Below are 56,281 nucleotides of genomic sequence, written 5' to 3'. Positions count from 1 at the left end.
CTACTCCGTGCCGCCGCCGGCCCCGCGGTCGTCCTCGCCGGACGCGGCGCCGCGGCGGCGGAGGAACCGGGCGGGCGGCACCGTCGACCAGGCCATCAGCAGCACGCCGACCAGGGCCAGGCCCTGCGGCCAGGGGCCGTGGCCTACGTAGCCGGCCTCGGCGTGCCACGGGCCGGTCGCCAGCAGCAGCATCCCCGCCAGCACGAAACCGGAGGCGCCGAACACCCGGATCGCCGCCCGACGGTCCGCCGACACGTGCAGCCCGGAGACCACCCACGTGGCGAGACCGGCGGCCGCCCAGAGCGCGAGGCCCGGCCAACCACTGAGCACGAAGGCGACCGCGCCGATCCCCAGCCCCGCCGCGACGCCCGGCTGCCAGGCGCGCACCGGCCCGCCGTCGACACGCGGCCGCGAGCCCGGGACCAGGGCCAGCGCCGCGAGGATCACCAGCAGGACGAGCCCGCCGAAGAGCCCGATCCGGTACGGCGCGTTGAGCGCGAACCGCAGGGTCACGGCACCGTCGGTGCCCTTCGGGACGACCCAGCCCTGCTGCCACCCGTTGACGGTCACCGCCTTCAGTGGCGCGCCGTCCGGCCCCGTCGCGGCCCAGCCGGAGTTCCGGCTCTCGGGGACGACGAGCACCTGGTCGGCGTCGGCACGGCTGACCGTCACCACGCGGCGGTCCGGGGTCCAGCTCTGCACCTTCACGCTCTCGTCCCGGCGCGATGCCTCGGCGGCCGCCGGCGTGTCCAACGACAGCGAGTCCACGCTGAAGGCGAGCCCCGGCGACGCCACGACCTGCGCCTTCCCGGCCGGCAGCGGCACCGGCGCGGGATCGCAGGCCACCGCGCGGACGGGCGCACCGTCGCGCAGCTCCCGCGCTCCGGCCTCGATCCGGAAGCGGAGCAGCCGGTCGCCGATCCGCACCGTCGGGCCGGTCTCGCACGGCACCACGACCGGACGGTCCGCCGGCGCGGGATCGGATCCGGGGACGGGCGCCCCGTCGGGGCCGACGGCCCGCACCTCGGCGAGCCCGGGCGCCATCTTCTCCGGGAAGCCGAAGTCGTTGATGTTGATCCGCTCGTCCCAGTCGAGCAGCGAGATCGAGATCGAATCCGTCACGGTCGGTTCGACCTTCACCGTCACCTCGTCGCCGGAGCCGGAGCCGTCCGGGAGTTCCCGCACCTGCCGGCCCGTGCCCAGGTCGACGCCGATCCGCGTGGGCCGCGCGGGTGCCTCGCCGCCGGGCAGCCGCAGCGTCAGGCCGCCGACGACCTGCGGTGACGGCAGCCGCAACCGCAGCACCGGCTTCGGCGACGTCGGTTCGGTCACCGACTGCGGCGCCGACCAGACCGTGTTCGGGTCCCCGTCGACGGCAGCCGCGGAGCTCGCACGACCATCGGTCACCGCCGATTCCGCGAACGCCGACGGTGCGCCCGGCGCTCCGAGCAGCGCCGACAGTGCCTGGCCCGGGCGCGCGCGGACCGTCAGCGACGGCGTCACCGCGGCCGCCCCGGGCCCGTCGACGGTGCGCCGCAGCGGCCCCGGCTCCTCCGGCCCGATGGCGATGTCGGCGCACTGGACCGGTCCCGGCGCGCCGTTCTCGCCGGGCGTCACGACGCAGCCGGAGCGGCCCATCGTGTCCTGACCGAAGACCCAGCGCTGCGCCGGCCCGGACGCGGGCAGCGCGACGTCGTGCCGCGCCGGGATCGCCTGCTTCGACCGGGTGTCCGTGAGCTCGGCCTCGGTGATCGCGAACTGGTTGCCCCAGGTGCGATCCGCGGTCTCGGCGGCGGTGATCCGCACCCAGCGCGTGGCCTCGGACGGAGCGACCAGCGTGATCGGGGTGCCCGCCGTGACGGGATCGGAGTAGACGGTCCCGGCCTCGGTGGTGATGAGCAGGCGCGTGACCGCGGGGCCCAGCGCGCGCCCGACGGTCACCGTCACCGACAGGTCCGCCCGCGGCTCGGGCAGCGTGAACTGCAGCCACTGGTTGATCGCGTGGTCCAGCCCGGAGGAGACCCACGCGGTGTTCTTGTCGCCGTCCACCGCGGCGGCGGTCCCCGCGCCGGGGAGCACGGTGCCGAGCTGCGTGGCGTCTGCGGCCGAGCTGGACGCGGAGACCGTCGCGCCCGGCCACGTCCCGTCGACCAGTCCCGCCGCCGGGTAGTCGGGCAGCCGGTTCAGCGTTCGACGGGGATCGGAGGCGGTGCGGATCGCGGAGCTGTGGTCGTCGACGCGGCCGTAGTCGGTCTCGCGGCGTTTGGGGGTGTCGGTGACGGTCAGCGGACCGTCGGGCAGGCCCGCGTCCTTCGCGTCCGAGGCGAGCAGCGCCGCGCCCAGCTCGCGCCTGCCGGACGCGGCGGCGTCGGCCTGCAGCCCCAGCAGCGCCTCCGGCCCGCCCGCGACGCGCGGCATCGTCGCCAGGTCGGCCACGTACGGGCCGGTGGGGGCGCCGCCGTCGACCCGGTAAATCGTGATGGCCGGCAGCGGCGGACGCAGCCCCGAATCGACGACCACCTTCTCGACGGTCGGCGGCGCGATGTCCGCGCCGAACCGTGCGACCTCGCTGATCCCGGGCGAGCCCTCGATCGCGGCGCGGGCCAGCGCGGGCCGGGCGGAGCGCGACGTGCCGGGGTCGAGGTCGGCCCGCAGCACGAGGTAGGAGATGCCCTGGCGGCGCAGCGTCGCGGCCAGGCCGGCCGACGGGGTGCCCGCGCTGAACAGGCGCTGCACGGAGTCGAGGGCGCGGATCGCGCCGGGCGGGTTGAGCGGGATCGCGTCGCGCACGGCCCACGGTGTCTCGGCCAGGGGCTGGATCGGCTCGTCGCGGGTGAGGCCCCACAGCTGCGCGCCGAAGGGCGCGCCCGGGACGACGAGGGCGCGCTCGGCGCGGGCCTGTCCGGGCGCGGTCCCGGCGGCGTGCGCGGACAGCCAGTCGGCGGCCTGCGACCAGTAGTCGGGGATCTTCTCGTACGGCCCGCGGGGCGCGAGCTTGCCCGTCCACGCCATGCCGCCCGCGAGCGCGAGCACCACGACCACGGCCAGGGCACCCGCCGCGAGCCGATCCTGCTCGGGGTGCGCCAGGGCCCGCCGGACCTTCGCGAGGCCGACGGTGCCGGGCAGCGGCGCCCGGGCCAGCAGGTGCGCCATGCCCAGGACCAGCGGCAACCGCAGGAAGGGCTCGAGCTTGTAGACGTTGCGCAGGGGCGCGCCGACGCTGTCGAGGAAGACCCGCACAGGCTCGGCGAACGGGGAGCCGAGGCCGCTGGCGTAGCCCGCGCCGATCCCCGCCAGCCCGACCAGCAGCACCGTCGCCCAGACCCCGCGCTTGGGCATGCGGCGCATGGTGAGCCCGGCGATGCCGGCGCACGCGACCAGGCCGGTGACGACGACGGCGGCGGGGGAGGTGGTGAGCATCGCGCCGGCGCCGCGTTCGTCCGAGATGAACGGGCTCCACGACGTGGTGCCGCGCAGCACCTCCGGCACCGACGCCCACTGCGTGGTCGCGCGGGAGGACTCGATGAACTCGAGGAACGGCGGGCTGACGCGGCCCATGATGAGCAGCGGCACGATCCACCACGTGGTCGCCAGCGCCACACACACCGCCCACCAGGCGCTGAACCGCCAGAAGCGGCCGGTCCCGGCGCCGAAGCGCACGTGCAGCAGCCACCACAGCGCGGCGACTGCGCACGCGAAACCCGTGGCCACGGCGTTCACCGCGCCCATCAGCGCGACCGCGACCGCCGAGCGGGCGGCCAGGTTCCGCAGCGGCACGTCCGCGCCCTGCAACAGCAGGACCAGGGGGAGCAGCACCCACGGCGCGAGCATCACCGGCGCGGTCTCGGAGCTGATCGCGCCCAGCGTCGTGAGCACCTGCGGGGCCAGCACGAACGCGGCCGCGGCCACGGCGCGGCTGCCGCGCGAGCCGGTGCTCAGCGCCTCGGCGAGCCGGACGATGCCCCAGAAGCCCGCGAACAGCAGCAGCGCCCACCACAGGCGCTGCGTGATCCACGGCGGGACGTGGAGGAACTGGCCCAGCGCGAAGAACGCGCCGTGCGGGAAGAAGTAGCCGTAGGCCTGGTTCTGCACCTGGCCGAGCGGGGACTGGCTGGACCAGACGTTGGCCGCGCGCGCGAGGAAGCCGATGGGGTTGGCCGTGAGGTCGAGCTTGGTGTCGGCGACGACCTTTCCGGGCGCGCTGAGGAAGCTCAGCGCGAGCAGGGCGACGAACGCCCACGCGCCTGCGCGGCGGGTCAGGGGTTCGTCGGAGAAGTGGGGGCTATTTGTTGGCACCCGAGTCGTCGCGCTCGCCGTAGTTCGACGAGCCCTGCAGGAAGCCCTTGTCCTTCGACACGGTGTTGACATCCGTGGTCGGCGACGTCTGCGCGACGGCCGCGCCGCTCACCAGTGCGAGGGCCACGGCGACGACGATGCCGGCGAGCGCGGCGGTGGCGCTGGCGATGATCGAGGTGCGGTCCATGCGGGAAAGTCTACAGGTCCAGCTCCGCGCAGCCCGACGGCACGATCATGACCGGCCGCTTGCATCCGCGCAGCACGTGCTCGGAAACGGACGAATGCCACAGCGACCGGATGCCCGAGACGCCGCGGCTGCCGGACACGATGACGTCGACGTCGAAGGTGTCCGACGCGGCGATGAGCGCCGTCCACACGGTGGTGGAGACCTCGATGAGCTCGCCGTGCGCCGTGAAGCCCGCGGCGGCCGCCAGGTCGACGCCCTGCTGGTTGGTCTTCTTGGCCTCGGCGTGCACCACGTCGCTCTCACGGGTGAGCGCGGTCTCGGCGGCGCCGGCCCCCGCGACGCCCGACATGGCGGACAACCGGGCGGCCTGATGGATCGTGGACTCCCACGCGGTGACGACGATCGCCTCGGCGTCGCGGCCCTGCGCGAGCACCTTGCTGGCGTACTTGACGGCGCGCTGGGAGGACTCGGAGCCGTCGTACGCGATCAGAACCTTGACGGGGACACTCATGCGGATCACCTCGATCTTCACGGTTACCTGATGCCTCCAGGCTACGCCGAAACGCCTCAGTTGCAAGATGCAAGTCCGGGCGAGTCCGGCGCGCCGCGGACGCACCCCCGGGCTGGTTTTCCCCCGCCTGCCAGACTGCGCGCATGCGAAGAAGCCGCACCCCGCTCCGTCCCGCCGCCCTCGCCGCGGCCGTGCTCGCCGCGGCCGTTACTCCCGCGACGGCGGGAGCGGCACCGTCGAACCAGGCCTGCGGAGGCTGGCGCACGACGGTCCTGCGGTCCGGGATGGGCACGCTCGAGAACCTCGCCTTCGACGGTGCCGGCACCCTCTACCTGGCCCGGCAGAACGTGGTCACCGGGAAGGGGAGCCTGCTCGCGGGCACCGCGCCCGGCGCGCTGCGCACCGTCGTCGACCTGCCGAACCCCGGCGGGATCGTGGCGCGCGACGGCGCGGTGCACGTCGCGACGGCGAACAGCGCACCGTCGGGGCTGCTCGGGAAGACGGACGGCACGGTGACCGTCGTGGACCCGGCCACCGGCGCGGCGCGCGTCGTAGCGTCCGGGCTGACCATGCCCAACGGCCTCGCGCTCCTGCCCGACGGCCGCGCCGTGACCAGCACCGTCCTCGGCCCGCGGCAGGGCATCGTCGTGACCGCGCCCGGCGGCGCGCCCGTGCCCTTCGCGCTGCGCGGCGAGCCCGTCAACGGCCTCTGGTTCGACGGTGCCTCCGGCCGCCTGTGGGCCTCGACGGCCACCACCGCGACCACGCGGCTCTACGCCATCGATCCCGCGCGGCCCGACCGGCCGCGCCGCTACGAGGTGCCCGGGTTCGGGCCGGGGCACTTCGCCGACGACCTCACCGTGGGGCCCGACGGTGCCGTCTACGCCGCGCTGGACCTGCCGGGTACCGTCGTGCGGCTCGATCCGGCGACCGGCGCGCAGTGCACGATCGCGACCGGACACCGCGGCGTGACGTCGGTGCGGTTCGGCCGCGGTCCGGGCTGGGACGGCGCCGCGCTGTACGCGACGACCCTCACCGGCAAGCTGCTTCGACTGTCCCGATAGCCGACCCGATCTGACAGACTGGCCCCGATGCAGAAGTTTCGGAACCTCACGATCCTGGTGATCGCCGCGGCCGCCGTCGCGGCGTGCGGCCCGTCCACCCCCGATGCCCCGCCGTCCACGACGACCGCGGCGCAGGCCCCGTCGGCGACCATGTCGGCGGCGCCGTCGTCGGGCGCGGGACGCTCGGCGACGTGCGGTACGGACTTCCTCGCGAAGCTCTCGGTGCGCGAGAAGGTCGGGCAGCTGCTCATGGTCGGCGTGCGCGACGCCGCCGACGCCCGGCGCGCCGTGCAGCAGGGCGTGGGTGGCGTGTTCATCGGCAGCTGGACCGATCGCGCGGTGTTCTCGGGCGGGACGCTGCAGGCGGTCGCGAAGGCCGGGAAGGTGCCGGCCATGGTCTCCGTCGACGAGGAGGGCGGCCGCGTCTCCCGCGTACCCGGTGCGAACCTCGTCTCGGCGCGCGAGCTGGCGAAGACGATGACGGTGCCGCAGGCGCGCGCCGAGGGCGCGCGGATCGGGAAGCTGCTCAAGTCCAAGGGGATCACCGTGGACTTCGCGCCCGACGCCGACGTCTCCGCCCAGCCCGACGACTCCGTGATCGGCGACCGCTCCTACTCGGCGGATCCCGCTGTGGTGGTGCAGTACTCGCAGGCCTTCGCCGCGGGCCTGCGCGACGGCGGCGTGTACCCGGTGTTCAAGCACTTCCCGGGGCACGGCAGCTCGTCGGGCGACTCGCATCAGGGCGGCGTGAGCGTGCCGCCGCTGAGCCGGCTCAAGCAGAAGGACCTCATCCCGTTCCGCGCCGCCGTCGACACCGGTGACGCTGGCGTCATGGTCGGCCACCTGACGGTGCCGGGGCTCACCGAGCCGGGCCTGCCGACCAGCCTCAGCCCCGCGACGATGCGGCTCCTGCGCGACGGTGTCGGGTACGGGGCGAAGCGCTTCGACGGCCCGATCTTCACGGACGACCTGTCGGGCATGAAGGCGATCACCGACCGGTTCAGCGTGCCGCAGGCCGTCGCGAAGTCGCTCGAGGCCGGCGCCGACGTGGCGCTGTGGATCTCGACCGATCAGCTGAGCGCGGCCATCGACGCCGTGGAGGCGTCGGTGAAGGCGAAGCGGATCACGGCGAAGCAGCTCGACGATTCGGTGCTGCGGGTGGCGCGCGCGAAGCACGCCGTACGCTGCTGATTCCGAACGGATTTCACCGGAACTTACTTGCGAGTAACCTCGTGGGCTAGGATCTGACTCGAGAGTAAGGAGGACGCCGATGGCCGGTGGGACGAAGCGTTTGCCGCGCGCGGTGCGCGAGCAGCAGATGCTGGACGCCGCCATCAAGGTGTTCTCGCGCAACGGCTTCTACGAGACGTCGATGGACGCGGTGGCCCGCGAGGCGCAGATCAGCAAGCCGATGCTGTACCTGTACTACGGGTCGAAGGACGAGCTCTTCGCCGCGTGCGTCACGCGTGAGGCCGGCCGGTTCATGCGCAGCATCGAGTTCGACGCCAGCCCCACGCTGCCGCCCCTGCAGCGCCTGCGCTCGGTGATCGCCGGCTTCCTGAAGTACGTCGACGAGAACCGTGACGCCTGGCGGGTCATCTACCGCGAGGCCACCGGTCAGGCGGCGTTCGCCGCGCTCACCGAGGTGAACCGCGAGCGCGTGGTCGAGATGACCGCGGTGCTGCTCCGCGAGGCCGCCAAGTACGCGCCGGAGGACACCGATTTCGAGCTCTACGCCGTCGCCCTCGTCGGGTCCGGTGAGGCGATCGCGGACCGTCTGGCCACCGGCAAGGTCGAGCTCGACCGCGCCGTCGAGATCATGACCTCGTTCCTCTGGGGCGGCATCCGCGGCGAACGCCCGGAGTAGTCGCCCGACGGTGCCCGGCCCGGCCCGGTGGGCGGGTGCCCGGGTACGGCGGGTGTGTAGTCGCTCCGCGAAGCGATGCGTCCGACGCATACCCCGGTAGTGCCAGGTCAGAAGCTGTTTCTGGGCGCTGGTAATGCGCCCGGCGCATCGCCTCGGGGTGCTGAAAGTGGCACTGACCTGGTGCGATGAGGGGTATGCGTGGCACGCATCGCTCTTCTGAACGACTACCGCCCCCGCCCCCGGCGCGCACGACCGCACCCGGAGACGACGATGCCCGCCGCGGCCGAAGCCGGGCGGGCACCGTCGGAGAACAGGACTACAGCGGGGTGACGGTGGCCGTCACGTGCGGGAACCCCTTCTTCAGGTCCTTCGCGACGATCTCGGTGCCGCCGGTCGCCTCGTCGCGCGAGACGTAGAGGCCGATCTTCGCGGGCAGGATGACCGGCTTGCCGAAGCGCACGTGGTGCACGACCGCGTCGGGGATGTGGCCCTCGACGACGCGCAGCATCGCCGCGGCCGTCCATGCGCCGTGCGCGATCGACGACGGGAAACCGAACGCCTTGCCGCCGATGGGCGACATGTGGATGGGGTTCCGGTCGCCGCTCACGCCGGCGTAGCGGCGGATCAGTCCGCCGTCGGCCGAGAGCAGTGCGTCGGGGGCGCCGGGCCGGCCCTCCTTCGGCGCAGGACCGGACGGCTCACCGGACAGCGAGGTCCGCTGCTGGATCAGCATCGTCGACACCTCGGATGCCACGGACGCGCCGGCCGCGTCCGTGAACTCGGTGGTGAAGTCGATGAGCATGCCCTTGCGGTGCTCGCGCAGGTTGCCGACGGACGTGCGCAGCGTCAGCTTCTCGCCCGGCTCCACCCGGCGGCGGCGCGTGATCGTGTTCTCCACGTGCACCGACCCCACCGCCGCGGCGGGGAAGTCGTCGGCGAGGAACAGGTCCATGATCAGCGGGAAGGAGAGCACGTAGAGGTACATCACGGGCACCTCGCCGGTGTTCTTCAGCCCGACGACCTCGCAGTACTCGCCGACTCGCGCGGGATCCACGTCGACGGTGAGCTCGACGGTCCGGTCCGGCAGAGCCGTCTCCGGCTTGAGCGGTCCCTGCTTCCCGATCACGGGCAGGATGCCGCGCAGCCCGCGCGTGAGCACGGAAAGGCTCGACGGCGGCGCCTGCAGCACGGTGGTCTTGGTCGCCATGATCAGGCCCCCAGCAGGCTCTGACCGCACACGCGCACGACATTGCCGGTCACGGCGGCCGAGGCGGGCGCGGCGAAGTAGGCGATGGTCTCCGCGACGTCGACGGTCTGGCCGCCCTGCTGCAGCGAGTTCATGAGGCGGCCGGCCTGGCGGGTGGCCAGGGGGATCGCGGCGGTCATGGCGGTCTCGATGAAGCCGGGCGCCACGGCGTTGATGGTGATGTTCTTCTTCGCCAGGACCGGGGTGTAGGCGTCGACGATGCCGATGACGCCGGCCTTGGTCGCGCCGTAGTTGGTCTGGCCGCGGTTGCCCGCGATGCCGGCGATCGACGAGACGTCGACGACGGAGCCGCCCTCGTTCAGCGCGCCGGCGGCGAGCAGGTCGTCGACCAGCTGCTTCGGGGCCTTGAGGTTGACCGCCATGACCGAGTTCCACTTGCCCTCGTCCATGTTGGCGAGCAGCTTGTCGCGGGTGATGCCGGCGTTGTTGACGACGATGTCGAGGCCGCTGTGGCGCGACTTCACCAGCTCGGCGATCTTCGCGCCGGCGTCGGGCGCGGTCACGTCGAGCGGCAGAGCCGTGCCGCCGACCTTGTTCGCGACCTCGGACAGGGCCTCGCCGGCGGCGGGGATGTCGGCGGCGATGACGTGGGCACCGTCGCGCGAGAGGACCTCGGCGATGGTGGCGCCGATGCCGCGGGCGGCGCCGGTCACGAGCGCGACCTTGCCGGCGAGCGGCTTGTCCCAGTCGGCCGGGGCGGCGGCGTCCTTGTCGGTGATGCGGATGACCTGCGCGTCGACGTACGCCGACTTGCCCGACAGGAGGAAGCGCAGCGTCGAGGCGAGGCCCGAGGCGCCGGTGGCGGCGTCCGGGTGCACGTACACGAGCTGGGCCGTGGCGCCGTCGCGCAGCTCCTTGGCCACCGAGCGGGTGAAGCCCTCGAGGGCGCGCTGGACGATGTGCTCGTCGAGGTCCTCGATCAGCTCCGGGGTGGTGCCGAGCACCACGAGGCGGGCGCTGTTGCCCAGGGAGCGGATCTGCGGGCCGAAGAACTCGTACAGGCTCTTGAGATCGTCGATGTTCGTGATGCCGGTGGCGTCGAAGACCGCGCCGCCCAGCTTCTCGGCGCCGCGGGCGCCGCCGTTGTTGACGACGAGGTCGTAGTCGGCGAGCAACTCGCGGACGGGCTCGACGAGGCGGCCCTTGCCGCCGAGGAGGACGGGGCCGGCGAGCGCGGGCTTGCCGGCCTGGTAGCGGCGCAGGACCGGCGGCTGGGGCAGGCCGAGGCGGCTGGCCAGGAAGGAGCCGGGGCCCGACTTCACGAAGGCCGCGTAGAAGTCCGTGCTGGGTGCATCAGGCATGTGGGGTACCTCATCCGTGTGGGGTTCCGATAGGCTATCGACAAGCAACTTACTCCAGAGTAAGAATACTCGGTAGTAGCAACCCTCGATCACTGGGAGAAACCCGTGGCAAACATCGAAACCCGTCCGGTCGCCATCCTCGGTGGAAACCGGATCCCCTTCGCGCGTTCGGACCGTGCGTACGCGAAGGCCAGCAACCAGGACATGTTCACCGCCGCCCTCAATGGTCTCGTGAGCCGCTTCAACCTGCAGGGCGAGCAGCTGGGCGCCGTGGTCGGCGGCGCCGTGCTCAAGCACAGCCGTGACTTCAACTTGATCCGCGAGTCGGTGCTCGGCAGCCCCCTGAGCCCGTACACCCCCGCCTTCGACGTGCAGCAGGCCTGCGCCACCGGCCTGCAGGCGATCAACGCCGCGGCCCAGGGCATCCAGCTCGGCCGCTACGAGGCGGCCGTCGGCGGCGGCGTCGACACCACCTCCGATGCCCCGATCGGCGTCTCCGAGGGCATGCGCAAGGTGATGCTCGAGCTCAACCGCACGGGCAGCACCGTCGACCGCCTCAAGCTGCTCGGCAAGCTCCCCGCCAACCTCGGCATCGACATCCCCCGCAACGGCGAGCCCCGCACCGGCATGTCGATGGGCGAGCACGCCGCCATCACCGCCAAGGAGATGGGCGTCTCCCGCGCCGAGCAGGACGAGCTGGCCTACCTCAGCCACACCAACATGGCGGCCGCCTACGACCGCGGCTTCTTCGAGGACCTGGTCACCCCGTACCTCGGCCTCACCCGCGACGACAACCTGCGCCCGGGCAGCACCGTCGAGAAGCTCTCGACCCTCAAGCCCGTCTTCGGCGTCTCGCTGGGCGACGCGACCATGACGGCCGGCAACTCCACGCCGCTCACCGACGGCGCGTCGACGGTGCTGCTGTCCTCCGACGAGTGGGCGGCCGAGCGCGGCCTGCCCGTGCTCGCGTACCTCAAGGACGTCGAGTACTCGGCCGTGGACTACGTCGGCGGCAAGGACGGCCTGCTCATGGCGCCGACCTACGCGGTGCCGAAGCTGCTGGCCCGCAACGGCCTCACGCTGCAGGACTTCGATTTCTACGAGATCCACGAGGCCTTCGCCTCCGTGGTGCTGGCGACGCTGCAGGCCTGGGAGTCGCCCGAGTACTGCAAGGACCGCCTCGGCCTCGACAAGCCGCTCGGCTCCATCGACCGCAGCAAGCTCAACGTCAACGGCTCGTCGCTGGCGGCGGGCCACCCGTTCGCCGCGACCGGCGGCCGCATCGTGGCGTCGGCCGCGAAGCAGATCAAGGAGAACGGCGGCGGTCGCGCGCTGATCTCGATCTGCGCCGCCGGCGGCCAGGGCATCACCGCCATCATCGAGGGCTGACGCCCCGGGCCCGAGGCCCGGAGGACTGATGCAGCCGGCCCCGGCCGCCTAAGCTGGTGTCATGACCGCGACGGACGATCTGATCGAGAGGATCCTGCGCGACTACGACACCATCACGGTGGTCGGGGCCAGCGTCGATCCGGCGAAGGCGGCGCACGACGTGCCCGCGTACATGCAGCACCGGGGCTGGCGCATCATCCCGGTCAACCCGCACGCCGACGAGATCCTCGGCGAGCCGGTCTATCGCACGCTCGCCGACGTTCCCGAGCAGGTCGGTCTGGTCGACGTCTTCCGGCCCGCGGAGTTCACGCCCGACATCGCGAGGCAGGCCGTCGCCGCCGGGGCGACGGCGCTCTGGCTGCAGCTGGGTATCCGCTCCGCGGAGGCGCGCGAGATCGCCGAGGCCGCGGGGCTGCTGTACGTCGAGGACCGCTGCCTCATCATCGAGCAGCGCCGCACCCGCATCTCGAGGAGGAGCGCATGACCTTCGGCATCGCGGTCGTCGCCGTAGTCGCGGTGGTGGCCGTGCTCATGCTCATCGGCGTGATCTGGTTCCTCCGCGACTCCAACAAGCGGATCAAGGATTTCGCCAACTCCGGCGATCTCATCCCCGGCCGCCCCGGCCGCGCGCCCGCGGAGTGGGCGAACGCCACCTCCACCGAGGCGCTCCTGCATCAGCGCACCCGCTACGCCATCGCCGACGTGCACCGCGGCGCCTTCGCGCCCGCCGTCCCGCCGCCCGCCGACTCCGCGATCGACGGCCCCGAGTCCGACCTCGCCGCTCTCGACGACGCCGTCTTCGCCCTCGACGACCGCATCATCGCCGCGGCGCAGCTCTCGGGTGAGGAGCGCACCAAGGCCCTGGGCGAGCTGGAGCCCAAGGTCGCGGCCCTGGAGGGCCTGACCGGCAAACTCTGGGACGCCCCGTCCGCCCAGCGCCGCACCCTCATCGACGGGGTGACCGCGACCCTTCTCCGCTGAGCCCGTCGCTCGCGCGGGGCGGGGTGTTGTTCGGAGCAGCTATGCGTCCCACGCATACCCCCCGTCCTCCAGGGAATCAGCGCCCGCCCGCGACCGCCGCCGCCCGCGGGCGACTCACCGCCGCGCGGAACCGCTCCACCCCGACGTGCAGCCCCCACGACAGCACGATCGTGATCGCGGTCGTCACGACGACGATCGGCCACGTGGAGCCGGTGAACAGCGACCAGCCGAAGAGGTCGAGCACCACGAATTCCATGACGATCACGTGGATGAGGAAGAACTCGTAGCTGATGGAGCCGAGCCACACCATCGGGCGCGAGCCCAGCACGCGCGCCGGTCCGGTCGCGAACGCGGCCACCAGCAACCCGCCGATCAGTGCCTCGAGCAGGAACTTCGTCACGCCCTGCGCCGGCGTGGGAAGCCGCAGGTCGATCGGCCCGGCGAGCGGGGTCAGCAGCACGCCGTAGGCGACCGCCGCGGCGAGCAGCAGCGGCCCCCGCGGCAGCCGCACCCGATCGACCAGCAGCGCCACCACGATCCCCGCGGCGAACGCGGCCGCGAACGCGGGCGGCCACGACCGCGCCGTCTTCCCGAAGATCTCCGTCGCGGTCACCAGCACCAGCCAGCCCACCGAGACCGCGACCATCGCCGCCGGAACCGTCCACGCCCGACGGGCGCGCACCAGCCACAGCCCCAGCAGCGGAAGCGCCAGGTAGAAGGCGACTTCCACGCACATGCTCCACATCTGCGTCAGGCCCGTGTGCACGTGGCCGACGCCGTAGATCTGCGTGAAGGTCAGGTGCCGCAGGTAGTCGCCCCACCCGTGCCCGTGCGGCGAACCGTCGGGCCGCCACAGGTAGATCGCGTAGACGACGGTGACCACCACCCAGTACGCCGGCAGGATCCGCCAGGCCCGCGCGACGGCGTACCGCCGCACGTCCGGCGACGCGCCTTCGGCCCGCGCGCGGATCCACGGCCGCACCAACAGGAATCCCGACAGTGCGAAGAACACGGGCACCGCGGTCTCGAGCCGCGCGTAGGCGGCGCCGAGTGCGTCCGGGGTGAAGTCACCGCCCCAGAACGCGGCGTGGGTGACGCACACCCCGAACGCCGCCAGCGCCCGCAGCCCGGTGAGGGCGGGGACGTGGCCGGAGCGCGGGGCGGTGTCGATGGCGGCTCAGATCTTGATGGCGGGGATGAGCCGGTCGAGGTTCCACAGCCGGTTCCGCCGGGCGGACAGGCACGACACCGTCACGGACGCGACCCACAGGAACACCAGCACCGCGATCGCCTGCCACAGGCGGTTGTCGATGCCGCCCAGGATCAGCTGCCGCAACCCGTTGACGCCGTAGGTCATCGGGTCGTACTTGTGCAGGATTTGGAAGGGTCTGGCGGTGGTCTCGACGGGATACATGCCGCCGGAGCTCACCAACTGCAGCATCAGCAGCGCCATGATGAGCACGCGGCCGACGGCGGGCCCGACGAAGGCGTTCACCGCCTGAGTGAACGCGATGAAGGACAGCGACACCCCCATCATGAAGAAGACCATCGCGATGGGATGGGCCACCTCGAGGCCCAATCCGAAGCGCACCACGCAGTACAGGATCGCGGCCTGGAACAGGCCGATCGCGGCCGCGGGCAGGTAGCTCGCCATCACCACGCGGATCGCCAGCACCTCGGCGGCGATGGCGCGGTTCTGCAACGGCCGGAACACCATCCACAGCACCAGCGCGCCGAAGAACAGGGCCAGCGTGAGGAAGAACGGCGCCATGCCGGTGCCGAAGTTCGGGGCGCGGTTCTCGTGCTGCGCGTCCAACTGGACGGGCCCGCCGATGGTCTGCGCGACCTGCGAGGTCTGCTCCTGCGACCACTTGGGCACGGCGCCCGCGCCCTCGCGCAGCTTGGTGGACAGCTCCTGGCTGCCGTCGCGCAGCTGCACCGTGCCGGCCGAGAGGCGGGTGGCACCGTCGGACAACTGCGTGATGCCGTCGTCGAGCGTGGCGTTCCCCGCGGCGAGCTGCTGCGCGCCCGACCGCAGTTCGGTGAGCTTGGCGGTGAGGTCGCCGCCGGTGGCGCCGACCTGGGCGAGCACGGTCTGCAGCGGGCTGCCCGGCGTGCGGAGCTGCTCGGTCAGGGTGGCCGCGGCGTCGGTCGCGGCGATGATCTGCTGCTTCGCCGCGGGCGTCACGGACGCCTGGGCGAGCTGTGCCCGCACCGCCCGCAGGCCCTCGGCGGACTGTCGCGCCGCGGGATCGGGGCTGACGGCGAGCTGCCTGATCGCGGCGTCGATCCCGGCCAGCGCGGTGTCCTGCGTCTTGACGAAGACGCCGGCCTTGTCGGCGGCCTCGACCAGCGCGGCCGCGCTCTGCTGCAGCTGCGCGGTGTTCCCGCCCAGCCCGGACAGCGCCTTCGTCACGGCGAGAAGCGGATCGGTGGCCTGGGTGATGCCGTCGGAGAGCTGCTGCGAGCCCGCGCGCAGCTGCGCCGAGCCGGTCTTCGCGGTCCCGAGGCCGGTGGCGAGCTGGGCGGCACCGTCGTTCGCGGTGACCAGGCCGTCGTGGAGCTTCCCGGCCCCGTCGGCGGCCTGTTCGATCCCGGAGCCGGCGGTGATCATCATCGACAGCACCTGGTTCACGGCCTGCCCCGAGATGCGGGTGGAGACGGCGTTGAGCACCTGCGACATCGCGGTCTGGCCGATGGTGGAGCTGATGTAGTTGTTGGCGTCGTTGTAGACGGCGCGCAACTGCGCCTTCTCGGGCTTGCCGGTCATGGGGGAGGCGATGGCGGAGGAGAAGTTCTCCGGCAGCTCCAGCATGAAGTAGTAGGTGCCGTCCTTGACGCCCTGTTGCGCCTCGGCGGGGGAGACGATGTTCCAGTCGAGGCTCTTGTCGTCGGCGAGGGACTTCTCCACCTCGGCGCCGGCGTTGATCTTCTGGCCCTTGACCTCGGTTCCCTTGTCGGCGTTGACCAGCGCGACGGGCATCTTGTTGACGTGGCCGAACGGATCCCAGAAGGCCCACAGGTAGAGGGCGCCGTAGACCAGCGGCAGCAGCATCATCACGACGATCGCGGCGCGCGTGAGCCGACTGCGGCCGAAGCGCTTGATCTCGGATCCGAAGGCGAGGCCGGCGGCGATGGGGACCAGGCTGCCCTTCGAGGAGGCCTTCTTCGCGGGCGTCTTCGCGGGTGTGTCGTCGGAGTTCTTGTCGGACATCGGGATCAGTCCTTCCGGGTCAGGGCGCGGCGGTCGTGCAGGGTGTGCTGCGGGGCGGTGCCGCCGAGGGGGTTGGTGACCCCGACGATCACGGTGTAGCGGGTGGAGACCGCGCCGAGCCGCTGGACGGCCTCGGCGCGTCCGGGGTTGTCGCGGACCTGCTCCAGGTCGCCGACGATGAGGATCGGCCGGTTCCCCAACAGCGCCAGCGTGATCCGCAGCAGGAACAGCTGCAGGTCGCTGAGCTCGACGATGCGGGTCTTCGGCCCGGGGCGGTCGACGTCACCGAAGACCTGGTCCATCTCGAGGCTGCCGGCGCTGAGCGGCACCATGGAGTACCAGGGCGCGAGCCAGCGCCGCTGCTCGGCGAGCACGGTCTCGACGGTGACCGAGTCGTCCAGGTCGTCGATGTCCTCGAAGGCCGCGATGGCGCACTTCTTCCGGATCGCGCCCGGGGTGGTCGCCCCGAGGGCGTTCACGGTGCCGTGGTTCGGCTTGAGCCGCCCGGCGAGGGTGAGGAGCAGCGCGTCCTGGTCGCGGCCCGCGGGCATCTGCACGGCGTGCAGGCCGGGGCCGAACTCCAGGTCGATGCCCTGGAACAGAGGGCCGTGCTCCCCGTCGACGCCGATGTTCACCGCCGTGAGCTGTACGTCGTTCGGCTGGTCGTCATCCATGCGGGGCTCTCCGGAGGTCGTCGGCGCAGGTCGGTAGCAATCCTACGGTGGCTGCCCGACGGTGCCGCGCCCACGTCGGGCGCACCGTCGGCGTACGTCGGCGGCACCGTCGGGCCCGGGAACGGGCGAGGGCGCCCCGACCGGTGGTCGGAGCGCCCTCGGGGTGCTCGTGGTTACGAGGCGACGATCAGAACGCGGCCTCGTCGAGGTCCATCGCCTGGTTGTCGATCGCGGCGATGATGTCCTTGGTGCCGGTGAGCTGCGGCAGCATGTTGGCGGCGAAGAACTTCGCGACGCCGACCTTGCCCTCGTAGAAGGACTTGTCGGCACCGGTGGCACCGCCGTCGATCTTGGCCTGCGCGATGACGGCCTGGTGCAGGAGGCGCCAGCCGACCATCAGGTCGCCGAAGGCCATGAGGAAGCGCACCGAGCCGAGGCCCACCTTGTACAGCTCCGACGGCTCCTGCTGCGAGGCGAGCGCGAAACCGGTGAGCGTGGCGGCCATGGCCTGCACGTCCTCGGCGGCGGTCTTCAGCAGCGCCACGTCGGCGGCGAAGGCGCCACCGGCGTTGGCCTCGATGAACGCGGTGATCTGGCCGGCCACGTGGCCGAGCGCGGCGCCACGGTCGCGGAGGATCTTGCGGAAGAAGAAGTCCTGCGCCTGGATGGCGGTGGTGCCCTCGTACAGCGAGTCGATCTTCGAGTCGCGGACGTACTGCTCGATCGGGTAGTCCTGCAGGAAGCCAGAGCCGCCGAAGGTCTGCAGCGACTCGGTGCCGAGCAGCGTGAACGCGCGCTCGGAGCCGACGCCCTTGACGATCGGGAGCAGCAGGTCGTTGACCTTGTAGGCCATCTCGGCGTCGGCGCCCGAGACGGGGGTCGCGGTGCGGACGTCCTGGTGCGCGGCGGTGTACAGGTACACGGCGCGCAGGCCCTCGGCGTACGCCTTCTGCGTGAGCAGCGAGCGGCGCACGTCCGGGTGGTGCGTGATGGTCACGCGCGGCGCGGTCTTGTCGGCCATCTGGGTCAGGTCGGCGCCCTGGACGCGCTGCTTGGCGTAGTCGAGCGCGTTGAGGTAGCCGGTCGAGAGGGTGCCGATGGCCTTGGTGCCGACCATCATGCGGGCGTGCTCGATGACCTTGAACATCTGCGCGATGCCCTTGATCTCCTCGCCCACGAGCCAGCCCTTGGCGGGCTTGCCGTGGCCGCCGAAGGTGACCTCACAGGTGGTGGAGGTCTTGATGCCCATCTTGTGCTCGACGCCGGTGACGTAGACGCCGTTCTCCTCGCCGAGGTTGCCCTGCTCGTCGAAGTGGTGCTTCGGCACGAAGTACAGGCCCAGGCCCTTGGTGCCCGGGGCGCCGCCCTCGGGGCGGGCGAGCACGAGGTGGAAGGTCGACTCGAACATGCCGTCCATCACCGCGGAGGTGATGAAGCGCTTCACGCCCTCGATGTGCCAGGAGCCGTCCTCCTGCTTGATGGCCTTGGTGCGGCCCGCGCCCACGTCCGAGCCGGCATCCGGCTCGGTGAGCACCATGGTGGCGTTCCAGTTGCGCTCGGCGGCGATCTTCGCCCACTTCTTCTGCTCGTCGGTGCCCTCGTCGAAGAGGATCTGCGCGAAGCCGGGGCCCGCGGCGAACATGAAGACGGGCGGGTTGGCGCCCAGGAAGAGCTCGCCGATGCCCCAGTACAGCGAGCGGGGCACGTCGGTGCCGCCCAGCTCGTCGTTCAGGCCCAGGTAGGCCCAGCCGCCGTCGGCGAAGATCGCCTGCGACTTCTTGAATGCCTCGTTGATCGTGACCTCGTGGGTCTCCGGGTTGAAGACCGGCGGGTTGCGGTCGGCCTCGGCGAAGGACTCGGCGATGGGGCCCTCGGCCTGACGGGCCGCCTCGCGCAGCATCTCCTTGGCGGTGTCCTCGTCGAGGTCGCCGTACGCACCGGAAGCCAGCACCTCGCCGACGCCGAGATCCTCGAAGAGGTTGAACTCGATGTCGCGGACGTTGCTCTTGTAATGGCCCATGGGGCTGTTCCACCTTCTCAGATCAGGCTGTCGGACTGTTACCTGCCGGTAAGTTACCGCTCGGTAATATGCATAGGATAACGCGCCCGCGGCGTGCGAACAAGTGCAAGCACCCCTAGGGCGTGATCGCCTCCTCGCGGCGACGACGTGCACGAACCGCCAGGTCAGTACCCGTGCCGTGGTACGGATCACTCTCGCGCCATTCCACGTGCTCCACCACCATGTCGTCGGGGAGCGCCTCCGACAGCTCGGCGGCCCCGAACGTCGGCAGGCCGGGGTGCGCGTCCGCCTTCTCGTGGGCCAGCAGAAGCAGTAGCCCGCCCGGTGCCAGCGACTGCGCGACCTTCGCGATCGCCGCCGCCCGGTCCTCCGGATCGGGATGCACGTACGCCCACACGGCCAGGTCGTAGGGCTGGTCGGGGATCGCGTCGGTGGTGATGTCGAGCGGGGTCCAGTGCAGCCGGGCGCGGACGGTGCGCGGCGACCGCGCGGCCACCGTCGCCGCCTTGTCGAGGCCGACGCGCGAGTAGTCGACCGCGGTCACGTCCCACGCGCGGGTCGCGAGCCACAGCGCGTGCCGGCCCTCGCCGGCGCCCACGTCGAGGGCGCGGCCGGGCGGCAGCACGGTCACCTGCTCGACGATCCACGGGTCGGGTGGCGTTCCCCACACCAGCTCGGTGGCGCGGTAGCGGTCGTCCCACTCCCGCGCTCCGCGCAGCTGCTTCTCCTCGTGCGCGAGCGCCGCGGGGGAGAGGGGGCCGACGGTGCTCTCCTCGCGCTCCTGATCGGTCCGGTCGATGCCGTCCGGGGTGGCGTCGGGCGTGCTCACAGCAGGGCCTCCTTGAGGTAGGCCACGTCGTCGGCGAGGCCGTCCGACGGGGTCTCGAGGATGATCGGCGCCCCGGCGGCGCGGGCCACGTCGGCCAGCAGGTCGGGGTCGATGGTGCCGTCCTGCAGGTTCGCGTGCCGGTCGCGCGCGGAGTCGAACTCGTCGCGGGAGTTGTTCAGGTGCACCAGGTCGATGCGGCCCGTGATCGCCTTGACCCGCTCGACGATGCCCATCAGTTCCTCGCCGCCCGCCCAGGCGTGGCACGTGTCCAGGCAGAAGCCCGCGCCCTGGTCGCCGACCGCGTCCCACAGCCGATCGATGGTCTCGAGCTGCCGCGCGATCGCCCCATCGCCGCCCGCGGTGTTCTCGATGAGGATCGGCACGCCGAAGCCGCCCTTCTCCTCCTGGCGCGTGAAGAGCTTGCGCCAGTTGTCGATTCCGGCCTGCAGGTCCTCGCCGTCGCGCAGGTGCCCGCCGTGCACCACGAGCCCGAAGGCGCCGAGGTCGGCGGCCGCCGCGGCCTGCTGCTCGACGGCCTTGCGGCTCGGCATCCGGAGCCGGTTGTTCAGGCTCGCGACGTTGATGACGTAGGCCGAGTGCACCACGATCTCCAGCGGCGAATCCTTGAGCGCCTGTGTCTGCGGGTGCGGCTCCGGCTTCTTCCAGCTCTGGGGGTCGGAGACGAACATCTGGATCACGTCCACCCCCAGCTGTTCGGCCGTTTCGACGGGGTGGGTGTCACTGCGGACATGGGCTCCGATGCGCATGCGTCCAGCGTAGTGGCTCGCCCGCCCGCGGGTCGGCGGGTCGGTGTCTCTCCTGCGGAAGCCATGCGTGCGACGCATGGCCCGGTCTTCGCAGGTAGAAGGCGAATCCGTGAGGCAGGCCACGCGTCGCACGCATGCCCCGGTCTCGGTGGTCCGCCGTCGTGCCCGGGAGGAGCGGCGTCCGGTGGGGGAGGAACCGTCCCCCACGCCCCGTCGACGCGGCGCGGGGGATGATCGCTGTGGCCGCGCTGTCTCGGCGTGCCTGTGGAGGACCGCGGTCCTGTGGATGACGGCGCCCGCGCACCCGGTTCGCGGCCCGATCGTGGGGGCGCGGCGGCCTAGCGTGACGCCATGATGGTCGTGCGGACGACGGCGTGGCGGGGCGGACCCGCGGACGCGTACGAGCGCTGGGCGGGGCTCGAGGCACGCGCCGCGGAGGAACTCGACGCGGCGCTCGACCGCGCGGCGGCGGAGATCCGCAGTGGAGGTGGCGAACTCGCGGCCCGCCTCGCCGCGATCGAGCTCCCCGCCGCCGTGCCACTCGCCGGCGCGCGGGCGCCGTCGACCCCGGTGCGGGCGCCGGGCCGCCCGGCGTCCGCCGCGCAGCGGGACCGGGAGAATCGCGCCCGCCTCGCCGCGGATCTCGCAGCCGCACCGCCCGGGCCGCGGCGCCGGATGCTCGAGACGATCGACGCGCGGCTGCGCGAGCTGGGCCGCGGCGGCGAGACGGTGCAGCTGTTCGAGTACGACCCGGACGCCTTCGACGGCGACGGCGCGGTGGCGGTCGCGATCGGCGACCTCGACAGCGCCCGCGCCATCGGCGTCGTGGTCCCGGGCATGGGCACGACGGCGGCGTCGATCGGGGCGGTCACCCGCAACGCCGAGAACCTGCAGGCCGCCGCCCGGCGCGCGGACCCGGCGACGTCGACCGCGACCCTGGCGTGGATCGGGTACGACGCCCCGTCGGGCCGGGCGGCCGTCGCGCAGGTCCTCACCGGCGCCCATGCCCGACGGGGCGCCGCCGAGCTGCGGGCCGACCTCGACGACCTCGCGCGGATGCGGCCCGACGATCCGCGGGTCGTGGTCTTCGGCCACAGCTACGGCGCGACGACGGCGACCACGGCGGGCGCGGGAGGGGCGCTGGCGGGCACCGTCGACGCGATGGTGTTGCTCGGTTCGCCGGGCGCCGGACCGGTGCGCTCCGCGTCAGAGCTGGGGATGCCGGTGTACGTGGCGCGCGATTCCGACGATCCGATCCCTCGGGTCGGCGCCACCGACGGCGCCGCGCAGGGGCTTCGCCGGTGGTTCGGCGTGGAGCTGGGGCTCGGGATGGACCCGGCGGCACCGTCGTTCGGGGCGACGGCGGTGGACGCCGAGGGGCCCACCGGCTTCGGCATGGGTGCGCACTCGGGGTACTTCGACGAGGGCTCGCGGGCGCTGGACGCGTTCGCGACGATCCTGGCGGGAGGGGGAGCGGATGTCCGGTGACGAGGTGGACATCGGGGAGCTGGAACGCGTCGCCGCGGGGTGGGAGGACGCGGCCGAGGGGTTCGCCGAGCAGGCCGCGCGGTGGCGGGCGGCGACGGGACCGCCCGAGGTGCTGGCCTTCGCGGCCCGCGCGGCCGCGACGCTCACCGCCCATGAGGAGGCGGCGAGCGCCGCGGCGCGGCGGCTGCGGGACTACTGCGCGACGGTCGTTGCGACCGACGAGGACGGCGCCCGCAGCGTGCGGTGCGCGATCCAGGCCGCGGCCAGCATGAGCACCACGCCGATCGCGGAGGTCACCGAGACGCCCGCGTCGAAGGCCTGACCGGCGGCCCGGACCAGGCCGTCGGCGGCCTCGGCCGGCAGCTGTGTGGCGACGTGGTGGGCCCCGGCGAGGGTCTCGCCGGCGTCGGCCGCTTGCTCGGCGGTGAGGCCCGCGGGCAGCGCGAGCTTCGCGGCGTAGGCCCCGGCGAGGATCGAGCCGAGGACGGCGGTGCCGAGCACGGAGCCGAGCTCGTACGCGGTCTCCGAGACGGCCGAGGCCGCGCCCGCCTTCTCGGCGGGCACCGACGAGACGATGAGGTCGTTCGACAGCGTCTCGGCGGCGCCGATGCCCACGCCGAGCATCGCGAAGGCGATGAGCACGGCGAGCGTGGACTCCGGCGAGGCGAAGGCCATCACCACGGCGTACGCGGCGGCGGAGACGAGCATGCCGCCCACTACCACGGTCGACGGGGCGATCCACCGCACGACCCGCACCACGTACAGGCCTGCGACCATCATCATGATCAGACCGGGGACCAGCGCCCAGCCGGCGTCCATCGGGCTCATCCCCACCACCAGCTGGAGGTGCTGCGAGACGAAGAACATGAAGCCGACCAGCGAGAAGACGCTGAGCAGGTTCACCGCGACGGCGCCCGAGAAGCGACGGTCCGCGAACAGCCGCACGTCCAGCATCGGGTCCGGGCGGCGCAGTTGCCGGCGCAGGAACAGGCCGGTGGAAACCACGCCGACGACCAGCGCCACCGCGACGACCGCGAGGTCGCCGCCCTTGGCGAGGGTCTTCACCGCGTAGACGATCGGGGTCAGTGCGAGCAGCGAGAGCACGATCGACACCGGGTCGATGCGGCCCGGGTTCGGGTCGCGCGACTCGGGGACGAAGATCGGCGCCAGCACCAGGAGCGGGATCAGCACGGGCACGGCCATGAGGAAGACCGAGCCCCACCAGTAGTGCTCCAGCAGGAAGCCGCCCACGATGGGGCCGAGCGCGGCGCCGCCGGCGAAGCACGACGCCCACACCGCGATCGCGAGCCGGCGCTGCTGCGGATCGGTGAAGATGTTGCGCAGCAAGGAGAGCGTCGACGGCATCAGCATCGCGCCGAAGAAGCCGAGGCCCGCGCGGGCGGCGATGAGCGCGCCCGCGGTGGGGGCGTAGGCCGCGACGACCGACATGGCGGCGAAGCCCGTCGCGCCCAGCAGGAGGAGGCGGCGACGGCCCAGCCGGTCGCCCAGGCTGCCCATGGAGACGAGCAGGCCCGCGAGCACCAGCGGGTAGACATCGATGATCCACAGCTGCTGCGCCGCGGTCGGGCCGAGCGTGGCGGCGATCGAGGGCAGCGCGAAGCCCAGCACGGTCCCGTCGATGGACACGAGCAGCACCGGGAGCATCAGGACCGCGAGCGCACCCCAGTCGCGCACCGTGGCGCGCGGGGACGCGGTCGTGGTGGGGAGCGTGGTGGTCATGGCGGCACTTCCTGGGGTGTCGTGGGTTCGAGGACATCGTTACTGTACCAGCTGGACGGTATAGAAACGAGAGACCGCGATCACCCCTACGATGCGAGATGTGCCACCCCCTCCCGCTGCCCGCGCCAAACTGCTCGACGCCTTCGTGAAGATCCTCATCGAGCACGGCGAACGCGCCGCGACGCTCGAGGCCGTCGCCGCGGAGGCCGGCGTCAGCAAGGGCGGGCTGCTCTACCACTTCGGGTCGAAGAAGGCCCTGGTCGACGGGCTGTGCGACTGGCTGGACGAGCTCGTCGCCGCCGACGTCGAGCTGATGGCCGCCGCGCCCGAGGGGGCGGTGGAGTACTACGTGCGCACGTCGAACTACGACGACTCGCAGCTCGACCGCGCGATCGTCGCGGTGCTGCGGCTGAGCCAGGCCGCCAACGACCGCGCCGAGCGCGCGATCCGGTCGATGCAGGACCGCTTCCTGGCGACGGTGCAGGAGCAGGTGCCCGACGAGGCCACCGCCCGCGCGGTCCTGCTCCTCGGTGACGGCCTCTACTACGACGCCGCCCTCAGCGGCGGCCGCCGCCGCGCCACGGACGAGCAGATGGCCGGCCTCCTCGCCGTCGTCGCCCGCATGGTCGACGGGGCGCCCTGACAGCGGACGCGGATCAGCGCGCTGTGGCGGTCGCGTCCTCGACGGGATCCCACACGTCGCCGGGCAGGTCGCCGGGGAGGTTCGGATTGCCGCGCCCGACGAACCTGTCGTCGACGCCGCGCTTGGTCATCGCGTCGTAGTCGCGCAGCGCACCGAAGGCCCACTTGCCGAGCAAGGCGATCGCGATCAGGTTCACCGTGGCCATGAACGCCATCGCGACGTCGGCGAGCATCCAGACGGTGTCGAGCTCGGCGAGGGTGCCGACGCCGACGGCGGCGAGCACGAGGGTCTGCAGGACGCGCAGGCGCTGCCCCTCCAGGCCGAGGAAGTTGAGGTTGATCTCGGCGTACGAGTAATTGCCGATGATCGACGAGAACGCGAAGACGAAGACCAACAGGGCCATCGGCACCGTCGTCCAGGTGCCGAGGACGGCCGAGATCGAGTCCTGCGTGAGCACGGCGCCACCGGATTCGGGCTCGCTGCCCGGCGTGTAGACGCCGGAGACCAGCACGATGAACGCGGTCGCGGTGCACACGACGATGGTGTCGACGAAGACGCCGAACGACTGGATCAGCCCCTGCTTCACCGGATGCGAGACGGTCGCGGTCGCCGCGGTGTTGGGCGCGCTGCCCATGCCGGCCTCGTTCGAGAACAGGCCGCGCTTCACGCCGTTGAGCAGGGCGGCCAGGATGCCGCCGGCGGTGCCGGCGAGGGCCTCGTCGAGCCCGAACGCCCCGGCCACGATCTGCCGGATCACCTCGGGGAAGGCCGTGATGTTGAGGGCCACGATCACGAGCGCGATGCCGACGTAGGTGAGCGCCATGACGGGCAGGATCACCTCGGCGACCCGCGCGATGCGGCGCACCCCGCCGTAGAGGATCGGCGCCGTGATCACCATGAGGCCGACGGCGATCCACGCGGTGTCGACGTGGAAGGTGGCCGCGAGGGAGCCGCCGATCGTGTTGGCCTGCACCATGTTGAAGGCGAAACCGAAGGCGAAGATCAGCAGCACGGCGAAGACCATGCCCCACCGGCGCGAGCCGAGTCCGCGCTGGATGTAGTACGCGGGCCCGCCGCGGAAGCTGCCGTCGGCGTTGCGCACCTTGAACATCTGCGCCAGCGTCGCCTCCACGAAGGCCGTGGCCATGCCGACGAGCGCCACCACCCACATCCAGAACACCGCGCCGGGCCCGCCGAGCACCAGTGCCACGCTCACGCCGGCGATGTTGCCCGTGCCCACCCGCGACGCAAGGCCCACGCAGAAGGCCTGGAACGACGAGATGCCGCCGTCGGCGTCCGAGCGGGACGAGCCGATCGCGCGGATCATCTTGGGCAGCAGTCGGACCTGGACGAACCGGGTGCGGATCGTCATGTAGGCGCCGACGCCCAGCAGCAGGTAGATCAGCACGTAGTTGTACAGGTTCGTGCTGAGCCAGTCGATGCCGGTGTTGACGTGGTCGAAGAGCGAGGTCATCCGTTCCTCTCGTGAAGCGTGCGGTGGAACGATGGTTTCACGCGCGCGCCGACGGCCCCGTCGGGCCTCCCGTGCGCGGGCCGACAGCCGGTACGCACGGCTAATTGAGTGACCCTCAGTAGGGTCTTTACCCCGGCCTGACCAGCGGGTAGGTTGGACGCCATGCCATCGATCTTCATCTCCGGCGGTGCCCAGGGCATCGGCCGGGCCACTGCCCTGCGCTTCCTGTCCGAGGGGTGGACGGTGGGCGTCTACGACGTCAACGCCGCCGCGCTGGAGGAGCTGAAGGCCGAGCATCCGGCGATCGTCACGGGCACGCTCGACGTGACCGACTACGACCAGTGGGAGGCGGCGCTCGCCGACTTCACGCAGCACACCGGCGGCAGCCTGACGGTGCTCGACAACAACGCCGGCGTGCTCTTCAGCGGCGACCTCGACGAGATCACGCCGCAGCAGATCAAGCTGCAGATCGACATCGACGCCCTCGGCGTGACCTACGGCGCGAAGGCGGCGCTGCCCTATCTCAAGGGGCAGCCGGACGCGCACCTGGTGAACATCAGCTCGGCCTCGGCGATCTACGGCCAGCCCGGCATCGCGACGTACAGCGCCGCCAAGTTCTACGTCTCCGGCTTCACCGAGGCGCTGGAGTTGGAGTGGGAGAAGCACGGCGTCCGCGTCGTCGCCATCTGGCCGCTGTGGGCGAAGACGGCCCTCGCCGAGACCGACGCCAAGAGCACGCGGACCCTCGGCGTGAACATCACGCCCGAGGAGGTCGCCGAGCAGGTGTGGAACTCCGTGCACCCGGGGATCCAGGTGCCCTTCCTGCCCCGGATCCACTATTCCGTCGGAACCCTGACCACGCTGCTGTCCAATTCGAGTAAATTCGCCCCGAGGTCGGTCGTGCGGCTGATCAACCAGATCACCAGCCAGTAGTCCCCGCCGGCTGCATTTCCCATCCGAGAAGGAGTCTCCACCACCGTGATTCAGACCACGATGCAGGACGGCGAGCTGACTATCGCCCGTCTCGTCGAGTACAGCCGCCGTGTCTTCCCCGAGGCCAAGATCACCACGTGGACCGGCGAGGGCCTGCGCGATCTCTCCTTCGCTGAGGTCGGCGACAAGGCGTCCCAGCTGGCCCACGCCCTGACCAAGCTGGGCGTGCAGCGGGGCGACCGCGTGGCGACGTTCATGTGGAACAACAACGAGCACCAGGTGGCCTACGCCGGCGTGCCCGCGATGGGCGCCGTCCTGCACACGCTGAACCTGCGCCTCTCGCCGGAGCAGGCCGTGTTCATCATCAATCAGGCCGACGACAAGGTGATCCTCGTCGACGCCTCGGTCGCACCGCTGCTCGGCAAGTACCTGGCCGCGACCCCGAATGTGCAGCACGTCATCGTCGCGAACGGCCCGAAGGAGGCGCTCGAGGCGCCCGAGGGCATCACGGTGCACTCCTTCGACGAGCTCATCGCGGGCGAGCCGACCACGTTCGCGTGGCCCGAGATCTCGGAGCGCGACGCGGCCGTCATGTGTTACACCTCCGGCACCACGGGCGACCCCAAGGGCGTCGTCTACAGCCACCGCAGCATCTGGTTGCACTCGATGCAGGTGAACTCGTCGTCGGGCATGGCGCTCGGCAACGCCGACTCCGTGCTGGCGATCGTGCCGATGTTCCACGTCATGTCGTGGGGCCTGCCCTTCGCGGCGATGATGGGCGGCATCACGCTGATCATGCCCGACCGCTTCCTGCAGCCCGAGCCGCTGCTGCAGATCCTCGACGCCACGAAGGCCACCTTCGCCGCGGCCGTGCCCACCATCTGGGCCGGCGTCGCCGCGCAGCTCGCCGTGAAGCCGCAGGACATCTCGCACCTGCGCGAGGTCGTCGTCGGCGGCGCGGCGGTGCCCCCGTCGATGATCCGCGCCTTCGACAAGCTCGGCACCCGCATCGTGCACGCGTGGGGCATGACGGAGACCTCGCCGCTCGGCTCGGTCTCGCGCCCGCCCTTCGGCATCGAGGACGAGACCGAGGAGTTCGCCTACCGCGTCACGCAGGGCCGCTTCCCCGCGTCGGTGCAGGCCCGCCTCATCGACGACGAGGGCAACGAGCAGCCCTGGGACGGCGAGGCCGCCGGCGAGCTCGAGGTGCGCGGCCCCTGGATCACCGGCGCGTACTACTCGCCCGAGGGCAACGTCTCCGACGAGTCGAAGTTCCACGACGGCTGGCTCCGCACGGGTGACGTGGCGTCGATCAGCCCGGACGGCTTCATGACGATCCGCGATCGCACCAAGGACATGATCAAGACCGGCGGCGAGTGGATCAGCTCCGTCGAGCTCGAGAACACGGTCATGAGCAACCCGACCATCGCCGAGGCCGCCGTCGTCGGCGTGCCCGACGAGAAGTGGGACGAGCGTCCCTTCGTGCTGGCCGTGGTCAAGGACGCCGCCGACGCGGACGCCGAGAAGCAGCGCGCCTTCCTCGCCGACCTGCTGCCCAAGTGGCAGGTGCCCGAGCGCTGGGCCTTCGTCACCGAGGTGCCCAAGACCTCGGTCGGCAAGTTCGACAAGAAGCTCATCCGCGCCGAGTACGCCGACGGCACCTACACCGTCGTGGAGTCGCGCGGCTGAGAGCCGTTGAAAAATCACGGTCGAAAGGGGGCCGTCGCGGGCATCATGTCCGCGACGGCCCCGTTTTCGCGGTGATCCTTCAATGAGGTGGGTGCCGGGGCGGATTCTTACGGATCCGTGAGGTGTTGCCGCGACCCTCCCGGACAGGGCTTCTGCGTGCCACGCTGGATCCATGACCGAGGAGACCGCGAGCCGCACGACCGCCTGGGCCGCCGCCCTGGCGGGCGTCCTGGCCGGTGCCGCCGGGCTCGCGGTGGCCGAGCTCGTCGCCGCCGTCGTCGCGCCCGGGGCGAGCACGCTGTTCGCGGGCGGGGCCGCGGTCATCGACGCCGCGCCGCCGTGGCTCAAGGACTTCGCCGTCGAGTCCTTCGGTACCGCCGACAAGGCGGTCCTGCTGGGCTCGATGGGCGTGGTGCTCGCCCTGGGTGCCGCGGCCGCGGGCCTGCTCGAACTGCGCCGCCCGCCCTGGGGCGCAGGGCTGTTCGGCCTCGTCGGGATCGTCGGCGCGCTGATCGCGATCCTGCGCCCGGACGCCACGGCGCTGTGGGCGGTCCCGAGCCTCGTGGGCATCGCGACGTCGATCCTCGTCCTGCGCCTGGCGATCCGCCGCCTCCGCCCCGCGCCGGACGCGCCGGAGGACGCCGCCGGGATGGACCGGCGCGGCTTCCTCCTCGTCGCCGGCGCAGCCGCGGGGACGACGGTGCTGGCCCTCGCCGGGGCCCGCCTGCTCTCGGCGGGCGCGACGGCAGTGCAGGCGGCGCGCGAGACGCTCCGCCTGCCCGCGCCGCGGACCGTCGCGCCACCGGCCCCGGCGGACCCGCCGATCGCCGGGCTCACCCCCTACGTCACGCCCACGGCGGACTTCTACCGCATCGACACCGCCCTGCGCATCCCGCAACTCGACCCCGCGGACTGGTCGCTCCGCGTCCACGGCATGGTCGACGCGCCCTTCACCCTCACCTGGGACGAGCTGCTCGCGCTGCCGCTGGAGGAGCACCACGCCACGCTCGCCTGCGTCAGCAACGAGGTGGGCGGCGACCTCATCGGCAACGCCCTCTGGCTCGGGCACCCGATCCGGAATCTCCTGGAGCGGGCGCGGCCCCGAGCAGGCGCCGACATGGTGCTCTCGCGCAGCAGCGACGGCTTCACCGCGGGCACCCCGTTGGAGGTGCTGCGCGACCCCGCCCGCGCCTCCCTGCTCGCGATCGGCATGAACGGGCAGCCGCTGCCCGTGATCCACGGCTTCCCCGCCCGGCTCGTCGTCCCGGGCCTGTACGGCTACGTCTCGGCGACCAAGTGGGTGACCTCGCTGAAGGTCACGACGTTCGCGGAGGACCAGGGCTACTGGACTCCGCGGGGCTGGTCCGCGCTCGGGCCGATCAAGGTCCAGTCGCGCATCGACGTCCCGCGCGGCTCCGTCTCCGCCGGCGCGGTGACGGTGGCCGGGGTCGCCTGGGCGCAGCACACTGGCATCGGCGGCGTCGAGGTCCGGGCCGACTCCGGCGCGTGGGTGCCGGCCCGCCTCGCCGACACCGTCGGCCCCGATACCTGGCGGCAGTGGAGCGTCTCCCTCCCGCTCGACCGCGGCGAGCACACCCTGGAGGTGCGCGCCACCGACGCGAACGGGACGGTCCAGACCGACGCGCAGGCGCCGCCCGCCCCCGACGGTGCCACCGGCTGGCACCGCGTCGTCGTCACCGCGCGGTGAAAGACCGGGAGCCTCAGTCCCCCAGGGGCTTCAGCGCGCACAGGCTGGACGGGTCCTCCATCACCACGCGCACGCCGTAGCCCACGTCGGAGGCGAGCTGGGTCAGCAGGTAGGCGGACACCGTCGAGATCCGGGTGACGTCGGTGAGGTCGAGGACGATGGTGCTGCCGGACTGCGCGCGGCCCAGGCTCAGGGCCTCGTGCACGACCTCCTCCACGGCGACGAAGTCCACCTCGCCGCGCAGCCGCAGCACCGTCCGGCCCGTCGACGGGTCCGTGGTGACGGAGGCGACGGCGCTCACCGGGGTGATCGACCGGTTCAGCAGGTGCAGCCCGAACTCGCTGCTCATCCGCTGCAGCACCGCGACGCCGCGGCTGGAGTTGCCGGCCTCGTCGAGCGGCGGGCTGAACACGCAGATGCCGTACTCGCCCGGCGTCGCCGCGACGATGCCGCCGCCCACGCCCGACTTGGCGGGGATGCCCACGGACACCATCCAGGCCCCCGAGCGGTCGTACATGCCGCACCCCGTCATCACCGAGAGCGTGTGCTGCGCGACCGCCGCGCTCACCACCCGCTCGCCGGTGACGGGGTTGACGCCGCCGTTGGCGAGGGTGCCGCCCATCACCGCGACGTCGTGCGCATCCACCAGCAGCGAGCACTGCCGGAAGTACGGGTCGAGCGCGTCCTCGATGGGGACGCGCAGCGCGTCCGTCGACCGCGCGAGCGCGGCGAGGGCGAGGTTGCGGAAGCCGGTCTCCGACTCCGACCGGTAGACCGCCTCGTCCAGCTCCAGCTCGCGGCCGGCGAAGCGCGACAGTCCCTCCCGGATCGCGGCGAAGCGCTCGGCACCGTCGGCCCCCGGGATCAGCGACGTCGAGACGATCGCCCCCGCGTTGATGAGCGGGTTCTCGGGCCGGCCCGAGGGGTCGAAGCTGATGCCGTTGAAGGCCTCGCCGCTGGGCTCGACGCCGATCCGCTCCAGCACCGCCTCGGTCCCCAGCGCCTCCAGGGCCAGCGCGTACACGAAGGGCTTGCTCATCGACTGGATGGTGAAGGGAACGCGGTAGTCGCCGGCGCCGTAGCTGTGCCCGTGCACCGACACCGACGCCACGCCGAAGGCCTCCGGGTCCGCCGTCGCCAACTGGGGGATGTAGTCGGCGACGGCGCCCGGGTGCTCCTCGCGGCGCACGTCGTCGAGCACGCGGGCCATCGCCGCGTTGACGGGGTTGTCGGTGAACCCGGTGAGTCCGCCGGGCTGTCGGTCCGTGCTCGTCTGGCTCATACTGCAAAGCTATCCGACGGTGGCCGCTCCCGCCGCTTCGCCGATCCAGGGCAGTACCGCGCCACGGACGTCAACCCGCCGGGGCAGCAGGCCACCGGTGACGAACAGGTCGGCGGCGCGCTGCTGTTCGTCGAGGAAGTCCTCGGTCACGGGGCCGACGCCGAAGGGGCGGCCGCGCACCGCGGCCTCCCAGGCGTCGAGATCCGCGGGCAATCCGCGCGCCGCGGCGTCGTCGGCGAAGTACGCGGCCGCCTCTCGCGGGTTCGCGGTGACCCAGGCGTCGGACTCGGCGAGCGCGGCCAGGACGGCGCGCACAGCCTCCGGGTTCTCCTCGGCGAGCCGGCGGGAGGTGAACCACAGCGACGGGTGGCTGAACACCGACGCGGTGTCCACGAGCGTCACCAACTCCGCCCGCGCCTCCACGGCGGCGAGACCCGGGTAGGCGCCGACCCAGGCATCGATCTCGCCGGCCAGCAGCGCCTCGCCGCCCGCGTGCACGTCGACGTCGACGGGCTCGATGTCGGCCCACGTGAGCCCGGCGTCGTCGAGCGCGAACAACACGAGGGTGGTCTGCCACGACCCGTGCGCCACGCCCACGCGCTTGCCCCGCAGGTCCGAGGGGGAGGTAATCCCGCTGCCGGCCAGCGCGACGATCCGCCCGTTCTCGACGCGCGGCCCCGAGATGCCGAGGTAGACCACGTCGTGTCCGGCGCCGAGCGCCGTGATCGGCGGCGTGAAGCCGGTGCCGATCACGTCGTAGCCGCCGTCGGCGAAGAGCCAGTCCGAGTGCAGCGTCGGCAGGCCCGACCGCGGGTCGACGGCCGGCGGCTCGGGGAGGTCGCGCAGGTCGACCCACTCGACGTCGGGGATCGACCGTTCGAGGATGCCGCGGTGACGCAGGACGAACAGGGAGTTGTTGTGCGGGAAGTATCCGACGCGCAGCGTCATGGTGTGTGCTCCTTGGGTTTCCGGGTCAGACGAGGCCGTGCGCGCGGGCGCGGTCGAGGAGGCCGCTGCGGCCCCACTGCGCGACGAGGTTGCTGGGATCGAACTCCTGCGTGCCGCCGACCGCCTCGCCGATGGCCTGGTACTGGGCGCCCTCCTCCAGCAGTACGACAAACTTCGCGAGCGCCAGGAGGCCGTCGCGGCCGATCACGTTGACGCCGCCGTTGGCCTCGAAGATCGCCGCCAGGTGCGGGTCCCGCTCCAGCTCGCCGAGGATGAACTCGCCGGCGCCGATCGTGCGGTCGATGTGCGGTGGGATCGAGCGCGAGAGGGTGAGCCGCTGGGACGCGGCGTAGCGGATCGGGAGCGGACGGTGGGTCTGCGCGAAGCCGCCGAGCCACGGCGTGTGCACGTGCACGACCGACGTGATCTCGGGATGCGCCCGGAACAGGTCCGCGTACGCGGTGACGAAGCCCGCGCCGCCCTCGCCCTGCAGGACCTCGCCGTCGAACGTGGCGACGACGGGGCGGGCGATCGGGTCGTCGGCCCACGGGCCGGGCTCGTTGAGTGCGACCGCGGCCTCGGTGCCGGGGATGCGCTCGACGAAGTTGACGGTGCCGTTGGCGGAGACGGTGCCGGTCTCGCGGAAGACGCGGAAGGCCTTCTGCGCGTCGCGGGCGGTGGCGTCGACGAAGGCGAGCGCCGTGTCGTCGAGGGGGAGCACGGTGGTCATGACGGTCCTTTCGGTGGTGGTCATCCGGCGCGCAGGGCGGGCGCGCGCAGATCGGTGGGAACGCTGCTGCGGAGCAGGGGGAGGACCTCTTCGCCGACCCGGTAGGCCTCCTCGAGGTGCGGATTGCCGGCCAGGATGAAGGCGTCGACGCCGAGCTCGCGGAGCTCGTCGAGCCGCTCGGCGACCTGCTCGTAGCTGCCGACGAGGCCGAAGGCCGGGCCGCCGCGGATCAGGCTGAAGCCGCACCACACGTTGGGCTGCACCTCGAGGTCGCGGTAGCCGGTGATGGTGGTGGGCACCCAGCCGGCGATCCGGGCGGCGCCCACGGAGTCGCCCTGCGCGGCGCGCTCGGCGGCGCCGCGGTCGACGAACGCCCAGCCCTTCTCGATCTCGGCCCAGGCGGCCTCCTCCGTGTGGCGCGCGACGACGTCGATCCGCACCGCGAACTTCGGTGTGCGGCCGAGCTTCTCCGAGTGCGCGCGGACCCCGTCGAACTTGGCGCGGAGGTCGGCGTAGGGCTCCAGCCAGGACAGGTAGTAGTCGGCGTGCCTCCCCGCGGCCTCGACGGCCGCGCCGGAGGAACCGGAGAAGTAGACCTCGGGGAAGGGCTGCTCCGCGAGCAGGGGCGGCAGCGCGGCACCGTCGGTGCGGTAGAACCGGCCGTCGTGGTGGAAGGGCTCGCCCCGCCAGACCCCGCGCAGCACGTCGAGGAACTCGCTGGTGCGGGCGTACCGGTCGTCGTGGTCCACCTTGTCGCCCCACCACAGCTGCGGGCGGCCGCCGCCCCCGCTGATGATGTTGTAGACGAGCCGGCCGCCGGTGGCGCGCTGCAGCGTCGCCGACATCCGCGCCGCCTGCACGGGATGCAGGAAGCCCGGCTGGAAGGCGACCATGAAACGGTAGGTCTCCGACTCGGCGGCCAGGGCCGACGCGAAGGCCCACGGATCCTCGGTGACGGGGAAGCTCGGCAGCAGGCCGCCGACGAAGCCCGCCCGCTCGGAAGCGCGCACCACCGCCGCGGCGTGGTCGATGTAGGCGTAGCCGTCGGGCTCGCCGCCGCGGATCGCCGGGGCGATGTTGCCGGGGCCGATGCCCTGCGCCTCGCCCCGGTTGTAGCGGCGCGGCTCGCGCAGGGAGGCGTGGTCGCCCTCCATGCCGATGCGCCAGTAGAAGTCGACGGTCACGCGTTCGCCTCCTCGGGACGGGGCGCGCGGAGCAGGCGCGCCGACGGGTCGGTCAGGTGCAGCAGGTGCTCGCCGACGCGGTGGATCTCCTCGATGTGCGGGCGGCCGGTGAGGATCACCGTGTCGACGCCCGCCTCGGCGTACTCCCGCAGGCGGTGCGCCACCGTCGAATACGAGCCGACGAGCCCGATCTCGTCGCCGAAACCGGCGGCGCGGAAGCCCGCCCAGCGGACGGCGTCGAGGCGGTCCGCCGCGTCGGGCTCCGCGCCGGCCTGGCGGGTCAGCCGGTCGGCGCGGTGCCAGGCCTCGTCGTCGGTCTCGCGGGCGATGACGGGCACCTCCAGCGCGACGCCCACCGTGCGTCCCGTCGCCGCGGCGGCGGAGCGCAGGGCGATGAGCCGGTCCTCGAGCGGTGCGTCCCGTCGCTCGGTGAAGACGTGCACGTCGCCGAAGCGGGCGGACAGGGCGAGGGCGGCACCGTCGTCCCCGGCGATCTCCACGCGGGGGAAGGGCAGCCCCGAAAGGATGCCGCGGAAGCCGCCGCCCGCCACGTGGAAGTGGTCGCCGTCGTACTCGAATCCCGTGCCCTCGAAGCCGTTCCCGCCCACCGGGTCGCTGTTCCACACGCCGCGTGCGACCTCGAGGAACTCGGCGGCGCGGCGGTACCGCTCCGCGCTCGCGAGCACGTCGCCGCGGGTGCGGGCCTCGTCCGCGTCGGGCTCGGCCTGCAGCCGCCAGCCGAACCGGCCGCGGGAGAGTCGCTGCAGGGTCGCGGAGACCTTGGCTGCGTACACCGGGCTGCCGAAGGTGGGGTCGAACTCCGCCGTCACCCGCAGGTGCCGGGTCGCGCGCAGGGCGGCGCCGGCGACCACCCAGGACTCGTCCCCGGCGGGGTCGCGGGGCACCAGGACCCCGTCGACCCCCGCCAGCTCGGCGGCGTCGACGGCGTCGAGCAGGTCGCGGAAGGCGGTGCGGGCGGGCGGCGTTCCCGCGCGGCGGGCGTCGCCGCGGACGGACAGCCGCCAGTCGACGCCCGTCATCGCGCGGCCTCGGCGCGCTCGGCGACGATCGCCCGGGCCCGCAGCAGCGGCTCCGGCGCGGCCCAGGACTCCAGGTCGAAGTCGGCGGCGAGGAAACCGTGCGCCAGCAGGAACTGCTGCTGGCGGCCGAGCAGCTCGAGCCGGTCCTCGTCGAGCGAGGGGTGCAGGCCGGCGATGACGTGGTCGGGGTACGCGGCGGCGGCGCCCTCGGACGCGGAGCCGGTCTCGCGCTGCAGCACCGCGCGGGCCTCGCCGGGGTGCTCCGCAGCCCAGTCCGCGGCGCGGAGGCTGCGCACGAGGAAGTCCGTGACCAGGTCGGGCCGCTCATCGAGCAGCGCCTGGTGCACGGTGATCGGGCGGGGCGTGCCGTTGTTCACCCGCGCCGCGCGATCGGCGGTCGCGTCCAGGTCGACGACGGTCCGCAGCCCGTGCTCGCGGGCCACATCGCGGGCGCGGGCGCCCTTGACGTACACCGCGTCCACGTCGCCGGCGAGCAGCCGGTCGACGCCCCACGTGGTGGAGCGGGCCGCGCCGACGACCTGCGGGTCGCCCTCCGCGGGGACCTCGACGAGGCGGGCGTCGGCGACGTCGAGGCCGGCGAGCCGGAGTGCGTTCCGGAAGCCGTGCAGGGCCATCGCGCGCGGGAAGCTGCGGGCGCGGTCCGCCGCCCAGGTCGGCAGCGCGAGCCGGGCGCCCCGCAGGTCCGCCGCGTCGGCGATGGGGGAGTCCGGCCGGACGACGATCGCCTGCGCCTCGTCGATCCAGGTGAGTCCGAGGAGGCGGGTCGGCGAGCCCTCCGCCCGGGCCGCGAGCGCGGGGACGTTGCCACCCTCGCGGATCAGGCCGGGGAGGTCGTGGTCGAAGTGCCGCGCCGCGACGTCGGGGGCGCTGTCCTGCAGCACCTTCAGCGAGAGCCCGGCGTCGACCGCGGCGTCCGCGAGCCAGCCGCGGGCGTGCGCGACGCCGCTCGCGGTGGGCACGGGGCAGCGGGTGTACCAGAGGGTGTCGGTGAGCGTGCTGGTCATGAGTGCTCCTCTCCTCGGGGGGACGGTGTGTGCCCGCGCCCCACCCCGAGGTGGGAGAGCAGGCGGGTTCGGTAGTCGAGGGCCGCGGGGTCGGCCCGGTCGCGGGGACGGACGAGGTCGATGTCCTCGTCCAACACGAAGGCGCCGCCGTGCAGCACGATCACCCGGTCGGCGAGGCGGACGGCCTCGTCCACGTCGTGGGTGACCATGAGGACCGCGGGACGGTGCCGGGCGACGAGATCGCCCACCAGGTCCTGCATCTGGAGTCGCGTGAGCGCGTCCAGCGCGGCGAAGGGCTCGTCGAGCAGGAGCAGCCGGGGCTCGCGCACCAGGGCCCGGGCCAGCGCGACCCGCTGGGCCTCGCCGCCGGACAGGGTGGCGGGCCACTGCCGGGCCTTCTCGCCGAGGTTGACCTCGCGGAGCGCGGCGAGCGCACGCTCGTCGGTGTCGCGGCCGCGGGGCTGGCCGATGGTGACGTTGCGCAGCACCCGCTTGTTCGGGACGAGCCGCGGCTCCTGGTAGACGGACGTGCGAGCGGGAGGGACCTCGACGGTGCCCTCGTCCGGCGCCAGCTGCCCGCTCAACAGGCGTAGCAGCGTGGTCTTGCCGGTGCCGCTGGGGCCGAGCAGCACCACGAACTCGCCGCGGTGCACAGTGAGGTCGATGTCGTCGAGGACGGTCTTGTCGCCGAAGCTCTTCCGCACCCCGGTCAGCCGGACGGCCACGGGCTCGCCGGCGCGGCGATCGGCGGCGGTGGCGGGCGACGGGCTGCGCTCGGCGAGCGGGGGCAGCGCGGATTCGGACGCCGGCGCGCTCATCGGAAGGCCACCTGTCGCCGCCACGGCATCCCGTACCGCTCCGCGACGCGGACGATCGCGTCGAAGATCAGGCCGAGGGCGCCGTAGAGCACGACGCACAGCACCATGTAATCGGTGCGGTTGTACTCCTGCGCCAGCGTCACCAGATAGCCGATGCCCTCCTTGGTGCCCACCTGCTCGGCGGCGATGAGGCCGGTGATGCTGATCGCGAGGCAGATCCGCAGGGCCATGAGGATCGCGGGCAGCGCCGCGGGCAGCACCACCTCGGCCACCAGGCGCGGCCCGGTGAGCCCGAACTCGCGGGCCGCCTCGACCGTCTTGCGGTCGATGTTGCGGACGCCGAGGTAGGTGTAGGCGTACATCGGCGCGACGGTGGCGACCGCGATGAGCAGGACCTTGAAGACGTCGTCGATGCCGAACCACGCGATGAACAGCGGCACCAGGGCGAGGAAGGGCACGGCGCGCACGATCTGCATCGTCGAATCCACGAGCTCCTCGCCGAGGGCCGAGAGCCCCGAGATCACGCCGAGCGTCAGGCCCACGCCGACGCCGAGCAGGACTCCCGCCCCGGCACGCCGGAAGGAGGCGATGCTGAAATCCAGCAGCTGCCCGGTGCGTGCCAGCTCGAGGAACGCGGAGCCGACCTGACCGGGGGAGGCGAGGATCTCGGGCCGGAGCAGCCCCGAGGCGGAGCCGGCCCACCAGGCGAGCACGAGGAGCGCGGGGACGAGCAGGCGCAGCGCGATCGACTGCGCACGCGAGCGCGGCCGGCTGCTGCGAACGTCGGGCACGATCAGGGCGTCGGGCACCGTCGACGCCTGGCGCCGGAGGTCGAGGACCGCCATGTCAGCGCCCCTTGCCGGCGGCCGCGCTGTACTCGGCGGCCTTGCTCTGCAGCGGGTACAGCACCTCGGAGGCGGGGACGCGGCGGCTGATGACGGCGTTGTCGGCGAACAGGTCGATCACCGACTGCAGGTCGGCCTCGTCCTCGGCCGTCGGGTAGCGCGGCACGCCGACGACCCGGTCGGAGGCGATGGCGCGCGCGAGCCGGTCGCCGGTCACGGCGCGGGGCCCGGCCTGGTCGAAGACGTTCTGGAAGGCGGCCGGATCCGTGCGCTGCCGCTCCTTGAGCCCCTGGAGCGCGGTGAGGAAGGCGGAGGCCACGTCGGGCCGGGCGTCCAGCACCGCGGTGCGGAAGGCGAGGATCGTGTGGTCGCGCGAATCGATGGACTCCTCGGTGGCGATCTCGACGCCGCCGCGGGCCCGGGCCTCCTCGTACGGGTCGTTGAACGACGCCCAGGCGTCGACCTTGCCGGTCGAGAAGGCGGCCGTCGCGTCGGAGGGCTGCAGGGCGACCCGCTCGACGCGGTCGACGGGGATCTTGGCCTGCTGCAGCGCCTTCAGCGTGATGTAGTCGCCCTTGGCGGCGGCGTTGACGGCGACGCGCTTGCCGGGGAGATCGGCGACGGAGCGGATACCGGAGTCGGGCCGGACGATGATGCCGCTGCGGCTGCGGTCCTCGTTGTGCGCCACGGCGACGATCCGGACCGGCACGTTCTTCGACAGTGCCCCGACGACGGGGCTGTACGCGCCCTCCGAGACGTCGAGCTGGCCGGCGTTGAACAGCTTGAGGTTCGCGCTGAACGCGGGCGGGGCCTCCACCCACTCGATGCGTGCGCCCAGCGGCTTGAGGGCATCGTCGAAGACGTGGTCGCGCTTGCCGACGGCGAGCGCCCCGGCGTTCTGCGGCGCGGTCACCTTGAGCACGAAGTCGCCCGCGGCGGGCTCCTGGGACGAGCCGCCGCACGCGGTCGTGCCGACGGCCACGAGGGCGGTGATGCCGAGGGCGATGGCGCCGGCGCGGAACCGGTTGGCGGTCATGGTCGAACTCCTCACGAAGGGGAACGGATGACTGGTGAATCTAGGCGGCGCGAGGCGGCAGGCGTAGACATTGCCTTCCGGTGATCGGAATGTTTGACACCGATTTCCGGCGCTCGAGGAAGAAGTTTCCCGCTCTATGGAAAATTCGGCGGGTCGTCGCTAGGGTGGCGGCGTGGAGAATTCAGGGGTGCAAACCGTCGCGCGGGCGTTCGAGATCCTCGCCTGCTTCCGCGACGGCGACGCGCTGGGCGTCTCGGAGGTCGCGCGCCGGTGCGGTCTCGCCGTGAGCACCACGCACCGCCTGATGGGCAGCCTCGTCGCTGCGGGCTTCCTCGACAAGGACGGCAACCGGTACCGCGTGGGCGGCGCGCTCACCGAGTTCGGCCAGCTCGCGCACCGGCAGTACGGGGCCTACCGCGCGGAGCCGCACCTCGAACTGCTCGCCACCACGGTGGGGGCGAACGCGTCCATCGCGATCCGGCAGGCCGGGGATGCGGTTCTGGTGGCGACCAGCCGGTGGCGCGAGGCGGACGGCGATCGGCTGCAAGGGATCCGGCTCCCGGTGCACGCCAGCGCGCTGGGAAAGGCGCTGCTCGTCTGGGGCGACGCCGCCGACGACCTCTTGGAGCTCCTGCCCTACGAGGGCGGCACCGATCGCTCCGTGACCGGGCCGGACGAGCTGGCAGCCGAGCTGGAGCGGACCCGGGACCGGGGCTACGCCTTCAACGACGAGGAGCTGGACGCCGGATTCCGCACCATCGGCCTCCCCGTCCTGCGCGCCGACGGCACCTGCCGGTTCGCCCTCGGCCTGCGCGGCCCGGTGGAACTGATGACCCCCGAGCGCGTGCCGATGTACGTCGAGCTCGCCCGGTCCACGGCCCGCGACATCGCCGACGCGCTCGCCTGAGGAGGCCGCAGCCCGGCTCGTCCCGGGCAGGTCACCGGCGCGCGAGAGCCGCGGATCCGGCGAGTATCGTTGCAGTCACCGTGACGTGACCAGGTGAGCAGCGCATACCCGCGGATATCGCCAGCCGGCATTGCCGCAGACATTTCTTGGAGTACAGCTATGACGAACACGCTGCCCGACGGCCGGACCCTCGACGACGCCGTCGCCGCAGGAGCCCGCGCCTACGAGCTCGACCGCGCCCATGTCTTCCACTCGTGGTCGGCGCAGGCGCAGATCAGCCCCATGACGATCCTCGCCTCCGAGGGCTCCTACGTGTGGGACGGCGAGGGGCGCAAGCTCCTCGACTTCAGCTCGCAGATGGTCAACACCAATATCGGCCACCAGCACCCGAAGGTCGTCGCGGCCATCGCGGAGCAGGCCGCGAAGATCTGCACCATCGCGCCCCAGCACGTCAACGAATCCCGCAGCGAGGCCGCGCGGCTCATCGCCGAGCGCACCCCGGGCGACCTGGACAAGGTCTTCTTCACCAACGGCGGCGCCGACGCCGTGGAGCACGCCATCCGCATGGCGCGCGTGCACACCGGCCGCCGCAAGGTGCTCAGCCGCTACCGCAGCTACCACGGCGGCACCGAGCTCGCGATCAACGTCACCGGCGACACCCGCCGGTTCGCCAGCGACTTCGGCGGCGAGTCCGTCGCCCACTTCGACGGTCCCTTCCTCTACCGGTCGTCCTTCTACGCGACCACCGAGCAGGAGGAGAGCCAGCGCGCGCTCGAGCACCTGGAGCGCACCATCGTGCTCGAGGGCCCGGACACCATCGCCGCGATCATCCTCGAGTCCATCCCCGGCACCCCGGGGATCATGGTCCCGCCGCCCGGCTACCTCGCCGGCGTCCGCGAGCTGTGCACCAAGTACGGGATCGTCATGATCGCCGACGAGGTCATGGCAGGCTTCGGCCGCACGGGCAAGTGGTTCGCCATCGAGCACGCCGCCACCGCCGCCGGCCCCGTCGTGCCCGACCTGCTGACCTTCGCCAAGGGCGTGAACAGCGGCTACGTGCCGCTCGGCGGCGTCGCCATCGGCGCCGAGATCGCCGCGACCTTCGCCGACAAGCCCTACCCCGGCGGCCTCACCTACTCGGGCCACCCGCTGGCCACCGCCTCCGCGGTCGCGACGATCAACGCCATGGCCGAGGAGGGCATGGTCGAGAACGCCGCGACGATCGGCGACGAGATCATCCGGCCCACCCTCGAGGGCTTCAAGGCGAAGCACCCGTCGGTCGGCGACGTCCGCGGCGAGGGCGTCTTCTTCGCGATCGAGCTGGTCCGCGACAAGGAGACCCGCGAGCCGCTGGCGCCCTACGGCGGCAGCAGCCCCGCGATGAACGAGACCGTCGCCGCGTTGAAGAAGGGCGGCCTGCTGCCCTTCGCCAACTACAACCGCATCCACGTCGTGCCGCCGTGCAACGTCTCCGCCGAGGAGGCCCGCGAGGGCCTCGCCATCATCGACGAGGCGCTCAACGTCGCGGACGCGCACACCGTCTGACCTTCCGACCCAGGAGTAAGCGCATGCCCGCTCTCAAACCCGTCCTCCCCGCCGAACTGCAGGCCGGGCGCCCCGGCGTGTACGAGTTCTCCGTGCGCTCCGCGCGCCCCGTCTCGTGGGTGTGGGGTGAGCTGACCTCGGACCGTCCCCTGCACTGGTGCAAGGGGATCCGCAAGATCGAGTGGACCAGCCCGCGGCCCTTCGCCGCCGGCTCCACCCGTCGCGTGCACCTCGGCCCGGGCATCAGCGCCGACGAGCTCTTCTACTCCTGGGAGGAGTCGGAGACGCTGTGCGAGAAGGCCTTCTACGTGCAGTCCGCCACCGCCCCCGGCCTGGCGCGGCTCGCGGAGAAGTACCGCGTGGAGGCGCACCCCGACGGCGGCTCCGTGTTCACCTGGACGCTGCTCATCGAGCCGATCGGCGGCGACCGGGTGATCGGCCTCAGCGGGCTCCCGGTGGGGCTCGTCGTGAAGTGGCTGCAGCGCGACACCGAGCGCTACCTGGGCTCGGCCTAGACGTCAGCACCGCGGAATCCGCACGACCGAATCAGGTCGTGCGGATTCTGCTTTCGCGGACGGCTGAGCCTCAGAGGCGGATCGGCTCCAGGCCCGCCGGCAGGTCGTGATCGCCCGCGGCGCAGTCGCAGGGCGCGGCGGGATCCGTCGCGGCGATGGTCTTCGTCAGCACGTCGGTCAGCCGCGGCAGGTTCGCGCGGAACTCCGCGAGCACGTCCTCGGTGCGCACGCCCTCGCCCGCCTCGATGCCTGCATCCAGGTCGGTGACGAGCGCGATCGAGGCGTAACAGAGCTTCAGCTCGCGGGCCAACGCCGCCTCGGGCAGGCCCGTCATGTTCACCAGGTCCCAGCCCTGTGCGGCGTACCAGCGGCTCTCGGCGCGGGTCGAGAAGCGCGGGCCCTCGATGACGACCATCGTCGAATCGGCGCGGTCCGCGTGCGGCGCGGCCGCGGCCCGCAGCGCGGGGCAGTACGGATCGGCGAAGCTCACGTGCACCCCGCCACCGTCGAAGTACGTGGACGGGCGGGAGAACGTCCGGTCCACGAGCTGCTCGGGGATGGCGATGGTGCCGGGGCCGGCGGCACCGTCGAGGCTCCCGACGGCGCACGGCGCGAGCACCTTGCGCACCCCGAGGCTGCGCAGCGCCCACAGGTTCGCCCGGTAGGGCACGGTGTGCGGCGAGAACTCGTGGCTGCGGCCGTGCCGGGGCAGGAAGGCCACCTCGCGCCCGGCGACGTCGCCGACGGTGATCGGCGCGCTCGGCCGCCCGTACGGGGTGTCGACGGTGCGTTGCTCGCTCCCGGCGGGCAGGAACCGGTACAGGCCGGTGCCGCCGATCACGCCGATCACGCGGCGCCCCGGAGACGGCCGCGGACGGCCTCGGCGACCTCGTCGGGCCGTCCCACCTCGAAGAACTGCTCCGAGCCGTCGCCGAGCGTCACGCACAATCGCTGCCGGGTGCGTTTGAACAGGCCGACCGTCTCCTCGACGATGCCGACGGCCGCGACGTGCTTGAGCTGCACCGAGAAGGGCGTGCCCTGGAGCTTCGACGCCACGCCCGCGGGGCGGAACCTCAGGTGCGTATCGGTCAGTTCGAGATGCCCTCGGACGGCGCCGGAACGCTTGCCGATGGGGAGGACGCGGGTCGCCGGCCAGCTGAGATCACTCACGCTGCCACAATAGGTCGATTCGGCTATCAGGTTCGCGGTAGCATCGGCTATCCGTTTTCCTAAGGGTGGGGGTTCAAGATGCCGTACTTCGGTGCGATCGTGATGCTGATGTGGGTCGCTGCGCTCATCGACGTGATCGTCTCGGACGAGTACCGGGTGCGCCACCTGCCCAAGGGCGGCTGGTTGATCGTCGTCATCCTCATCCCGCTGGCGGGCTCGCTCATCTGGTTCCTGCTGGGCCGGCCCGTCGGGGCCGTCGCGGGCGGCGGCGCACCGTCGCGCACCACGGGCTTCCCCGAGTACGAACGCCCGGGCCGGCACATCGCCCAGTACCCGGACGATGACGACGAGTTCCTCCGGCAGTGCCGCGAGCGTGCCGAACAGCAGCGCCGCAAGGCCAAGGAGATGGACGCGCGCAATCACCCTGACGCGCCCGAGGAGAGGGACTGAACGCCGTCCCGCCGCGGGGACTGGGCAGCATCTACCGCACGTCCCTCGCGGTGCTCCGCGCGAACCCCGGCCCGACTCTGGGGCTCTCGGCGGTCCTCCTCGCGACGATCGCGGTGCTCGGCGTGCTGGCTCGACTGCCGCTCATCGGGGACCCGCGCTGGATGCCCGCGGCCGACCGCGACAGCCTCCAGGTGGCGGTGGCGCTCGGCCTCTATCCCGCGGGCACGTTCCTCGTGATGATCGTGTGGATGCTGGTCAGCGTCGCCGTGACGGCGGTCGGCTCCGTCGTCGCCGTCCGGCACCTCGCGGGCGAGCGGACCCCGCTCCGCGTCGCGTGGCGGCAGGCCCGGCCGCGCCTCACGGCCGCCGTGGGGCTGGGTGTCCTCGATGTGGTGGTGGTCCTGGCGCCGATCGTCGTCGCTGCTGCGGCCGCGATCGCTCTCGCCGTCCGGGCGGGTCCGGAATCCGCGCACCTGACCACGATGGTGCTGTTCGCGCTCGCCGCCGTCGTCGTCCTCGCGGTCCTGCCGACGCTGGTGATCGCGGGGCCGATGCTCGTGCTCGAGAAGCTGCGCCCCTTCGACGCGCTGTGGGGCGCCGCGGCCCTGCAGCGGCACGGATACTGGCGCCTGCTGGGGAGGGTGATCTGCACCTACCTGCTGCTCGGGGTGATCTCGACCGTCGTGAGCCTGCCGTTCTCGCTCGTCGCCGGTGTCCAGGGGCCGGGCGCCGACATCGCATCCCAGACCGTCGCGAGCCTGCTGTTCGCCACCGTCGGGTGGGTGATCGGGCAGATCGTCGTCCTGCCGTTCCTCATCGTGACGAACGCCCAGTTCTACGCCGATCAGGTCGCGCGGAGCGAGGTGGAGGAGCCGGTCGAGGCGTGATCCTCGGCCCTGTGGAGCCGATGACGGGAATCGAACCCGCGCTACCTGCTTGGGAAGCAGGAGTTCTACCATTGAACTACATCGGCAGTCGCGGCACCGTCATCGACGGCGTCGCGCGTACGGGCAACAGTAGCACGGGCACCGTCGGGCCCGGCGGGCCGTCACCACCGCTCGAAACTCTGCGCCGAGACGAAGAATCCGCGCTCGCCCCGCCGGCACGTGACGCCCCGGGCCTCGGAGACGCAGGTCATGCCGCCCGCGGTCACGCTGTGCCCGTACTCGAGGGTCTTCTGCTCGGGGATCACCATGAAGAACAGGCCCTGGTTGAAGCACGACGGGGTGAAGGCGCCGCCGTCCTGGGAGACGTATCCCTTCGAGAGCTGATCGCGGGGCATCGTGCCGTGGTCGCAGTCGGCGCCGGGCGGGATCGCGGTGGTCTTGAAGACCTGGCAGCCCACCGTCGATGAATCGAGGCCGCAGGCGATGTTGCGGCTCGGGGTGAAGAAGTACACGCCCTGGCCGTTGGCGGGCCGGTACTGCTCGGACGGATCGGCGACGATCCGCGCCGGTGGGGACGTGGTCGCGGGATCGACGGTGTCCGAGGCCGTGGCCGGCACGGATCCGGTGGTCTCGGGCGCGGTGACCGGCGGCGGAACGGTGCCCGTCGGCGGACCGTCGGACCCGGAGCCGCACGCGGCGAGGACGACGGCCAGGAGGGCGGGGAGCACGATCCGTGCGGGCTTCATGCCCTGTGGTCGGTCCGCGCACGGAGATCGTTACCCGTGGCAACGCTCGCGGTCCGTGTGGCCTGCCCTACGCTGAACCCGTGCTGCTCTCCGATCGCGACATCCGCGCCCACGTGGAATCCGGCCGCCTGGGGATCGATCCCTTCGACCCGCAGATGGTGCAGCCGTCCAGCGTGGACGTGCGGCTCGACGGCCTGTTCCGGGTGTTCAACAACACCCGCTACACCCACATCGACCCCAAGCAGCGGCAGGACGAGCTGACCACGCTGGTCGAGCCGGGCGAGGGCGAGCCCTTCGTGCTGCACCCCGGCGAGTTCGTCCTCGGCTCCACGCTGGAGGTCTGCAGCCTCCCCGACGATCTGGCCGGACGCCTCGAGGGCAAGTCCTCGCTGGGCCGGCTCGGCCTGCTCACGCATTCGACCGCGGGCTTCATCGACCCCGGCTTCTCCGGCCACATCACGCTGGAGCTGTCGAACGTCGCGAACCTGCCGATCACGCTGTGGCCGGGCATGAAGATCGGCCAGCTGTGCCTCTTCCGGCTCACCAGCCCGGCCGAGAACCCCTACGGCAGCTCCGCCGTCGGCTCGAAGTACCAGGGCCAGCGCGGCCCGACGCCGTCGAAGGCGTACCTGAACTTCCAGAACTGATCGCGCGGCGGAGCCGCCGCGGATGTCCGGTCATTCGTCCCCACGATCGTGAGGACGAATGACCGGACGTCGTCGTCTCAGTCGGCGGAGTGCCGGCCGCGGCGCGACGGCGGGTCCTGTGCGGGCGGATCGGGCAGCACCGGCGGACGCGGCTGGGGGCGCGGGGGCGCAGGGATCGGCTCGTCCGGCAGGCGCCGCCGGCCCGGCCGCGGAGACGGGGCCGCGGGCGGCGTGACCGGCCGTGCCGCCGGCTGGTCGGGCTGGGCCGCGGGACGCTGCTCGGTGCGGGGCTCGGGCCGGGGCGCCGCGGTGCGCGGCGCGACCGGGAACTGCCCCGTCGGCGGGGCGACCGGCACCTGCCCGGTCGCGGGCTGCGGCTCCGCTGTGCTCGCGGGCCGCGCACGGCTCACGGCGTCCGCGTCTCCGGCGGGACGCTCGGCCGCGGCTTGACGAGCAGGGGCCGCGGCACCGTCGGGCGATGCCGCGGGTGCCGCCGCGCGGGCCGCGGCGCGACGTTCCCGCACCCGGATCTCCGACGGGTCGGCGTCGGGATGGCTCTGCGTGTAGCGCTTGGCGGCCTCGGCGCTCACGGCCACCCGCTTCGGCTTCGCGAGCAGCGTCGCGATGGCGGTGGTCAGCGGCACGGACAGGGCCAGGCCGATGCCGCCGACGAACGCGCGGACCAGCTCGATCGCCACCGAGTCCGACGTGAGCACCTGCCCCAGCGGCCGGCCCGCGATGGAGAACAGCAGCAGCAGCGGCAGCGCCGTGCCGACGTACGCGAAGACGAGGGTGTAGACCGTCGACGCGATGTGGTCGCGGCCCACCCGCATCGCGGAGAGGAAGGTGCGGCGACGCGAGGACTTCGGCGAGAGCTTCGCCAGCTCGAAGGTCGCCGACGACTGCGTGATCGTCACGTCGTTGAGGACGCCGAGCGCGCCGATGACGAAGCCCGCGAGGAGCACACCCGAGGTGGAGACCGTGGACGCATAGGCCTGCAGGTTGGTGGTGTCCTCGCTGCTCAGGCCCGTGACCTGCGTGGTGATCGTCGCGAGCCAGGCCAGCGCGGCGCACACCGCCAGCGAGCACAGCGTGCCCAGCAGCGCCGCCGACGTGCGCAGCGAGACGCCGTGCGCCAGGTACAGCACGAGGTACAGGATCACCGCCGAGGCCACCAGCGCCACCCAGACGGCCGAGTGCCCGTCGAGGATGGACGGCAGCGCGAAGAACACGATCACCACGCCGGAGAGCGCCAGGCCGAGCAGCGCCCGCAGGCCGCGCCACTGCGCCACCGCGATCACGACGGCCGCGAACACCAGGCCCCACACCCACAGCGAGACGCCGCGCGCGTAGTCGTAGAAGGCGTAGTTCGACGGCGAGCCGGCCACGCCGCCGCCGTTCCAGCTCATCATGATCTTGGTGCCGGGCGCGAGGTCGGGCTGGCCGGTGCCGGGCGTGGCCGGACGGGACACGTCGATGCCCGACGGTGCCGCGTCCGGCGACGCCTTCCCGGGCACCGCGGAGACGTTCATCCGCTGCGTGCCGATGGAGAACATCGTCCACTTGCCGGCGTCCGGGCCGCTGGTGATCTTGACGGAGCTGTTGAGGCAGCCACCGTCGGGGTTGAGGACCGGATGGCGCTCCGTGTCGCTGAGCTGGCCGTTCCCCGACGGGGAGAAGTCACAGTCGCCGACGAGCTGCTCGGAGACCTCACCCTTGGCCAAGGTCGGCGTCTGCGGCCCCGAGGGCACGCTGACGCGGATCTGGGACGGCCAGAGCAGGATCACGCCGGCCACGACCAGGACGCCGATCACGGCGAGGAGGCCGACCACGACCCGGGACGCCCATCTCCCGAGGGAGATGTTGGTCAGCGAGTGGCTGTGCACGTGCGCTGCGGGGTCGTCGTGCAGGTCGTGGTCGTGGTCGGCTGTCACGCCGACACCCTACTTCTGCTTGTAGGAACTCAGGAAGTTGCCGAAACGATCGAGGGCCTCCGCGAGGTCGCGCGCCCAGGGGAGGGTGACGACGCGGAGGTGGTCGGGCGTGGGCCAGTTGAAGCCGGTTCCCTGGACCAGGAGGATCTTCTCCTGGTTGAGCAGGTCGAGCACCATCTGCTCGTCGTCGCGGATGTCGTGGACGTTGGGGTCCAGCTTGGGGAAGGCGTACAGCGCGCCCTTCGGCTTGACGCAGCTCACCCCGTCGATCGCGTTGAGCTTCTCGAAGGCCACGTCGCGCTGCTCCAGCAGTCGGCCGCCGGGCAGGATCAGGTCGTTGATCGACTGGTAGCCGCCGAGCGCCACCTGGATCGCGTGCTGCGCGGGGACGTTGGGGCACAGGCGCGTCGACGCCAGGAGGGTCAGGCCCTCGATGAAGCCGGAGGCGTGGTCCTTGGGGCCCGTCAGCACCATCCAGCCGGCGCGGTAGCCGCACACGCGGTACGCCTTGGAGAGGCCGTTGAACGTGCAGACGAGGAGGTCGGGAGCGAGCTCGGCGATGGAGATGTGCTTCGCGTCGTCGTAGAGGATGCGGTCGTAGATCTCGTCGGCCAGCACGAGCAGCGAGTGCTTGCGCGCCACCTCGACGATCTGCTGCAGCGTCTCGCGCGAGTAGACGGCGCCCGTCGGGTTGTTCGGGTTGATCACGACGATCGCCTTGGTGCGCGGTGTGATCTTCGCCTCGATGTCCTCGACGGACGGGTTCCAGCCGTTGTCCTCGTCGCACAGGTAGTGCACCGGGGTGCCGCCGGAGAGTGACGTCATGGCGGTCCACAGCGGGTAGTCGGGCGCGGGGATGAGCACCTCGTCGCCGTTGTTCAGCAGCGCCTGCAGCGTCATCGTGATCAGCTCGGAGACCCCGTTGCCGAGGTACACGTCGCCGATGTCGAAGTACGGGAAGTCCTGGACCTCCTCGTAGCGGGTCACCACGGCCCGTCGCGCGGAGGCGATGCCCTGCGACTCGCTGTAGCCCTGCGAGGTGGGCAGCGCGTGGATCATGTCGCGGACGATGGAGTCCGGCGCCTCGAAGCCGAACGTGGCCGGGTTGCCGATGTTCAGCTTGAGGATGCGGTGTCCCTGCGCCTCGAGCCGAGCCGCCTGTGCCACCACGGGTCCACGGATCTCGTACAGCACGTTCTGCAGCTTGGCGGACTGCTCGAGCGGCTTGAGTTCGGTGCGGATGTGGGGCACATGCGGTCGGCTCATGGGCTATATCGTCGCAGGCTGCAGCAAATCCATTTATTGGGGCACGGCACTGACCGGGGTCGCGGCGGTGACGATCGCCGGCGTGGCCGCGGAATTCGTCACCTCGCCCTTGTCCGACGGTGCGCCGCCCTCCGCCCGGTGCTTCGCCGCGCCGATCACGAGGAGGGCGTAGCCCACCACGATCCAAGCGCCCAGCACCGCGAAAGCCGCGCCGGCCCCGGCGCCGACGAGGGAACCGTCGGCGAAGAAGGCCGCGCTGCGCAGGGCGGTGCCCGTCGCGCCGATCGGCAGGCTCTGGCCGAGGACCGCCCAGACGTGCGGCAGGAACTCCGGCGGCATCGCGATCCCGGCGAGCGGCATCCCGACCAGCATGAACAGCAGCGCCGCCGGCGCGATGCCCTTGGTTCCCGCGAGCTGGACCAGCCCGGCCACCGTCGCGCCGATGGCGAGCATGCCCGCGCTCATCGCGAGCCACTGGCCCCAGAAGCCGCCCGGCAGCACGCCGATCCACATGGCCGCGCCCACGGCCGCGGCTCCGATGGCGGCGGCGCCCACGGGGAGGGCAGCGGCGACGACCTTCGGGTGCCCGCCGATCATCACGGTCGCCAGCGCCAGCACCATCCCCGAGAGGAAGACCGGCATGACGATGGAGCCGAAGCCGGCGCCGCGCGGGTCGTCGGCGGAGAGCGGCGCGACCTCGACGGTCTGCACCGTCTGGCCCTGGGCCAGCGCGGTCGCCATCTGGGTGATCATCGGCGCGACGGCGGGCGAGGCGCCACTCGCGACGACGGCCTTGGGCTGCGACCCGGGGGCGGCGGGGCTTGCGGGCACGATGCCGCCGTAGACCTCGCGGTCCTTCGCGGCCTGCACCAGCGCGGCCTCGGATTCGTAGGAGTGGACCGCGAAGCCGCCGGGCTGCTGCGCGTCGAGCCGCTGCTCGACCTGCTGCGCCGCGGCCGCCGGGCCGACGACGCCGATCGGCAGGTCGTGCGGCTTGCCGTGCGAGGCGGGGCCGGTGAACAGCAGGACGATCAGCGGGATGGCGATCGCCAGCCCGGCGAAGACCGCCGCGAGCTGGGCGTGGGACTTGCTCATGGTGGAGCACCTCCAGGAAATTCAACGTGTGATGAATCCGAGAGTACGACTGCGGCGACACGGAAGTCAACAGGCGTTGAAATACTGCTAGGATCGGCGCATGGCCACAGGGAGACGGGCGGGCGTGAGCACCGCGAAGGCGGACATCCTCGAGGCGGCACGCGAGCTCTTCGCCGAGGTGGGCTACGACCGCGCCACCATCCGCGCCATCGCCGCCCGCGCGGGCGTCGACGTGGCGCTGGTCTCGTACTACTACGGCAACAAGAAGGGCCTGTTCCGGGGCGTGATGAGCATGCCCGTCGACCCGGAGGAGATCTTCACCGCCGCGCTCGACGGCCCGCGCGAGGGCGTGGGGGAGCGGCTCGTACGCGCGGCGCTGACGGTCTGGGAGGGGCAGGAGACCTCCGACGCCTTCCGGGCGCTGCTCCGGGCCGCGGTGAACGCCGACGAGGGCGCGGCGAACACCTTCGGCGAGTTCCTGTCGTCGGTGATGATCCCGACGCTGACCAGGCACTCGGGGATCGGGATCGAGACGGCGCGGGTGGTCGCCAGCACGATGTTCGGGCTGGCCTTCATGCGCTACCTGATCGCAGCGCCGCTGTTCGTCGAGCCCTCGGCCGACGAGCTGGTGGCGACCTACGGCCCCGCGATCCAGCGCATCGTCGACGGCGACGCGGGCTGACGCGTCCCGAAACCGGCCGAATTCGGGCCGGCGATCGAAATACGTCGCCCCGAGCCGGGAATCGGCCGGTTTCTAGAGCCGGTCGCCCGGTGCGGGCAGGATCTCGGTCGGCTCGATGACCTCGGCCGCCGGGGTGGAGGTCGCGGCCGGGGCCGCGGGGGTGGCTACCTGCGGATCGTCGTCGCCGAGGTTGTGGAAGGCGCGGCCCAGCTCCTCGGAGACGTTGATGATCCGCGCCTTCTTGATCTCCGGCTTGTCGATCTCCTCGGCCACGTACTGCGCGATGAACCGCCGGATCTCCGAGTCGACGCTCGCCACGACACGCACGATGGAGCCGCGGATGGTGCGCGACTCGACGTCGACCCACACGTCCTTGGGCTTGGGCGGGTCGACCTCGATGCGCAGCTCGAGCGGCGCCGCGGCCCGCACCGTGAGCGGCAACGTGATGAGTCCGGCCACGTCGTAGCGGATCCGGTCGACCTTGAGGTCGATCAGCAGCCCGATGCGGAGCGGGATCTTCACCGTGAAGGTGATGAGCTCGCCCACCTGGCGGGTGAGCTGCGGCTCGTCGATCTCCACCTGCGCCCACACCTTGGCCATTCCACCGGGGCCCGACGGGATCGGGCCCACGGTGAAATCGCCACCGGCGATGTCGGCGAACGCGGAGCCCACACGCTCCTCGTTCACGGCGATCTCGAAGAACCGCCGCCCGAACTCCTCGTAAGTCACGTACTCAGGCACGCGTACATCCTGCCGCAGAAGCGATAGCCAGTCGGGGAGCTTCGATCACTTCCGGCCGCCGGGGCGCTTCGCGCCCGCCGCGATCCCGAAGCCCTTGGCCTTCGATTCACCCTCCGTCGTCACCGTCCGGTCGCTGCCGCGCGACGGCGCCTTCGGCTGGTCAGTGGCGGTTTCCGGAACCGACGGTGCCGCCTCCGGCGCGGCCGCGCGGGCCTCGGCCGGAGCGTCGGCCTCGGGAGCGGGTGTGACCGGCGTCTCAGTCGCCGCCGGCGCCGAATCCGTCACAGGCGCTGGTTTCGCCGCACCCGGCTTCTTCGCGCCGGGGCGCTTGGCGCCCGCGGCGATGCCGAAGCCGGCGGCCTTGGACTCGCCCGCGGTCTTCAGCGTGCGGTCCTCGGCGGGAGCGGTGTCGGCTGCGGGAGCTTCCGCCGGTGCGGCGGGCGCCTCGGCTGCGGGTGCCGCAGGAGCCTCCGGCGCCGGGGCCTCGGCGGCAGGAGCAGCGGCCGCCGCGGGCTTGGGCGCACCGGGCTTCTTGGCGCCGGGACGCTTGGCGCCCGCGGCGATGCCGAAGCCGGCGGCCTTGGACTCGCCCGCGGTGGTCAGCGTGCGGTCCTCGGCGGGAGCGGTGTCGGCCGCGGGAGCCTCCGCCGGTGCGGCGGGCGCCTCGGCTGCGGGTGCCGCCGGTGCGGCTGCCTCGGGCTTGGGCGCACCGGGCTTCTTCGCACCCGGGCGCTTGGCGCCGCCGGCGATCCCCAGTCCGACCGCGGGCTTCGCGGGCGCGGCCGGGGCCGCCGGAGCCTCGGCCGCAGGAGCGGCCTCGGCAGCGGGCGCTGCGGGAGCAGCCGGAGCCGCGCCGCCGGGCTTCTTGGCACCCGGGCGCTTGGCGCCGCCGGCCAGGCCGAGGCCGACCGCGGGCTTCGCCGGTGCGGCGGGGGCCGCCGGAGCCTCGGCCGCGGGAGCGGCGTCGGCGGCGGGAGCCGCTGCGGGCTTCGGAGCGCCCGGCTTCTTCGGTCCACCGGGGCGCTTGCCGCCGCCGGCGAGGCCGAGGCCCACCGTCGGCTTCGCGTCCTTCTTCTCCGCGGGCTCCGCCGGAGCGGCCGCGGCCGCGGGTGCCGCCGCCGGAGCAGCCGCCGGGGCCGCGGCAGGCGCCTCGGCGAGGGCGGTGGCACCGTCGGACACCTTGCGGTTCGGGTTGCCGACGACGATCCCCTCGGGGAGGCCGCGCTTGACGGACTCGAGGAGCATCTGCGCGACGTCGACGACCTCGGGCGCGGCGGCCTCGTCGTCGGCGGTCTGCGCGGTCACGCCGTCGGAGAGCATCACGCGGCAGAACGGGCAGCCGGTGGCGATCTTCTTCGGGGTGGCCTCGGGCGACGACGAGAGGGTGTTCAGGGCCTCGTCGACGCGGTCGATGTTGATGCGCTTGCCGAGCTGCTCCTCCATCCACATGCGCGCGCCGCCGGCGCCGCAGCACATGGACCGCTCGAGGTGTCGCGGCATCTCCTTGAGCGTGGCGCCCGAGGCGCCGATCAGCTCGCGCGGGGCCTCGTAGACCTGGTTGTGGCGGCCGAGGTAGCAGGGGTCGTGGTAGGTCACGTCCTCCGACGGGGGCGCGACGGGCACGAGCCGCTTCTCGCGGACCAGCTTGTTGAGCAGCTGCGTGTGGTGGACGACCTCGTAGTCGCCGCCCACCTGCGGGTACTCGTTGCCGAGCGCGTTGAAGCAGTGGGCGCAGGTCACGACGATCTTGCGCTGCTTCGCGGGCAGGCCGTCGAAGACCTCGTCGAGCTGCTCGATGTTCTGCTGGGCGAGCATCTGGAACAGGAACTCGTTGCCCGCGCGGCGGGCGGAGTCGCCGGTACAGGTCTCGCCCTGGCCCAGGACCAGGAAGTTCACGGCGGCCACGTCGAGGAGCTCGGCGACGGCCTTGGTGGTCTTCTTGGCGCGGTCCTCGAAGGCGCCGGCGCAGCCGACCCAGAAGAGGTACTCGAAGCCGTCGAACGATTCGACGTCCTGGCCGTAGACCGGGATGTCGATGTCCATCTCGTCGATCCACGCCGTGCGCTGGCTCGAGGCCTGGCCCCAGGGGTTGCCCTTGTTCTCGAGGTTCTTGAACAGGCCGGCGAGCTCGTGCGGGAACTCCGACTCGATGAGCACCTGGTAGCGGCGCATGTCGACGATGTGGTCGACGTGCTCGATGTCGACGGGGCACTGCTCGACGCACGCACCACAGGTGGTGCAGGACCAGAGAATCTCGGGGTCGATGACGCCGCCCAGGTCACCGTCCTCGCCCGCGGGCCCGACGAGGGCGCGCTCGGCCTCGGCGCGGGCCTCGGCGGGGATCTTCTCGAGCTTGGCCTCGTCCGGGTTGCCCTCGGCGTCGACCAGGCCGGTCTGCTCGCCCGACGGGTCCGTGCGGCCGCCGGCCAGCAGGTACGGCGCCTTGGCGTAGCCGTGGTCGCGCAGGCCCATGATCAGCAGCTTCGGGCTCAGCGGCTTACCCGTGTTCCATGCGGGGCACTGGCTCTGGCAGCGACCGCACTCGGTGCAGGTGGTGAAGTCCAGCCAGCCCTTCCAGGAGAAGTCCTCGATCTTGCCGGCGCCGAGGTTGTCGACGTCGGGATCGGTGTTCTCCATGGTCAGGACCTTGCCGTTGGAGACCATCGGCTTGGCGGCACCCAGCGCGCGGCGGCTGCCGAGCTCGCGCTTGAAGTAGATGTTGAAGAAGGCCGAGAAGCGGTGCCACGCGACGCCCCAGGTGAGGTTGCTGCCCACGAGGACGAGGAACATGACGCCCGACATCAGCTTGACGAAGGCGAAGACGGTGATCAGCGTCGGGCTCGCGGGGAGCAGCTCGGCGACGTGGCGGGTGAAGAAGTCGGTGACGGGATCGGACTCGCCGTAGGTGGCGATCTTGCTCGCCTTCACGAGGATCATGCCGACGCCCTCGGACAGGACGATCGCCTCGATCGTGTACGCGGGCAGGAACTTGCTGCCGGAGAAGCGCGAGAACAGCGCGGGGTTGCGCGGGTGCTTGACCTGCCGCACGACGATGAGCACGAGGATGCCGAGGAAGGTCGCGATGCCGAGGACCTCGTCGAGCAGGTGGTAGACCGGCCACGAGCCGACGACGGGCCAGTGGAAGGCCGGGTCGAAGGTCTGCGGCAGCGCCTCGAACCAGAACACCATGCCGGCGAGGAAGCCGACCATGACGAACCAGTGGGCGATGCCCACGGTGCGGTTCTTGATCATCTTGGTGTGGGCGAGGAACTCGACCACGACCTCGGCGGCGCGAGGGATGAACGGGAGCCAGCGGTCCTTGGCGGACTGGCCCTGGGCGATGATCCGCACCATGCGGAATGCGCCGCGGAAGAAGATCGCCCACGCGACGACGAAGGCGACTGCGCCGATCGTGCCGAGGGCGATGTTCAGCGGGGTGATGTCGGACTCGGCGGCGGCCAAATACGTCTGGTCCACGTCGTGCACCTTTCTGCCTCGCGGGCTGGGTAACCACCGATATTACTCGTCAGTAACATAGGTGTGAAACCACTGCGTCTGGCCTAACGGTAGAACGCGGATATATGTAGTCCTGCGCGAAGGTTCACCTAACTCGCTGCTCGGTAAGGTGTGCTCATGAGTTCAGCCGTCCGCGCGCGCAGAAATCCCGTTGCACGTGCGCGTTCGGTCGTGACCGGCCTCACAGGCACGGGGCCGCTGTACGCGCCCGCGGAGGCGCCGCCCGCGCCGGTCGCGATCGCCTTCGGCGCCTCCGTCCGCGGCGGCCGCCCGGGCTCCTTCGTCGAGGGCCGGTTGGAGGCGTCGCTGCAGCTCCTGCGGCTGGGGAAGGTGGAGAAAATCCTGGTCTCCGGCAACGCCGGCGGCACGTCCGGCGACGAGATCGCCGTCATGACCGGGTGGCTCCGCGACCGGGGCGTGCCGGAATCGGCCCTGCTCACCGACGGTGCCGGGCTCGACACCTATCTCGCGTGCCGTCGCGCGCGGGACGAGTTCGGGGTGGGGCGCGTCCTGCTCGTCTCCCAGTTCTTCCATGCCCGACGGGCCGCCGCCCTCGCCCGCCACCTCGGCCTCGACGCCGACGCCGTCCGCGCCTCCTGCGGGTGCACCCGTCGCGCGTGGGTCCGCAACCTCGCCCGCGAGTACGTCCTGTCGCGCCCCAAGGCGGCGTTGGACATCGCGCGCGGCCGCTGATGCACCCGGACTCGAGTGGTTCGTCCGCGGGGACGGGGGGAGCAGGTCGTCGGATTTCGGGAGTGGTCGCCTTCGTGGTGATGCCCGTCCTGGGCCTGTGTGCCGCGGTCGCCGCGTGGCAGATCGCGCAGATGTGGGGCCGTCGGATCTGCGGGATGGCCTACGGGGTTGCCGAACGGGTCGGGATGAACGCCCTCGGCCTCCTCTGGGCCGTTGCGAGCGTCGTCCTGATGGTGACGGCCGGCGCGCTTCTCGGCGCGCGACGGCGTGCGGTTCGCGTCGGGGGATTCGTGGTGATCGGGATCTTCATCGCCGGCACCGTCGCGCTCCCGCTGTTGGCCGCCGGGTCGTGCGAGGGGATTCCGCCCGCGGGGCGCTTCCCGGCCGGTCGATGAACGACGAGGCCATGCGCGCCGCTCAGTGCGATTCTGGAGGTGCCGCGGTCGTGTCACCGGCCCGAGACACTTTCTTTGCTGGGGAGTCTCTGGTGTTGACGCCGCTGCGGTGGTTGGGTTCAGTTCACCGGGCATCTGGCTC

Annotated in this window: 50 protein-coding genes and 1 tRNA gene; 20 read left to right on the top strand and 31 right to left on the bottom strand. The window is 72.2% G+C overall.

Features of this window, described 5'->3' with window-relative positions:
* From ACM9LD_RS18355 to ACM9LD_RS18345, 3 genes are read right to left on the bottom strand one after another with little or no spacing between them, the layout of a single operon-like run.
* Positions 1 to 4,296: an alpha-(1->3)-arabinofuranosyltransferase domain-containing protein gene (locus ACM9LD_RS18355; protein ID WP_415677997.1), complete on the bottom strand. Its 4,296-nt coding sequence runs from the start codon at positions 4,294 to 4,296 to the stop codon at positions 1 to 3.
* The gene (locus ACM9LD_RS18350) at positions 4,283 to 4,483 is read right to left on the bottom strand and encodes a DUF2613 family protein (RefSeq protein WP_068740648.1); all 201 of its coding nucleotides are present in this window, start codon (positions 4,481 to 4,483) and stop codon (positions 4,283 to 4,285) included. Before ACM9LD_RS18350 ends, ACM9LD_RS18355 begins: the two co-directional genes overlap by 14 nt.
* Positions 4,484 to 4,493: 10 nt before the next feature.
* The gene (locus tag ACM9LD_RS18345) at positions 4,494 to 4,994 is read right to left on the bottom strand and encodes a universal stress protein (protein ID WP_068524678.1); all 501 of its coding nucleotides are present in this window, start codon (positions 4,992 to 4,994) and stop codon (positions 4,494 to 4,496) included.
* Positions 4,995 to 5,137: 143 nt separating this feature from the next.
* On the opposite strand from ACM9LD_RS18345, the gene ACM9LD_RS18340 reads away from it, so the two are divergent.
* The 3 genes from ACM9LD_RS18340 to ACM9LD_RS18330 all read left to right on the top strand — a co-directional run bounded on the left by ACM9LD_RS18340 (position 5,138) and on the right by ACM9LD_RS18330 (position 7,925).
* Positions 5,138 to 6,058 carry an SMP-30/gluconolactonase/LRE family protein gene (locus tag ACM9LD_RS18340; protein ID WP_415677996.1) on the top strand — a complete coding sequence of 307 codons (921 nt, stop codon included), beginning with the start codon at positions 5,138 to 5,140 and terminating at the stop codon, positions 6,056 to 6,058.
* Positions 6,059 to 6,085: 27 nt separating this feature from the next.
* Entirely contained in the window at positions 6,086 to 7,249 is a 1,164-nt protein-coding gene (locus ACM9LD_RS18335; RefSeq protein ID WP_415677995.1) for a glycoside hydrolase family 3 N-terminal domain-containing protein, read from the top strand.
* Positions 7,250 to 7,328: 79 nt separating this feature from the next.
* Entirely contained in the window at positions 7,329 to 7,925 is a 597-nt protein-coding gene (locus ACM9LD_RS18330) for a TetR/AcrR family transcriptional regulator (RefSeq protein WP_224647710.1), read from the top strand.
* A 316-nt stretch (positions 7,926 to 8,241) separates the two neighbouring features.
* Here ACM9LD_RS18330 and ACM9LD_RS18325 read toward each other — a convergent pair whose 3' ends face one another.
* Entirely contained in the window at positions 8,242 to 9,132 is an 891-nt protein-coding gene (locus ACM9LD_RS18325; protein WP_415677994.1) for a MaoC/PaaZ C-terminal domain-containing protein, read from the bottom strand.
* A 2-nt stretch (positions 9,133 to 9,134) separates the two neighbouring features.
* Positions 9,135 to 10,493, bottom strand: coding sequence for a 3-oxoacyl-ACP reductase (locus ACM9LD_RS18320; protein WP_415677993.1), 1,359 nt, complete (start codon positions 10,491 to 10,493; stop codon positions 9,135 to 9,137).
* 105 nt (positions 10,494 to 10,598) lie between these two features.
* On the opposite strand from ACM9LD_RS18320, the gene ACM9LD_RS18315 reads away from it, so the two are divergent.
* The 3 genes from ACM9LD_RS18315 to ACM9LD_RS18305 all read left to right on the top strand — a co-directional run bounded on the left by ACM9LD_RS18315 (position 10,599) and on the right by ACM9LD_RS18305 (position 12,863).
* The gene (locus ACM9LD_RS18315) at positions 10,599 to 11,882 is read left to right on the top strand and encodes an acetyl-CoA C-acetyltransferase (protein ID WP_224647706.1); all 1,284 of its coding nucleotides are present in this window, start codon (positions 10,599 to 10,601) and stop codon (positions 11,880 to 11,882) included.
* A 61-nt stretch (positions 11,883 to 11,943) separates the two neighbouring features.
* Positions 11,944 to 12,366: a CoA-binding protein gene (locus tag ACM9LD_RS18310; protein ID WP_415677992.1), complete on the top strand. Its 423-nt coding sequence runs from the start codon at positions 11,944 to 11,946 to the stop codon at positions 12,364 to 12,366.
* Complete coding sequence (locus ACM9LD_RS18305) at positions 12,363 to 12,863, top strand: hypothetical protein (protein WP_415677991.1); 501 nt, start codon at positions 12,363 to 12,365, stop codon at positions 12,861 to 12,863. The genes ACM9LD_RS18310 and ACM9LD_RS18305 overlap by 4 nt, the downstream gene beginning before the upstream one ends.
* A gap of 76 nt (positions 12,864 to 12,939) precedes the next feature.
* Here the strand turns inward: ACM9LD_RS18305 and ACM9LD_RS18300 are convergent, their stop codons facing one another.
* The 6 genes from ACM9LD_RS18300 to ACM9LD_RS18275 form a co-directional block, all read right to left on the bottom strand.
* The gene (locus tag ACM9LD_RS18300; protein ID WP_415678046.1) at positions 12,940 to 13,989 is read right to left on the bottom strand and encodes an acyltransferase family protein; all 1,050 of its coding nucleotides are present in this window, start codon (positions 13,987 to 13,989) and stop codon (positions 12,940 to 12,942) included.
* A gap of 51 nt (positions 13,990 to 14,040) precedes the next feature.
* Positions 14,041 to 15,999 (bottom strand): YhgE/Pip domain-containing protein, encoded by a 1,959-nt coding sequence (locus tag ACM9LD_RS18295; RefSeq protein WP_336670131.1) that lies wholly within the window; start codon positions 15,997 to 15,999, stop codon positions 14,041 to 14,043.
* 83 nt (positions 16,000 to 16,082) lie between these two features.
* Complete coding sequence (locus ACM9LD_RS18290) at positions 16,083 to 16,751, bottom strand: hypothetical protein (protein WP_415677990.1); 669 nt, start codon at positions 16,749 to 16,751, stop codon at positions 16,083 to 16,085.
* 187 nt (positions 16,752 to 16,938) lie between these two features.
* Complete coding sequence (locus tag ACM9LD_RS18285) at positions 16,939 to 18,771, bottom strand: acyl-CoA dehydrogenase (RefSeq protein ID WP_415677989.1); 1,833 nt, start codon at positions 18,769 to 18,771, stop codon at positions 16,939 to 16,941.
* 115 nt (positions 18,772 to 18,886) lie between these two features.
* On the bottom strand, positions 18,887 to 19,600 hold the full coding sequence (locus ACM9LD_RS18280) for a class I SAM-dependent methyltransferase (protein ID WP_415677988.1): 714 nt from the start codon (positions 19,598 to 19,600) through the stop codon (positions 18,887 to 18,889).
* The gene (locus tag ACM9LD_RS18275) at positions 19,597 to 20,367 is read right to left on the bottom strand and encodes a deoxyribonuclease IV (protein ID WP_415677987.1); all 771 of its coding nucleotides are present in this window, start codon (positions 20,365 to 20,367) and stop codon (positions 19,597 to 19,599) included. The genes ACM9LD_RS18280 and ACM9LD_RS18275 overlap by 4 nt, the downstream gene beginning before the upstream one ends.
* A gap of 351 nt (positions 20,368 to 20,718) precedes the next feature.
* On the opposite strand from ACM9LD_RS18275, the gene ACM9LD_RS18270 reads away from it, so the two are divergent.
* Positions 20,719 to 21,855, top strand: a complete 1,137-nt coding sequence (locus ACM9LD_RS18270; RefSeq protein WP_415677986.1) for an alpha/beta hydrolase — start codon at positions 20,719 to 20,721, stop codon at positions 21,853 to 21,855.
* A 192-nt stretch (positions 21,856 to 22,047) separates the two neighbouring features.
* Here ACM9LD_RS18270 and ACM9LD_RS18265 read toward each other — a convergent pair whose 3' ends face one another.
* The gene (locus ACM9LD_RS18265) at positions 22,048 to 23,595 is read right to left on the bottom strand and encodes an MFS transporter (protein WP_415677985.1); all 1,548 of its coding nucleotides are present in this window, start codon (positions 23,593 to 23,595) and stop codon (positions 22,048 to 22,050) included.
* A gap of 91 nt (positions 23,596 to 23,686) precedes the next feature.
* Between ACM9LD_RS18265 and ACM9LD_RS18260 the strand changes: the two genes are divergently transcribed.
* Positions 23,687 to 24,238, top strand: coding sequence for a TetR/AcrR family transcriptional regulator (locus ACM9LD_RS18260; protein ID WP_415677984.1), 552 nt, complete (start codon positions 23,687 to 23,689; stop codon positions 24,236 to 24,238).
* Positions 24,239 to 24,251: 13 nt separating this feature from the next.
* On the opposite strand, the gene ACM9LD_RS18255 is transcribed toward ACM9LD_RS18260, so the two are convergent.
* A complete protein-coding gene (locus tag ACM9LD_RS18255; RefSeq protein ID WP_415677983.1) occupies positions 24,252 to 25,712 on the bottom strand; it encodes an alanine/glycine:cation symporter family protein in 1,461 nt (486 codons plus the stop codon).
* A 162-nt stretch (positions 25,713 to 25,874) separates the two neighbouring features.
* Between ACM9LD_RS18255 and ACM9LD_RS18250 the strand changes: the two genes are divergently transcribed.
* From ACM9LD_RS18250 to ACM9LD_RS18240, 3 genes are all read left to right on the top strand, one after another.
* The gene (locus tag ACM9LD_RS18250) at positions 25,875 to 26,645 is read left to right on the top strand and encodes an SDR family oxidoreductase (protein WP_415677982.1); all 771 of its coding nucleotides are present in this window, start codon (positions 25,875 to 25,877) and stop codon (positions 26,643 to 26,645) included.
* Positions 26,646 to 26,690: 45 nt separating this feature from the next.
* Positions 26,691 to 28,334 carry a long-chain fatty acid--CoA ligase gene (locus ACM9LD_RS18245; RefSeq protein WP_415677981.1) on the top strand — a complete coding sequence of 548 codons (1,644 nt, stop codon included), beginning with the start codon at positions 26,691 to 26,693 and terminating at the stop codon, positions 28,332 to 28,334.
* A 172-nt stretch (positions 28,335 to 28,506) separates the two neighbouring features.
* Positions 28,507 to 30,042: a molybdopterin-dependent oxidoreductase gene (locus tag ACM9LD_RS18240; protein WP_415677980.1), complete on the top strand. Its 1,536-nt coding sequence runs from the start codon at positions 28,507 to 28,509 to the stop codon at positions 30,040 to 30,042.
* A gap of 13 nt (positions 30,043 to 30,055) precedes the next feature.
* Here the strand turns inward: ACM9LD_RS18240 and glsA are convergent, their stop codons facing one another.
* The 9 genes from glsA to ACM9LD_RS18195 are packed head-to-tail and all read right to left on the bottom strand — an operon-like array spanning position 30,056 to position 38,950.
* A complete protein-coding gene (gene glsA / locus ACM9LD_RS18235) occupies positions 30,056 to 31,324 on the bottom strand; it encodes a glutaminase A (RefSeq protein ID WP_415677979.1) in 1,269 nt (422 codons plus the stop codon).
* Between the two features lie 9 nt (positions 31,325 to 31,333).
* Positions 31,334 to 32,272: an ABC transporter substrate-binding protein gene (locus tag ACM9LD_RS18230; RefSeq protein WP_415677978.1), complete on the bottom strand. Its 939-nt coding sequence runs from the start codon at positions 32,270 to 32,272 to the stop codon at positions 31,334 to 31,336.
* A gap of 25 nt (positions 32,273 to 32,297) precedes the next feature.
* Complete coding sequence (locus ACM9LD_RS18225; RefSeq protein WP_386109989.1) at positions 32,298 to 33,002, bottom strand: class II aldolase/adducin family protein; 705 nt, start codon at positions 33,000 to 33,002, stop codon at positions 32,298 to 32,300.
* 20 nt (positions 33,003 to 33,022) lie between these two features.
* A complete protein-coding gene (locus ACM9LD_RS18220) occupies positions 33,023 to 34,186 on the bottom strand; it encodes an LLM class flavin-dependent oxidoreductase (RefSeq protein ID WP_415677977.1) in 1,164 nt (387 codons plus the stop codon).
* The gene (locus ACM9LD_RS18215) at positions 34,183 to 35,226 is read right to left on the bottom strand and encodes an LLM class flavin-dependent oxidoreductase (protein ID WP_415677976.1); all 1,044 of its coding nucleotides are present in this window, start codon (positions 35,224 to 35,226) and stop codon (positions 34,183 to 34,185) included. The genes ACM9LD_RS18220 and ACM9LD_RS18215 overlap by 4 nt, the downstream gene beginning before the upstream one ends.
* Entirely contained in the window at positions 35,223 to 36,251 is a 1,029-nt protein-coding gene (locus ACM9LD_RS18210) for an ABC transporter substrate-binding protein (protein ID WP_415677975.1), read from the bottom strand. Before ACM9LD_RS18210 ends, ACM9LD_RS18215 begins: the two co-directional genes overlap by 4 nt.
* Positions 36,248 to 37,069, bottom strand: a complete 822-nt coding sequence (locus ACM9LD_RS18205; protein WP_415677974.1) for an ABC transporter ATP-binding protein — start codon at positions 37,067 to 37,069, stop codon at positions 36,248 to 36,250. The genes ACM9LD_RS18210 and ACM9LD_RS18205 overlap by 4 nt, the downstream gene beginning before the upstream one ends.
* Positions 37,066 to 37,914: an ABC transporter permease gene (locus tag ACM9LD_RS18200; protein WP_224647683.1), complete on the bottom strand. Its 849-nt coding sequence runs from the start codon at positions 37,912 to 37,914 to the stop codon at positions 37,066 to 37,068. The genes ACM9LD_RS18205 and ACM9LD_RS18200 overlap by 4 nt, the downstream gene beginning before the upstream one ends.
* A gap of 1 nt (position 37,915) precedes the next feature.
* Positions 37,916 to 38,950 carry an NrtA/SsuA/CpmA family ABC transporter substrate-binding protein gene (locus ACM9LD_RS18195; protein WP_415677973.1) on the bottom strand — a complete coding sequence of 345 codons (1,035 nt, stop codon included), beginning with the start codon at positions 38,948 to 38,950 and terminating at the stop codon, positions 37,916 to 37,918.
* 172 nt (positions 38,951 to 39,122) lie between these two features.
* Between ACM9LD_RS18195 and ACM9LD_RS18190 the strand changes: the two genes are divergently transcribed.
* The 3 genes from ACM9LD_RS18190 to ACM9LD_RS18180 all read left to right on the top strand — a co-directional run bounded on the left by ACM9LD_RS18190 (position 39,123) and on the right by ACM9LD_RS18180 (position 41,917).
* Complete coding sequence (locus tag ACM9LD_RS18190) at positions 39,123 to 39,857, top strand: IclR family transcriptional regulator (RefSeq protein WP_224647681.1); 735 nt, start codon at positions 39,123 to 39,125, stop codon at positions 39,855 to 39,857.
* A 159-nt stretch (positions 39,858 to 40,016) separates the two neighbouring features.
* Positions 40,017 to 41,402, top strand: a complete 1,386-nt coding sequence (locus ACM9LD_RS18185; protein WP_415677972.1) for an aspartate aminotransferase family protein — start codon at positions 40,017 to 40,019, stop codon at positions 41,400 to 41,402.
* A gap of 23 nt (positions 41,403 to 41,425) precedes the next feature.
* Positions 41,426 to 41,917 (top strand): SRPBCC family protein, encoded by a 492-nt coding sequence (locus ACM9LD_RS18180; RefSeq protein ID WP_415677971.1) that lies wholly within the window; start codon positions 41,426 to 41,428, stop codon positions 41,915 to 41,917.
* Between the two features lie 70 nt (positions 41,918 to 41,987).
* Here ACM9LD_RS18180 and ACM9LD_RS18175 read toward each other — a convergent pair whose 3' ends face one another.
* Together ACM9LD_RS18175 and ACM9LD_RS18170 are read right to left on the bottom strand one after the other, a co-directional pair.
* The gene (locus ACM9LD_RS18175) at positions 41,988 to 42,767 is read right to left on the bottom strand and encodes an S-methyl-5'-thioadenosine phosphorylase (protein ID WP_415677970.1); all 780 of its coding nucleotides are present in this window, start codon (positions 42,765 to 42,767) and stop codon (positions 41,988 to 41,990) included.
* Entirely contained in the window at positions 42,764 to 43,087 is a 324-nt protein-coding gene (locus tag ACM9LD_RS18170; protein ID WP_415677969.1) for a hypothetical protein, read from the bottom strand. Before ACM9LD_RS18170 ends, ACM9LD_RS18175 begins: the two co-directional genes overlap by 4 nt.
* A gap of 78 nt (positions 43,088 to 43,165) precedes the next feature.
* Here ACM9LD_RS18170 and ACM9LD_RS18165 point away from each other — a divergent pair, with 78 nt between their 5' ends.
* Both ACM9LD_RS18165 and ACM9LD_RS18160 read left to right on the top strand, forming a co-directional pair.
* A complete protein-coding gene (locus ACM9LD_RS18165; RefSeq protein WP_415677968.1) occupies positions 43,166 to 43,537 on the top strand; it encodes a PLD nuclease N-terminal domain-containing protein in 372 nt (123 codons plus the stop codon).
* Positions 43,538 to 43,587: 50 nt separating this feature from the next.
* Positions 43,588 to 44,424 carry a hypothetical protein gene (locus ACM9LD_RS18160; RefSeq protein ID WP_415677967.1) on the top strand — a complete coding sequence of 279 codons (837 nt, stop codon included), beginning with the start codon at positions 43,588 to 43,590 and terminating at the stop codon, positions 44,422 to 44,424.
* A gap of 12 nt (positions 44,425 to 44,436) precedes the next feature.
* Here the strand turns inward: ACM9LD_RS18160 and ACM9LD_RS18155 are convergent.
* Positions 44,437 to 44,510: transfer RNA gene (locus ACM9LD_RS18155), tRNA-Gly, on the bottom strand.
* Positions 44,511 to 44,585: 75 nt separating this feature from the next.
* Positions 44,586 to 45,170, bottom strand: coding sequence for a hypothetical protein (locus ACM9LD_RS18150; RefSeq protein WP_415677966.1), 585 nt, complete (start codon positions 45,168 to 45,170; stop codon positions 44,586 to 44,588).
* Between the two features lie 80 nt (positions 45,171 to 45,250).
* Between ACM9LD_RS18150 and dcd the strand changes: the two genes are divergently transcribed.
* Positions 45,251 to 45,817, top strand: coding sequence for a dCTP deaminase (dcd, locus tag ACM9LD_RS18145; protein ID WP_415677965.1), 567 nt, complete (start codon positions 45,251 to 45,253; stop codon positions 45,815 to 45,817).
* A gap of 77 nt (positions 45,818 to 45,894) precedes the next feature.
* Here the strand turns inward: dcd and ACM9LD_RS18140 are convergent, their stop codons facing one another.
* The 3 genes from ACM9LD_RS18140 to ACM9LD_RS18130 are packed head-to-tail and all read right to left on the bottom strand — an operon-like array spanning position 45,895 to position 50,112.
* Positions 45,895 to 47,751: a YibE/F family protein gene (locus ACM9LD_RS18140; protein ID WP_415677964.1), complete on the bottom strand. Its 1,857-nt coding sequence runs from the start codon at positions 47,749 to 47,751 to the stop codon at positions 45,895 to 45,897.
* Positions 47,752 to 47,760: 9 nt separating this feature from the next.
* Positions 47,761 to 49,017, bottom strand: a complete 1,257-nt coding sequence (locus tag ACM9LD_RS18135; protein ID WP_415677963.1) for a pyridoxal phosphate-dependent aminotransferase — start codon at positions 49,015 to 49,017, stop codon at positions 47,761 to 47,763.
* Positions 49,018 to 49,050: 33 nt separating this feature from the next.
* Complete coding sequence (locus ACM9LD_RS18130) at positions 49,051 to 50,112, bottom strand: ABC transporter permease (protein WP_415677962.1); 1,062 nt, start codon at positions 50,110 to 50,112, stop codon at positions 49,051 to 49,053.
* Positions 50,113 to 50,212: 100 nt separating this feature from the next.
* Here ACM9LD_RS18130 and ACM9LD_RS18125 point away from each other — a divergent pair, with 100 nt between their 5' ends.
* Positions 50,213 to 50,794 (top strand): TetR/AcrR family transcriptional regulator, encoded by a 582-nt coding sequence (locus tag ACM9LD_RS18125; RefSeq protein WP_415677961.1) that lies wholly within the window; start codon positions 50,213 to 50,215, stop codon positions 50,792 to 50,794.
* A gap of 72 nt (positions 50,795 to 50,866) precedes the next feature.
* On the opposite strand, the gene ACM9LD_RS18120 is transcribed toward ACM9LD_RS18125, so the two are convergent.
* Positions 50,867 to 51,535, bottom strand: a complete 669-nt coding sequence (locus tag ACM9LD_RS18120) for a hypothetical protein (RefSeq protein WP_415677960.1) — start codon at positions 51,533 to 51,535, stop codon at positions 50,867 to 50,869.
* A 45-nt stretch (positions 51,536 to 51,580) separates the two neighbouring features.
* Positions 51,581 to 54,976 carry a (Fe-S)-binding protein gene (locus ACM9LD_RS18115; RefSeq protein ID WP_415678045.1) on the bottom strand — a complete coding sequence of 1,132 codons (3,396 nt, stop codon included), beginning with the start codon at positions 54,974 to 54,976 and terminating at the stop codon, positions 51,581 to 51,583.
* Positions 54,977 to 55,222: 246 nt separating this feature from the next.
* Between ACM9LD_RS18115 and ACM9LD_RS18110 the strand changes: the two genes are divergently transcribed.
* Positions 55,223 to 55,744 (top strand): SanA/YdcF family protein, encoded by a 522-nt coding sequence (locus ACM9LD_RS18110; protein ID WP_415677959.1) that lies wholly within the window; start codon positions 55,223 to 55,225, stop codon positions 55,742 to 55,744.
* A gap of 62 nt (positions 55,745 to 55,806) precedes the next feature.
* Entirely contained in the window at positions 55,807 to 56,139 is a 333-nt protein-coding gene (locus ACM9LD_RS18105; protein WP_415677958.1) for a hypothetical protein, read from the top strand.
* Positions 56,140 to 56,281: the final 142 nt, after the last annotated feature.

Origin of the sequence: Tsukamurella hominis, from assembly GCF_965137015.1 — a bacterium.
Lineage (GTDB): Bacteria > Actinomycetota > Actinomycetes > Mycobacteriales > Mycobacteriaceae > Tsukamurella > Tsukamurella hominis.
The sequence above is the reverse complement of the archived record's forward strand: the minus strand, read 5'-3'. Positions and strand labels throughout refer to the sequence as shown.

Coding starts and splice junctions, on each gene's coding strand:
- ACM9LD_RS18210 (WP_415677975.1), bottom strand. CDS start 36,251: ATGACCAGCACGCTCACCGACACCCTCTGGTACACCCGCTGCCCCGTG.
- ACM9LD_RS18260 (WP_415677984.1), top strand. CDS start 23,687: ATGCGAGATGTGCCACCCCCTCCCGCTGCCCGCGCCAAACTGCTCGAC.
- ACM9LD_RS18250 (WP_415677982.1), top strand. CDS start 25,875: ATGCCATCGATCTTCATCTCCGGCGGTGCCCAGGGCATCGGCCGGGCC.
- ACM9LD_RS18285 (WP_415677989.1), bottom strand. CDS start 18,771: ATGGGCCATTACAAGAGCAACGTCCGCGACATCGAGTTCAACCTCTTC.
- ACM9LD_RS18150 (WP_415677966.1), bottom strand. CDS start 45,170: ATGAAGCCCGCACGGATCGTGCTCCCCGCCCTCCTGGCCGTCGTCCTC.
- ACM9LD_RS18325 (WP_415677994.1), bottom strand. CDS start 9,132: ATGGCGACCAAGACCACCGTGCTGCAGGCGCCGCCGTCGAGCCTTTCC.
- ACM9LD_RS18130 (WP_415677962.1), bottom strand. CDS start 50,112: ATGAGCAAGTCCCACGCCCAGCTCGCGGCGGTCTTCGCCGGGCTGGCG.
- ACM9LD_RS18320 (WP_415677993.1), bottom strand. CDS start 10,493: ATGCCTGATGCACCCAGCACGGACTTCTACGCGGCCTTCGTGAAGTCG.
- ACM9LD_RS18230 (WP_415677978.1), bottom strand. CDS start 32,272: ATGACGCTGCGCGTCGGATACTTCCCGCACAACAACTCCCTGTTCGTC.
- ACM9LD_RS18265 (WP_415677985.1), bottom strand. CDS start 23,595: ATGACCACCACGCTCCCCACCACGACCGCGTCCCCGCGCGCCACGGTG.
- ACM9LD_RS18215 (WP_415677976.1), bottom strand. CDS start 35,226: ATGACGGGCGTCGACTGGCGGCTGTCCGTCCGCGGCGACGCCCGCCGC.
- ACM9LD_RS18305 (WP_415677991.1), top strand. CDS start 12,363: ATGACCTTCGGCATCGCGGTCGTCGCCGTAGTCGCGGTGGTGGCCGTG.
- ACM9LD_RS18350 (WP_068740648.1), bottom strand. CDS start 4,483: ATGGACCGCACCTCGATCATCGCCAGCGCCACCGCCGCGCTCGCCGGC.
- ACM9LD_RS18340 (WP_415677996.1), top strand. CDS start 5,138: ATGCGAAGAAGCCGCACCCCGCTCCGTCCCGCCGCCCTCGCCGCGGCC.
- ACM9LD_RS18335 (WP_415677995.1), top strand. CDS start 6,086: ATGCAGAAGTTTCGGAACCTCACGATCCTGGTGATCGCCGCGGCCGCC.
- ACM9LD_RS18195 (WP_415677973.1), bottom strand. CDS start 38,950: ATGACCGCCAACCGGTTCCGCGCCGGCGCCATCGCCCTCGGCATCACC.
- glsA (WP_415677979.1), bottom strand. CDS start 31,324: ATGAGCCAGACGAGCACGGACCGACAGCCCGGCGGACTCACCGGGTTC.
- ACM9LD_RS18290 (WP_415677990.1), bottom strand. CDS start 16,751: ATGGATGACGACCAGCCGAACGACGTACAGCTCACGGCGGTGAACATC.
- ACM9LD_RS18200 (WP_224647683.1), bottom strand. CDS start 37,914: ATGGCGGTCCTCGACCTCCGGCGCCAGGCGTCGACGGTGCCCGACGCC.
- ACM9LD_RS18135 (WP_415677963.1), bottom strand. CDS start 49,017: ATGAGCCGACCGCATGTGCCCCACATCCGCACCGAACTCAAGCCGCTC.
- ACM9LD_RS18165 (WP_415677968.1), top strand. CDS start 43,166: ATGCCGTACTTCGGTGCGATCGTGATGCTGATGTGGGTCGCTGCGCTC.
- ACM9LD_RS18125 (WP_415677961.1), top strand. CDS start 50,213: ATGGCCACAGGGAGACGGGCGGGCGTGAGCACCGCGAAGGCGGACATC.
- ACM9LD_RS18310 (WP_415677992.1), top strand. CDS start 11,944: ATGACCGCGACGGACGATCTGATCGAGAGGATCCTGCGCGACTACGAC.
- ACM9LD_RS18275 (WP_415677987.1), bottom strand. CDS start 20,367: ATGCGCATCGGAGCCCATGTCCGCAGTGACACCCACCCCGTCGAAACG.
- ACM9LD_RS18180 (WP_415677971.1), top strand. CDS start 41,426: ATGCCCGCTCTCAAACCCGTCCTCCCCGCCGAACTGCAGGCCGGGCGC.
- ACM9LD_RS18330 (WP_224647710.1), top strand. CDS start 7,329: ATGGCCGGTGGGACGAAGCGTTTGCCGCGCGCGGTGCGCGAGCAGCAG.
- ACM9LD_RS18345 (WP_068524678.1), bottom strand. CDS start 4,994: ATGAGTGTCCCCGTCAAGGTTCTGATCGCGTACGACGGCTCCGAGTCC.
- ACM9LD_RS18240 (WP_415677980.1), top strand. CDS start 28,507: ATGACCGAGGAGACCGCGAGCCGCACGACCGCCTGGGCCGCCGCCCTG.
- ACM9LD_RS18205 (WP_415677974.1), bottom strand. CDS start 37,069: ATGAGCGCGCCGGCGTCCGAATCCGCGCTGCCCCCGCTCGCCGAGCGC.
- ACM9LD_RS18185 (WP_415677972.1), top strand. CDS start 40,017: ATGACGAACACGCTGCCCGACGGCCGGACCCTCGACGACGCCGTCGCC.
- ACM9LD_RS18270 (WP_415677986.1), top strand. CDS start 20,719: ATGATGGTCGTGCGGACGACGGCGTGGCGGGGCGGACCCGCGGACGCG.
- ACM9LD_RS18225 (WP_386109989.1), bottom strand. CDS start 33,002: ATGACCACCGTGCTCCCCCTCGACGACACGGCGCTCGCCTTCGTCGAC.
- ACM9LD_RS18255 (WP_415677983.1), bottom strand. CDS start 25,712: ATGACCTCGCTCTTCGACCACGTCAACACCGGCATCGACTGGCTCAGC.